The 57,671-nt window shown below is 40.5% G+C and carries 44 protein-coding genes, 1 tRNA gene, 2 pseudogenes and 1 other annotated feature (2 of these 48 cut by a window edge); of the genes and pseudogenes, 11 read left to right on the top strand and 36 right to left on the bottom strand.

The genetic code is table 11. From position 1 onward, the window contains the following. From NQ503_RS01975 to NQ503_RS01920, 12 genes are all read right to left on the bottom strand, one after another. A protein-coding gene (locus NQ503_RS01975; RefSeq protein ID WP_005425824.1) for a YfhO family protein crosses the window boundary here: on the bottom strand, positions 1–236 show its start. It extends 2,464 nt beyond the left edge of the window; 236 of the gene's 2,700 nt are visible here — the first part of the coding sequence; the start codon lies at positions 234–236; its stop codon lies beyond the left edge, outside the window. Further along, positions 233–1,192, bottom strand: a complete 960-nt coding sequence (locus NQ503_RS01970) for a glycosyltransferase family 2 protein (RefSeq protein ID WP_005425822.1) — start codon at positions 1,190–1,192, stop codon at positions 233–235. The genes NQ503_RS01975 and NQ503_RS01970 overlap by 4 nt, the downstream gene beginning before the upstream one ends. Continuing rightward, on the bottom strand, positions 1,192–2,124 hold the full coding sequence (locus NQ503_RS01965; RefSeq protein ID WP_005425819.1) for an NAD-dependent epimerase/dehydratase family protein: 933 nt from the start codon (positions 2,122–2,124) through the stop codon (positions 1,192–1,194). Before NQ503_RS01965 ends, NQ503_RS01970 begins: the two co-directional genes overlap by 1 nt. After that, positions 2,121–3,965: a thiamine pyrophosphate-binding protein gene (locus NQ503_RS01960; RefSeq protein ID WP_044925815.1), complete on the bottom strand. Its 1,845-nt coding sequence runs from the start codon at positions 3,963–3,965 to the stop codon at positions 2,121–2,123. The genes NQ503_RS01965 and NQ503_RS01960 overlap by 4 nt, the downstream gene beginning before the upstream one ends. Continuing rightward, positions 3,965–5,287 (bottom strand): phenylacetate--CoA ligase family protein, encoded by a 1,323-nt coding sequence (locus tag NQ503_RS01955; RefSeq protein ID WP_005425817.1) that lies wholly within the window; start codon positions 5,285–5,287, stop codon positions 3,965–3,967. The genes NQ503_RS01960 and NQ503_RS01955 overlap by 1 nt, the downstream gene beginning before the upstream one ends. Next, positions 5,274–6,494 (bottom strand): lipopolysaccharide biosynthesis protein, encoded by a 1,221-nt coding sequence (locus NQ503_RS01950; RefSeq protein ID WP_118044733.1) that lies wholly within the window; start codon positions 6,492–6,494, stop codon positions 5,274–5,276. Before NQ503_RS01950 ends, NQ503_RS01955 begins: the two co-directional genes overlap by 14 nt. An 18-nt stretch (positions 6,495–6,512) precedes the next feature. Continuing rightward, a complete protein-coding gene (locus NQ503_RS01945; protein WP_005425815.1) occupies positions 6,513–7,841 on the bottom strand; it encodes a phenylacetate--CoA ligase family protein in 1,329 nt (442 codons plus the stop codon). A 28-nt stretch (positions 7,842–7,869) separates the two neighbouring features. Further along, positions 7,870–9,207: a lipopolysaccharide biosynthesis protein RfbH gene (rfbH, locus tag NQ503_RS01940; RefSeq protein WP_005425814.1), complete on the bottom strand. Its 1,338-nt coding sequence runs from the start codon at positions 9,205–9,207 to the stop codon at positions 7,870–7,872. Positions 9,208–9,226: 19 nt separating this feature from the next. After that, on the bottom strand, positions 9,227–11,206 hold the full coding sequence (locus tag NQ503_RS01935) for a hypothetical protein (protein WP_055066102.1): 1,980 nt from the start codon (positions 11,204–11,206) through the stop codon (positions 9,227–9,229). Between the two features lie 30 nt (positions 11,207–11,236). Further along, complete coding sequence (rfbG, locus tag NQ503_RS01930) at positions 11,237–12,295, bottom strand: CDP-glucose 4,6-dehydratase (RefSeq protein WP_005425808.1); 1,059 nt, start codon at positions 12,293–12,295, stop codon at positions 11,237–11,239. Between the two features lie 177 nt (positions 12,296–12,472). After that, positions 12,473–15,808: a TRAP transporter large permease subunit gene (locus tag NQ503_RS01925; RefSeq protein ID WP_005425801.1), complete on the bottom strand. Its 3,336-nt coding sequence runs from the start codon at positions 15,806–15,808 to the stop codon at positions 12,473–12,475. After that, positions 15,809–16,309 carry a TRAP transporter small permease gene (locus NQ503_RS01920; protein WP_005425800.1) on the bottom strand — a complete coding sequence of 167 codons (501 nt, stop codon included), beginning with the start codon at positions 16,307–16,309 and terminating at the stop codon, positions 15,809–15,811. A gap of 72 nt (positions 16,310–16,381) precedes the next feature. Then, positions 16,382–16,637: a binding site (T-box leader), on the bottom strand. 178 nt (positions 16,638–16,815) lie between these two features. Here NQ503_RS01920 and NQ503_RS01915 point away from each other — a divergent pair. From NQ503_RS01915 to NQ503_RS01905, 3 genes are all read left to right on the top strand, one after another. Next, complete coding sequence (locus tag NQ503_RS01915; protein WP_044925812.1) at positions 16,816–17,301, top strand: PDC sensor domain-containing protein; 486 nt, start codon at positions 16,816–16,818, stop codon at positions 17,299–17,301. Beyond that, entirely contained in the window at positions 17,273–18,109 is an 837-nt protein-coding gene (locus NQ503_RS01910; RefSeq protein WP_044925811.1) for a diguanylate cyclase, read from the top strand. Before NQ503_RS01915 ends, NQ503_RS01910 begins: the two co-directional genes overlap by 29 nt. An 88-nt stretch (positions 18,110–18,197) precedes the next feature. Beyond that, positions 18,198–19,871 (top strand): alpha-glucosidase, encoded by a 1,674-nt coding sequence (locus NQ503_RS01905; protein ID WP_173908944.1) that lies wholly within the window; start codon positions 18,198–18,200, stop codon positions 19,869–19,871. 470 nt (positions 19,872–20,341) lie between these two features. On the opposite strand, the gene NQ503_RS01900 is transcribed toward NQ503_RS01905, so the two are convergent. From NQ503_RS01900 to trmB, 24 genes and pseudogenes are all read right to left on the bottom strand, one after another. Then, the gene (locus NQ503_RS01900; protein ID WP_044925809.1) at positions 20,342–22,309 is read right to left on the bottom strand and encodes a bifunctional metallophosphatase/5'-nucleotidase; all 1,968 of its coding nucleotides are present in this window, start codon (positions 22,307–22,309) and stop codon (positions 20,342–20,344) included. 255 nt (positions 22,310–22,564) lie between these two features. Beyond that, positions 22,565–22,909 (bottom strand): annotated as a pseudogene (locus NQ503_RS01890) (KilA-N domain-containing protein); the annotation flags it as partial. Between the two features lie 182 nt (positions 22,910–23,091). Continuing rightward, positions 23,092–25,860, bottom strand: coding sequence for a TrlF family AAA-like ATPase (locus tag NQ503_RS01885; RefSeq protein WP_044925808.1), 2,769 nt, complete (start codon positions 25,858–25,860; stop codon positions 23,092–23,094). A gap of 19 nt (positions 25,861–25,879) precedes the next feature. Then, complete coding sequence (locus NQ503_RS01880) at positions 25,880–26,560, bottom strand: hypothetical protein (RefSeq protein WP_005425780.1); 681 nt, start codon at positions 26,558–26,560, stop codon at positions 25,880–25,882. A 1-nt stretch (position 26,561) separates the two neighbouring features. After that, positions 26,562–26,963: a hypothetical protein gene (locus NQ503_RS01875; RefSeq protein WP_005425779.1), complete on the bottom strand. Its 402-nt coding sequence runs from the start codon at positions 26,961–26,963 to the stop codon at positions 26,562–26,564. After that, complete coding sequence (locus tag NQ503_RS01870; RefSeq protein ID WP_005425778.1) at positions 26,953–27,405, bottom strand: DUF4869 domain-containing protein; 453 nt, start codon at positions 27,403–27,405, stop codon at positions 26,953–26,955. The genes NQ503_RS01875 and NQ503_RS01870 overlap by 11 nt, the downstream gene beginning before the upstream one ends. A 52-nt stretch (positions 27,406–27,457) precedes the next feature. Beyond that, the gene (locus NQ503_RS01865) at positions 27,458–30,208 is read right to left on the bottom strand and encodes an ATP-dependent DNA helicase (RefSeq protein WP_044925807.1); all 2,751 of its coding nucleotides are present in this window, start codon (positions 30,206–30,208) and stop codon (positions 27,458–27,460) included. Between the two features lie 32 nt (positions 30,209–30,240). Further along, positions 30,241–33,672 carry a type I restriction endonuclease subunit R gene (locus NQ503_RS01860; protein ID WP_005425776.1) on the bottom strand — a complete coding sequence of 1,144 codons (3,432 nt, stop codon included), beginning with the start codon at positions 33,670–33,672 and terminating at the stop codon, positions 30,241–30,243. 3 nt (positions 33,673–33,675) lie between these two features. Continuing rightward, entirely contained in the window at positions 33,676–34,818 is a 1,143-nt protein-coding gene (locus NQ503_RS01855) for a restriction endonuclease subunit S (protein WP_005425772.1), read from the bottom strand. Beyond that, complete coding sequence (locus NQ503_RS01850; RefSeq protein WP_005425770.1) at positions 34,805–36,412, bottom strand: class I SAM-dependent DNA methyltransferase; 1,608 nt, start codon at positions 36,410–36,412, stop codon at positions 34,805–34,807. Before NQ503_RS01850 ends, NQ503_RS01855 begins: the two co-directional genes overlap by 14 nt. 1 nt (position 36,413) lies before the next feature. After that, positions 36,414–36,635 (bottom strand): helix-turn-helix domain-containing protein, encoded by a 222-nt coding sequence (locus NQ503_RS01845; protein WP_044925806.1) that lies wholly within the window; start codon positions 36,633–36,635, stop codon positions 36,414–36,416. Between the two features lie 405 nt (positions 36,636–37,040). After that, entirely contained in the window at positions 37,041–38,618 is a 1,578-nt protein-coding gene (guaA, locus tag NQ503_RS01835) for a glutamine-hydrolyzing GMP synthase (RefSeq protein ID WP_044925805.1), read from the bottom strand. Between the two features lie 360 nt (positions 38,619–38,978). Next, positions 38,979–40,340, bottom strand: coding sequence for a DUF4832 domain-containing protein (locus NQ503_RS01830; protein ID WP_044925803.1), 1,362 nt, complete (start codon positions 40,338–40,340; stop codon positions 38,979–38,981). After that, entirely contained in the window at positions 40,333–41,004 is a 672-nt protein-coding gene (locus tag NQ503_RS01825; protein WP_005425751.1) for a DUF4956 domain-containing protein, read from the bottom strand. Before NQ503_RS01825 ends, NQ503_RS01830 begins: the two co-directional genes overlap by 8 nt. Continuing rightward, positions 41,001–41,747 carry a polyphosphate polymerase domain-containing protein gene (locus tag NQ503_RS01820; protein ID WP_005425750.1) on the bottom strand — a complete coding sequence of 249 codons (747 nt, stop codon included), beginning with the start codon at positions 41,745–41,747 and terminating at the stop codon, positions 41,001–41,003. The genes NQ503_RS01825 and NQ503_RS01820 overlap by 4 nt, the downstream gene beginning before the upstream one ends. After that, positions 41,734–43,530 carry a CotH kinase family protein gene (locus tag NQ503_RS01815; protein ID WP_044925799.1) on the bottom strand — a complete coding sequence of 599 codons (1,797 nt, stop codon included), beginning with the start codon at positions 43,528–43,530 and terminating at the stop codon, positions 41,734–41,736. Before NQ503_RS01815 ends, NQ503_RS01820 begins: the two co-directional genes overlap by 14 nt. Next, positions 43,517–44,986 (bottom strand): exopolysaccharide Pel transporter PelG, encoded by a 1,470-nt coding sequence (pelG, locus tag NQ503_RS01810; protein ID WP_117739263.1) that lies wholly within the window; start codon positions 44,984–44,986, stop codon positions 43,517–43,519. Before pelG ends, NQ503_RS01815 begins: the two co-directional genes overlap by 14 nt. After that, positions 44,967–46,415: a GT4 family glycosyltransferase PelF gene (gene pelF, locus NQ503_RS01805; protein WP_192924934.1), complete on the bottom strand. Its 1,449-nt coding sequence runs from the start codon at positions 46,413–46,415 to the stop codon at positions 44,967–44,969. Before pelF ends, pelG begins: the two co-directional genes overlap by 20 nt. Further along, positions 46,402–48,240: a DUF2194 domain-containing protein gene (locus NQ503_RS01800; RefSeq protein ID WP_227190339.1), complete on the bottom strand. Its 1,839-nt coding sequence runs from the start codon at positions 48,238–48,240 to the stop codon at positions 46,402–46,404. The genes pelF and NQ503_RS01800 overlap by 14 nt, the downstream gene beginning before the upstream one ends. After that, entirely contained in the window at positions 48,225–49,121 is an 897-nt protein-coding gene (locus tag NQ503_RS01795) for a hypothetical protein (protein ID WP_005425739.1), read from the bottom strand. The genes NQ503_RS01800 and NQ503_RS01795 overlap by 16 nt, the downstream gene beginning before the upstream one ends. Further along, complete coding sequence (locus NQ503_RS01790) at positions 49,118–51,235, bottom strand: NAD-dependent epimerase/dehydratase family protein (protein ID WP_005425737.1); 2,118 nt, start codon at positions 51,233–51,235, stop codon at positions 49,118–49,120. Before NQ503_RS01790 ends, NQ503_RS01795 begins: the two co-directional genes overlap by 4 nt. A gap of 99 nt (positions 51,236–51,334) precedes the next feature. Next, positions 51,335–51,407 (bottom strand) — tRNA-Lys (locus NQ503_RS01785). A gap of 98 nt (positions 51,408–51,505) precedes the next feature. Then, positions 51,506–51,679, bottom strand: a complete 174-nt coding sequence (locus NQ503_RS01780) for a hypothetical protein (protein ID WP_022388205.1) — start codon at positions 51,677–51,679, stop codon at positions 51,506–51,508. A gap of 80 nt (positions 51,680–51,759) precedes the next feature. Then, positions 51,760–52,422, bottom strand: coding sequence for a tRNA (guanosine(46)-N7)-methyltransferase TrmB (gene trmB, locus NQ503_RS01775; protein ID WP_005425733.1), 663 nt, complete (start codon positions 52,420–52,422; stop codon positions 51,760–51,762). A 167-nt stretch (positions 52,423–52,589) separates the two neighbouring features. On the opposite strand from trmB, the pseudogene NQ503_RS17870 reads away from it, so the two are divergent. The 8 genes and pseudogenes from NQ503_RS17870 to NQ503_RS01745 all read left to right on the top strand — a co-directional run. Then, a pseudogene (locus NQ503_RS17870) lies at positions 52,590–52,829 on the top strand (YfhO family protein); the annotation flags it as partial. A gap of 22 nt (positions 52,830–52,851) precedes the next feature. Continuing rightward, positions 52,852–53,085, top strand: coding sequence for a YfhO family protein (locus NQ503_RS17865; protein ID WP_144369842.1), 234 nt, complete (start codon positions 52,852–52,854; stop codon positions 53,083–53,085). Between the two features lie 138 nt (positions 53,086–53,223). Then, complete coding sequence (locus NQ503_RS01770; protein WP_005425725.1) at positions 53,224–53,535, top strand: hypothetical protein; 312 nt, start codon at positions 53,224–53,226, stop codon at positions 53,533–53,535. A gap of 15 nt (positions 53,536–53,550) precedes the next feature. After that, positions 53,551–54,594 (top strand): V0D/AC39 family V-type ATPase subunit, encoded by a 1,044-nt coding sequence (locus tag NQ503_RS01765; protein WP_044925798.1) that lies wholly within the window; start codon positions 53,551–53,553, stop codon positions 54,592–54,594. A gap of 20 nt (positions 54,595–54,614) precedes the next feature. After that, complete coding sequence (locus NQ503_RS01760; RefSeq protein WP_044925796.1) at positions 54,615–56,552, top strand: V-type ATP synthase subunit I; 1,938 nt, start codon at positions 54,615–54,617, stop codon at positions 56,550–56,552. A 58-nt stretch (positions 56,553–56,610) separates the two neighbouring features. Further along, on the top strand, positions 56,611–57,042 hold the full coding sequence (locus tag NQ503_RS01755) for an ATP synthase subunit C (RefSeq protein ID WP_005425719.1): 432 nt from the start codon (positions 56,611–56,613) through the stop codon (positions 57,040–57,042). A gap of 11 nt (positions 57,043–57,053) precedes the next feature. Further along, positions 57,054–57,362 (top strand): V-type ATP synthase subunit F, encoded by a 309-nt coding sequence (locus NQ503_RS01750; protein ID WP_005425717.1) that lies wholly within the window; start codon positions 57,054–57,056, stop codon positions 57,360–57,362. Positions 57,363–57,380: 18 nt separating this feature from the next. Then, a protein-coding gene (locus NQ503_RS01745; RefSeq protein ID WP_005425715.1) for a V-type ATP synthase subunit E crosses the window boundary here: on the top strand, positions 57,381–57,671 show its 5' end (the start). Its footprint extends 297 nt past the window's final position; only the first 291 of its 588 coding nucleotides appear in the window; the start codon lies at positions 57,381–57,383; its stop codon lies off the right edge, out of view.

Raw genomic sequence — 57,671 nt, 5'->3', positions numbered from 1 at the left:
TCCATTCCCAGTCCCGCTTGCAGCACATAACCACTTTCTCCACTCCGAAACAGAGAAGAAAAAAGTCCATACTGTGCATAATTGATCTGCATGGTATCTGCTCCTGTATCTGTAAACACATAGGCATATCCACCCAGAATAAATTTACTGTACAAAATGGCAAAAAGTCCGCTTGTGAGCAGAAACAGCCATACCAGTTCGTTTTTCCACAGTGGTTTTTTCTGTGTATCTGTCATTCCTCGTCCTCCTCCGGCTCGTCAAAATTCAGGCGTTCTTCTTCCACTACAAGCGGTCTGTCAAGAACTCTGGTATTAATGCTCAGAACGTATTCCCCAAGAAGTCCGATAAAGAACAACTGCAATGCCCCCAGGAAAAACATACCGATCACCATCGGTGCAACTCCGGCTGAAAAACGATCCCAGTACATGAGTTTGAGGACCAGATAGACCACTGCTGCTGCCAGGCTGAGTCCCCCAATGATAAAGCCCGCAAAAGTTGCCAGTCTCATCACCACTTTAGAATAAGAAGTAATTCCGATCATTGCATAATCATAAAGACTGTAGAAATTATTTTTGCTTTTTCCTGCGCGCCGCTTTGGCTGTGTATATTCAATCGCTTTATAGTCAAATCCCAGTTCAGCAATAATGCCTCGAAGATACGGCATCGGATCATGCAGATCACGCACAACATCCACAAATTTTCTGTCATACAGACCAAAGCCGGTAAACTGATCAATATGATCAATATCTGTAATCTTGTTGATCAGTCTGTAATAGCATTCACGCACCAGGTACATACCACGGCGTTCCTTACTTGCACTCTTCACTCCAATTACAATCTTTGTTCCCTTTTCCCACTCCCGGACAAATTTGGGGATCATGTCTACCGGATCCTGAAAATCTGCGCACATACGTACCACACAGTCACCATATGCCTGTTTCATTCCATACACCGGTGATCTTGCCTGCCCGAAATTTTTTGCATTAAAGATTGCCTTGATCTTTCTGTTATTTGCACATAGTCCGCGAAGAAGCGCTTTTGTATTATCTTTTGAATGGTTGTCTATAAACAGGATCTCATAATCATATTCACTGAGGTCTTTCTCCATAACCTCTATAATCGCCTGTGACAGAGGAACCACATTTGCCTCTTCGTTATAGGTGGGAATTACCACCGAAATTTTCTTTCTCATTATTTTCTGTCTCCTGTATTCTGACTTTCCAGCCAGCAAAGCGTTTCTTTTATTCCTTCTTCAAAGGTATATTCCGGTACAAATCCAGTATCCTTTGTAAGACTATCTATATCTGCACACAGATTCCGCACTGCTCCCGGCGGATATGGTCTCGCGCCGATTCCCGGTGAATCCGCTCCGGTAAGTTCCGCCATCTGCATGATATATTCCCACAGAGGATGTGCCTGCCCGCTTCCCACACAGTAAACTGCACCATCTCTGCCTTTTTCGCCGATCAGATAATATGCGCGCCCTGCATCTTTGCTGTAAAGATAATCCCATCTCTGTTCTGCAGGGGTAAACTCTGTTTTTTCACCTTTCAGCATTTTGCGCAGACCGGAAGCGATCATTGTCGTCTCTTTTTCATATATTCCATACACACTGAAAATTCTCGGCCAGATCCATTCCATTCCAAGTTCCTTACAAAGCATGAAAGAAAGCTGGTTTGCAGCGAGCTTGCTCGCACCGTAAGGCGTCGTCGGATGTACCGGACTGTCCGGTGCGATCCGCGGAACATCCATCGGTCCATATTCCGCCTGTGAACCTGCTCCGATAAATCTTTTGCATCCCATTGCATGAGCAGCACGGACAGCCTTCAGAGTATAAAAGACATTTCTGCTCTGCAGCTCTGTACTGCTGTTTCGGTTTTCCCCGGTATTTCCCCATGCAATATGAAAAAACGTATCGCATTCTCCGGTGATCTTCGCCGGAAGTTCTTCCAGTTTTTCCAGTTCACATTCTATCTGATGTATCCGTGCACTCTCCGGCAGACGTTTTGTCTTCGAAGACCCTGCACGTACAACTGCATAAACCTCAATGTCATGTCTGATACATTCTTCGATCAATGCTGTACCGATCATACTGGTTGCTCCGGTAACAACGATTCGTTTCATTGCATTTCTCCATTCGTTTCTGTAAACATATTTTCTTCCAGTTCTTCTTTGCTGAGGAAAGGATACATATCTTCCAGCGGTGCCGATACCATACTTCCATCCGGAAGTTTTTTTGCAGAGGTTTTTGGTTCTGTTTTCTGATATTTTGTCACAAACACCTCGCACACAGATGCCCCGGTTTCCTCCAGGACCTGATGAAGTGTTTCCGGAAGTTCTTCTGCAGCATGCACTGCCCGATAAGAAAATCCATATGCCGGTATGATCTTGGACAGATCCGGGAAACTCAGATCTCCACTCTCTGCTCCAACTCCCACCAGCGGTGGTTCAAAATAACTCTGTTGTGTCTGTCGGATAGAATGATAACCCTGGTTATTGATCACAAATAATTTTACCGGAAGACGGTTCTGCCATATTGTCTGTAATTCCTGCAGATTCATCTGCAGACTTCCCTCACCGGTCACACAGACTACTGGTTTTCCGGGCTGTGCGACACAGATTCCGGTCGCTGCCGGGAGACAGAATCCCATAGACGCAGTATTTGGATTTGTAATAAAACGCTGACCTTTTTTTACCCGAAATGCCTGACTTCCTGCCACTCTGGAAGTTCCCACACTGACCATCAGTGTCTGCCCCTCCTGCATTGCTTTTGACAATTCTTCATAAAAAGCATAAATATTGGTACAGCCTTCTTCTACCGTCTCATAATGTTTCGCTGTCACCACCGGATATTTCTGTTTCCATACCTGACACTGACGTATCCAGTCTCTGCCTTTAAACAACGGATTCGTTTCATCTGCTCCCCGAAGTTTTGCCGCACAGATAAGCTTGCGTATCAGATCTCCTGCGTCACCACAGACCGGAAGACTGACATGGAGACTTGGTTTTTTCAGTTCATTTTCATCAATGTCATTCAGGATCGTATAACTGCCCCTTGCCCAGTCCTGATACTGAAAACCGGTCTGTGCAAATCCCTGGCGATTCCCGATAGAAAGAAGCACATCGCTGTTCTGAAGTGCAAAATTTCCCGGACGTGTCCCGGTTCCTCCGCTTCTTCCGGCAAAATACGGATGTTCAGACTCCATGGCATCCACACTGCTCATTCCGGTAATCACCGGAACTCCCAGAATATTTACAAGTTTTTGAAAATCATCCATTGCACCTGCAAGACGTACTCCATTTCCCGGAAACAGAACCGGGCGACGGCTTTTTTCTATCTTGTCCAGAATCTGCTGAATGATATCCTGTGAAATTTCTGCCGGTTTTTCTTTCGGATTCTCCTGTGGATCATATCCTCTCAATTTTTCTGTGTCAATGACTGCCCCCTGCACATCCAGCGGGATATCAAGCCACACCGGTCCCGGTCGTCCGTTCACCGCCATATAGAGGGCTTTTTCCAGATGATACCGGATATCTTCCGGATGAATGATCATCTGTGCATATTTTGTAATTGAGGTCACAACCGGTACAATATTACATTCCTGCACTCCCATGCTTCGAAGTTTCAGCCCGGACGCTGCAACCGTAGTTGCATATCTTGCCTGTCCTGAAAAAACCAGCATGGGAATCGAATCCATCCAACCGCCGAGCACACCGGTAATGGCATTCGTTGCACCAGGACCGGTCGTCACACAGACTGCTGCCATCCGATTATCCATACGTGCATAAGCCTCTGCAGCCATGGCACATGCCTGTTCATGATGCTGATAAGTACAGTGCAGTTTCGGATGATGTCCAAAAGCATCATTCATATGCATGGCACCACCGCCTGTTACGGTAAACACATCACGGATTCCCCACTCTGCTATATGATCCGCTATATAATCCGATACTTTCTGTTTCATTATGCCTGCTTCCTTCCATTCCATTTATTTTCACAGACCATAAATTTACCGGATGCCTGAATCGGGATCTGGTCCACATAGGTGATCCGAAGCTCTGCGTCTTCACCCAGGTAATGTCGGTATGCTGCGAGAAGTTCTGTTTCGTCCAGTCTGGAACGGTCCGCATTCACCAACAGTTCATAGTCTTTTTCTCCCCACTGGATACATTTTGCCTGGTAAACAGTTCCTTCGAACTTCAGCAGTGTATTCATAAAAACGTGAATTGATAGCGGCTCACCTTTTGTGTTATACATAAGAGAACCGCGGCGTCCATAAATCTCTGTATATTTTGCATGCACCCGGCCGTTCTTGTCATAATATACACGCATTTTCCCTGTGTCACCGGTATCATAACGAACCATTGGAAACGTTTTATTATAATAATCTGTCACAACGATTCTTCCCAGTTCTCCCGGCTCCGCCGGTTCATCGGAATCCAGTTTCAGAATCTCCGGATAAAAATTATACAGGTCAACCGTATATTCCGGATCCTCATCAAGCTGGATCGCAATAAAGCCATTTTCATTATTTCCATAGGACCGTACCGGAGAAAATCCGAACAGCTCTTTTGTAAGATCATAAGTTTCCTGCGGAAGTGCTTCTCCCATGGAAAATACCATTTCAACAGACCAGCGGCTGATATCTCTTCCTGTTTTTCTGATATACTGAGTCAACGCCGTCAGTGCACTGGAATACGTAACCAGAACCTGAATCTTCTTCTTCTCAATATCACGGCAGATTTTATCCAGTGACTCATCTCCCATATTGGAAATATCCACCATGATCAGATTATTTTTAAAAGATTTCCACTTACTGATCGTATTTTTTCCTTTTATCCACGCACGAAATTCTCCACGTTTCATTCCCATACGAAAGCCATTCAGTTCCATGCAGGAGATAAAGTTCATATTTACACGGCTCATTTTATCTCCGTCACAGAGTACTGTAAACGGAGTTCCTGTAGAACCACTGGTACTGAGCCTGTAGAGATTTCCTTGTTCTCTGACACAATCCACCAGCACCTCATCATAATGTTCGATAAAGTCACCTTTTGTCATGACCGGAAAATCTTCCAGTTTCGTCCATTCCGGATGTTCTTTATAATAAGGAGAGTGCTGTTTTACATAAGAAAGAAGTGTCTGTACTCTTCTTTCCATATAATCTTCTGTTACACCCTCAACAATTTCATGTTTATTGACTTCTTTTAATTTTTTCAGTCTGCCGCCCTTTGCAGCGTCAAGAAGATTAAATACCTCTCTTCTTAAAACTTCACCTGTCTGCATTTCTGTCTCCTTTATCCTTTCCTGCTTTCACAATACCCAGAATCACTACTGCTGCAACACGGAGACTATTGGCTCCAAGTGAAGCAACAGCAAATCCCATCATTCCATATGTGCGTGCCGCAAGTACTGATGACACGAGCAAAATACAAAAATGTGTAAGCTGAATCCACAACTGCCACCGTTCATCTGTAAACGTCAGAACGAGTATAAACAAAAATGCAGAAAACAGCCCAAGAATCTGCGCAAGATTCACAACCGTTACGATCCCTTTTACTGACTCATAAAGATTTCTGTAAAACAGCCACACAAAAAGTGGTGTTCCGATCTGACAGGCCACAAAAAAAACAAGACTTACACCGCCTCCGGCAAGAACAGCCTTTCCAAACTGTGAACGCGTCAGTCGTTCTTTTCTTTTTGTAAGATAAGAGATCACGATCGTATTAATTGGCGCGATCAGAAGTACCAGCGTCTTTCCGATCAGCGAAACAACATAATACTGTGTGACCTGTTCATTACCGAGGATCTGTTTGATCACAAGGCGATCCATATTCATTGTCGTATTGGTAATAAGATACGATAACGTAAGAAAAAAGCCTCGACCGAGTGCCGTCGTAAAAAATTCGCTTCTTCTGAAAAACTGATGAAAAATATTTCCGGTAACACCGACCAAAGCCAGTGCCGCGGCTTCACCGATCAGATAGATCCACACCCATTGTCCGGTTAGGCGATATATACCAAATCCGGCAAGATATCCGATTCCGATCAAAAAATAGTAAATAAAATATCTCCGGTAGTTCAGATTCAGACGATATTCCACATCACCATAATAGCGGAATACAGTCAGCATAAACATCAGGAAAACGCCAGCTGCCATCAACGGACTTTCCAGGCTTTTGCCGGACATAAACAGTGCAACAATACTTCCGATCAGTCCAAAGCCAAGCAGAAGCCAGTCATAGTCCCCATTGGTCACATCAAAATCCCGTCTTACTACAAGACGGCTATTATTCAGAGCCTGCCCGATAGACGGACATATGATCGCAACAAGTCCTGTAATGTACAAAAGACCGCCAAGCTGTTCTGCTCCCATCATTCTGTTAAGAAGCGGAGTGATCACAATCTGGAGCACTGCATTCATAAAAAGCAGACCGCCCATCGTATACAGGGTATTTACCGCAATACCTTTTTTCTGTTCTCTGCCTTCCAAACTGTTTCCTCCTGCCATTTACCCACAGAATCCTTTATGCTGCTGATATTTTTCACATCGGTTTTCTATGTATTTTCTTTTTCCGGAAGCAAGCACCGGAATCTCATCAACGATTTCCACTTTAATGCGGGCTTCCTCTCCCAGATACGGTCGAATACGACGCAGGATTTCCTCCCGATCCATTGCTTCCGGATCACCATTCAGCCAGATCGTATAATCTCTGACATCTTCCTGAATAAATCGATACTGCTTTACTCCCTGAATGTCCCACAGATTATTGGTAATAATATACGGCGTGACCGCTTTGCCTTCACAGTCATAGATCAGGTCGCTCCGTCGTCCGTAAAGTTCTGAAAGATAAAGTTTAAAACGACCGTTTTTTTCTTTCCGGGCCGCAACTGCCGTGTCTCCATTGTCATAACGCAGGATCGGAAATGCATAGTTAAAAAGATCTGTGATCACGATTCTTCCCAGTTCTCCAGGTTCTGCCGGTTCATCAGAATCCATCTTCAGGATCTCATAATAATAGGTTTCTGTATCAATATGATACCCTTCATCTTCCCTGTTCTGAAGGCCCATGATTCCGTTTTCTTCATTGGAATACCATGCCCGCACCGGACAGTTGAACTGTTTTTCCAGAGTTCTTCTTACCGGTTCCGGCATTGTCTCCGAAATCGGAATAATTGCTTTCACTACACATCTGCTGCAGTCTCTTCCTGTTTTTCTGATATATTCACTCAGTTCTCCAAGGGCAGAAGAATATCCTACCAGACATTTGACTTTTTTCTTCTCGATCACATGAAACATTTCTTCCAGAGCTTTTTCATCCATTCTGGAACTGTCCATCATGATCAGATTTTCCTGCAGAAGCTGAAATTTGCTTTTGCGTACATTATTTACCCATACCCGGATAAATGCTTCCTTCATTCCAATATAATATCCGGCTGCCGCTCCGAGAAAAATCCCACCCGCTGTATTATGACGGATCTTGTCACGATTCTGGATCATTCTGAGTGGAGTTCCTGTCGATCCACTGGTACACATTACCCGGTTATCTGGTGCATCTTTATATGTGGAAGATACAAAACGGTCATACTGCTGTCGGAAGGTATCTTTATTTACCACCGGAAGATCCTCAAGAGAACAGGTTTCCGGATAATCTTTATAAAAATCAGTAGTCTTAACTGCATGCGCGATCAGATTCTGGATTCTCTTCTCTGTCTCCTCAACAGAGCTGCCTTCTTTCCAGGCATAACGAATCTGGTCATAATATTCTCTGGTCTTTCCACCTTTCATTTTGTCCAGCATCCAGAACCCCATCCAGCGAAGTCTTTCATCTAAAATCATTATTTTCCATCCTGCTTTCTGCTGTAAATCAGTTTAATGCATCCTTGATCGCATCTGCCATCGCCTGCAGCATTTCATCTGTCATTCCCGGATATACACCGATCCAGAAGGTGTCTTTCATAATACGGTCCGTATTTTCCAGACTTCCCGCAATACGATATCCTTTTCCGGAAACACGCATCTGATCAAAGCATGGATGTTTTGTCAGATTACCGGCAAACAGCATACGTGTCTGTACACCTCTGGATTCAATCTCCTGTACCAGTTTGTTTCTGTCTACGCCTTCCTTGCATGTGATCAGGAATCCAAACCAGCTCGGTTTTGAATTTGCACATGCCTCCGGAAGGATCAGTTTATCCTCTGTACCTTTCAGTGCTTCTTTCAGATAATTAAAGTTGTGGATTCTTCTTTCCACAAAAGACGGGAATTTTCTGAGCTGCGCACATCCGACAGCAGCCTGCATATCTGTTGCCTTGAGGTTATATCCAAAATGAGAGTATACATATTTGTGATCATACCCAACCGGAAGTTCTCCATACTGACGGTCAAAACGATGTCCGCAGAGATTATCCTGTCCCGGTGCACAAATACAGTCTCTTCCCCAGTCTCTGAACGAACGTGCGATTCTGTTCAGGAGCGGATCATCTGTATAAACAGCACCGCCTTCTCCCATTGTCATATGATGCGGTGGATAAAAACTGGAAGTTCCGATATCTCCGATCGTTCCGGTCAGTTTCTCTTCCCCGTTGATCGTATAAACAGATCCAAGTGCATCACAGTTATCTTCGATCAGCCACAGATTATGATTATCACAGAATTCTCTAACTGCTTTCAGGTCAAATGGGTTTCCAAGTGTATGAGCAAGCATGACCGCTTTTGTCTTCGGAGACCATGCGGCTTCCAGAAGAGATGGATCAATATTGTACTGTGGAATCGTTACATCAACAAATACCGGTACCGCACCGTACTGGATCATCGGAGAAACTGTAGTCGGAAATCCGGCCGCAACGGTGATCACTTCATCCCCCGGAAGAATCTGTCGTTCTTTCAGAAGCGGAGATGTAAGTGTCATAAATGCGAGCAGATTTGCAGAGGAACCGGAATTTACCAGGGAACAGTAACGAACACCGAGATATTTTGCAAATGCATGTTCAAACTCATCTGTATAACGTCCTGCAGTAAGCCAGAATTCAAGGGAACTGTCCACAAGATTTACCATTTCTTCTGCATCATAAACCCTGGACGCATACGGAATACGGTCACCTTTCTGATATGGTTTCTTTTTGTTATGGTATTTTTCACAATAATTTCTTGTCATTTCCAGAATCTGCTCTCTGGCCTGCTGTTCTGTCATTTCTTCAAACATAATAGTCTCCTTCTGTATTTTATTTTTTTATATAGTACAGAAACTTTTCCCCATAAAAAGGAATCGTCTCTTTTAGTTCATAATGATCCATGAACCACCGATATGTTTCCGGATCATTCCGTTTCCAGATATTCATGGATGATTTTCCGGTAAATGCCCCTGGCACTTCCGCATGTTCCAGCTGGTCTTTCAGCTCTTTCAAACTGTCCGGGCGAACGAGCATATCACTGAAATCCATTGTAAAACATTCTGTCCGCCGATGAAGCATGCTGCAGATTTCGGGAACATTGATACCAAATGACGGTGTATTCTCAGGAACAACTGCTGCGATCTGCTCTGCGAAATCCTCAAATTCCTGCACATTATGATAATTTTCTTTAATCTTGCTGTTCTGTGCAAACTGAAGAACCGTTCCGGTAGCCATTGCAAGAACCGCAACTATACAGATCAGCCCTACACCACTGACGGTCACATGTCTGAGCGAAAGGCTGTCAAATCTTTTCCATTCTTCATTTTTGATAAATTCGATTCCCCTCTGTCCCCAGTATGCAGCCATGATTGCAGCCGGCATGGTAATACAGTCCAGATTGTGATATGCCGGGCGGTTAATATAATACACCAGACATCCCAGTGATCCAACACTCAGAAGAAACAAAAATTCTTTTTGCCAGCAATGCCTCTCTTTTCCACTGAACCAGCCGGTCATTCCCAGAGCCGTTCCGGTCAGAAACAGTGTGATCACTGCCATATATGCATTGGGTTCTGTAGGCATATCCAGATGAAGAACTCCCGTCATATAACTGCCTGACAGCAATGGGATCAGAAAGTCATCAAACGAATTTGCCGGACTGTGTTTCAGGATATTATAGAGATTTACTGTTCCATACGCTCCAAACACCGCCCCGGCCATTCCGGCAAACTGTGCAAAGCTTAACCACAATAGTCTACGGATCTTTATTTTTCCCACAGACAGAAAACGTGAAATAAGCATTCCTGCCCACGCCACAGTAAGAATCAGTCCGGTCTCTGTATTCCAGAGGATTGCCAGCAGACAGATCAGATACCCACCCACTGCCGTCCAGAAATTGCACAGCTCTTTTTTGAGGATCCATGCTCCATACAGAAACAGCAGCATCGGAAAAATTACCCGATGCGGCCAAACCTGCCAGTAAAAGCCACCTCGCATACCAAGTACAGGAAATGTAACTGCCAAAGCACCAAGTACCCTCAACACACGGCTTTTGACTAGCAGTTCCAGGATAAGAAATGCACAAATATGTGCAAAGGCTCCAATTCCGGCAACCATGGCAACAAAGGCTTTGAAATCACCATGAACAAGTTCCATTGGAATCTTAAAGAAAAGTCCGTAATGTCCATAAATACTCGTAACATTATGCGTATATGGCATTCCCTGATAAATATTGTAGACAGAATTGAAATATGCGTGCCCATGGTAAGCATCGCTCAGTTCTCCTCTTCCAAAAATATTCGGTGTGTACATACTGTAAAAAACGAGGAGCACCAACGCTGCATATACCAGCCGGATAATCCACTCACCGTCTTTTTCCGGAAAGCAGACATTTTGACATGCCCAGAAAAAGATTGCAAGTTCTGCCAAAAACAAAAATGCTGCGATCACTGCCGGCTGTGTGTGCCATCCGTATTTCGCCGCCACAGATCCAAGCTGTTCCGTCTCTCCTGAGATACAAAGCAGCCAGAACGGAATCTGTATAAACAGCATCAGCCAAAATACTGTTTTTCTGGCTTTGACATTCTCCGGAAAAGTTTTTCCCGCAACTTCATGCCTGTGTGCGATTCCCATTCCAACTACAAAGAGCAGACAAAACAGGATCAGAGACATTCCATATACAAGCATGTTACTGTTTCCCAGACTGTTGATTTTTTCTGCCAGTCCCGGAATCATAAAACAGCTCATAAAAAAGCATGCCGATAAAACCCACGCTGCAAAAGCGCAGATAACCTCTCTATTCTTTTTCATATTTTCTTTTCTTCTATCCTTTTATACTTTTTATATTCCAAAATATTCTTTGATCTGACAGTCCGTATATTCTGCCATATTCTGACCGGCAAGCCATGCCTGATACCATTTTGCAGTGTTGACTACTGCTTCATCCACCTGCCAGCGAGGTTTCCAGCCCAGCCGGTTTCGAATACGGGAACAATCCAGTTTGAGGAAATTTGCCTCATGAGGACCTCCCTGACAGAGATTTTCCCATGCTGCCCCATTTCCCCATGCTGTGCAGAACAGGTCTGCAAGTTCCCCGGTGGTCAGACAGCTTCTGTCATCTGGTCCTACATTATAAGATCCTGCCTTCCGGCTGTCCTGATACTGTTCTTCCGCGATCAGAAGATACGCGCCCAATGGTTCCAGTACATGCTGATATGGTCTGGTAGAATGTGGATTCCGAACTGCAATCTTTTTTCCACCGGAAACAGCACGCACACAGTCCGGAATGATACGGTCTGCTGCAAAATCACCGCCTCCGATCACATTACCGGCACGCGCAGTTGATACTGCAATATCCATGTCTTTCAAGAAAGATTTCTCATAACTGTGTGTTACAAGTTCTGAGCAGGATTTGCTATTGGAATACGGATCGTAGCCATCCAGTTCATCCGTTTCGCGATACCCCCATTCCCATTCATTATTCTTATAAACTTTATCTGTTGTTACATTCAAAAAAGAGCGGACGCTTCCACACTGCCTTACTGCTTCCAGTACATTGACCGTCCCCATAACATTTGTCTCATAAGTATTTACCGGATTTTTGTAAGATTCCCTTACGATCGGCTGTGCCGCCAGATGAAAGACAATCTCCGGCTGTGTTTCTTTAAACACCTGTATCATATGCTCCAGATCACGAATGTCTCCGATCACAGAATGGATCTGACTTTCCAGATCTGTCAGCGTGAATATTGATGGATCTGTCGGTGGCTTCTGAGAATATCCGGTCACTTCCGCTCCCAACTCCTGAAGTATCCTGCAGAGCCATGTCCCCTTAAATCCGGTATGTCCTGTCACCAGAACTTTCTTCCCTTTATAAAAATTTAGATTGAATTCATTCATATCGACCGCTTAAACTCCTGTAAAATACTTTATAGATTTTTCCAAAATCTCCACATACTTTCCTCATAACCTTTTTTCAAAAAAAGCCATTATTAGTTTTATTATACTATAAAAGCTGACGCCCCGCAATCTGCGAAGCGCCAGCTTCTTAATTTAAAAATTTAAATTTTTTGACTTCTATTTTTCAAACAGATCTACCAGTTCCTGTCCATCGTCATATCCGGCATCTTTCAGCTGTTCTACGAACCACTCGTCCACACCTTCTACGGCTTTTTTGAAGGAATCGATATCCATATCCTCTTTTTTAGTGATTGTCACACCATTCTTTGACTGCCAGCGGTTCATGATTTCTTCATCACCGGAGCGGTTGATGTAACGTTCATACTCAACAGCTTTCTGTCCACACTCATCAACGACTGCCTGCTGCTCTGGTGTCAGAGTATCGTACAGATCCTGGTTGATACAGAAGAACAGACAGTCATAGATTGCATCCCACATGGAGCAGTATGGCTGAACCTCCTGCACACTTGCCGCATCGATTGCCGGAAGTGGGTTTTCCTGGCCTTCTACAGTATTCTGCTGCAGAGCCGTATAAGTTTCAGACCAGTTCATGTTCGTTGCATCTGCGCCCCATCTCTTGTAACATTCCATCAGAAGGTTGGAGCCTGCTACACGGATCTTGAGGTTCTTCATGTCATCCAGAGTTTTTACTTCATGCTTGCTGTTGGTCAGCTCACGGAAGCCGTTCTCTGCGATACCCATGCAGTGCAGTCCGTAACTGGAAAGAATTTCTTTCAGCTTTTCTCCTGCCTCACCATCGAATTTCGCATCTGCATCATCATAGGAATCATAAATAAATGGTAACGATACAACATTAAATCTTGGATCAAACGCTGAGTAGATCAGGTTGGAATGCATGGAAATCTGTACCGGGTCTCCGTTCATCAGCGCCTGGATTCCTTCAGACTGATTTCCATTGGTCAGCTGGTCTGCCGCATAGATGTTGACTTTGATCTTGCCTCCGGTTGCTTTTTCCATCAGCTCGCCAAACTTACGTCCGCCGTCTGCCCAGGTACTTGTCTCCGTTGTGGAGCATGCAAAGTTCCAGGTTGCTTCCGGCCAGTTGAGATCACTGTAATCCGCAACTGTATCCGTAGATTCCTGTGTGAAGAGATCTACCAGTTCCTGTGCGTCATCGTATCCTTCTTTCTCAAGTTCCTTAACAAACCACTCATCAACACCATCTACGGCTTTCTTGAAGGAATCGATATCCATATCTTCTTTATTTGTGATCGTCACGCCATTCTTTGACTGCCAGCGCTCCATGATCTCTTCATCTCCGGAACGGTTGATATAACGCTCGTATTGAACAGCTTTCTGACCACACTCGTCAACAACTGCCTGCTGCTCCGGTGTCAGACTGTCATAAATCTCCTGGTTGATGCAGAAGAACAGACAGTCATAGATTGCATCCCACATAGAGCAGTATGGCTGAACCTCCTGCACACTTGCCGCATCGATTGCCGGCAGCGGGTTCTCCTGTCCTTCTACTGTATTCTGCTGCAGAGCCGTGTAGGTCTCTGTCCAGTTCAGGTTTGTTGCATCTGCGCCCCATCTCTTATAGCATTCCATAAGAAGATTGGAACCTGCCACACGGATCTTAAGATTCTTCATATCATCCAGAGTCTTGATCTCGCGTTTGCTGTTGGTGATCTCACGGAAACCATTCTCTGCGATACCCATGCAGTGCAGACCATATTCGGAAAGCAATTCTTTCAGTTTTTCACCGGCTGCTCCGTCAAATTTTGCATCTGCGTCATCATAAGAATCATAAATAAATGGAAGAGATACTACATTGAATCTCGGATCAAATGCGGAATAGATCAGGTTGGAATGCATGGAAATCTGTACCGGGTCTCCATTCATCAGTGCCTGGATTCCTTCAGACTGATTTCCGTTTGTCAGCTGGTCAGTTGCATAAACATTAACTTTAACCTTGCCTCCGGTTGCTTTTTCCATCAGTTCGCCGAACTTACGTCCACCATCTGCCCAGGTACTTGTCTCCGTTGTGGAGCATGCAAAGTTCCAGGTCATTTCCGGCCAGTCAAGGTCGCTGTAATCTTCAATTGTATTAAAGGAATCACTTCCATCTCCCGCATCTTTGGAAGAAGTACTTCCTGTATCAGATGAAGACTGTTCTCCCGTATAAGAACCATCTTTTGCAAGAGCCTTCGGAAGTGCTGTTGAAACTGCCGGTACATAGGTTACAACCAGAAGTACTACAACGCTGGCAGCGATCATTGGCATAACTGCCTTTGAGATCTGCTGAAGAGTAACCTCCAGACCTTTTTTGATCTTGATACTGATCGCAACAAAAAGGTTTACACCTACCGGAGGGGTAACCTGTCCGATCGCAAGGTTTACAGTTGCCATAACACCAAATGCAACAACGTCGTATCCCAATGCTTTACATACCGGAAGCATGATTGGGATAAAGATGTACATTGCAGAGTTTGCGTCAATAAAACATCCTGCGATCAGGAAGATAATATTTACGATCAGAAGGAATACAAACTGATTGTGCGCGATGGATGCAAGCAGTCCGGATGCAGCCTCTGCAATACCAAACTTGGTACATACAAATGAAAACAGAGATGCACTTGCAACGATCAGCATGATTCCACCGGTAGTCTTTGCGGAATCTACCAGGATATCAAACAGATCTCTGAAGGATACCTCACGGTAGATCACCATACCTACAAAAAGTCCATATACAACAGATACTGCCGCAGCTTCTGTTGGTGTAAAGATACCACCGTAGATTCCGCCAAGGATGATGACCGGCATCAGGAATCCCCAAAATGCATCTTTAAAAGTGGCCCATCTCTCCTTTGCAGATGCTTTTTTACGGGACGGTTTGATATCATGTTTATTTGCTTCAAGAATTACTACAATTACAAGTGCCACACCCATAAGGATTCCAGGTACGATACCTGCCATAAACATATCTGCGATAGACACACCTGTAATGGACGCATATACAACGAAAGCGATACTTGGCGGTATAACGATAGCCACCGAACTCGACGTTGCCATCAAAGCTGTTGAAAACGGTGCAGAGAAACCACCCTGCTCAACCATTGCCGGGATCAGAACAGCACCAAGAGCTGCTACTGTAGCCGGACCGGAACCGGAGATTGCTCCGAAGAAACAGGAAACAATAACACATACGATCGCGATGCCACCTTTTTTGTGTCCGACACAGGTATCTACAAAATCGATCAGTCTGCGTGAAATTCCGGCTTTTGCCATGATATTTCCGGACAGTACAAAGAACGGAATCGCAAGAAGAAGGAATTTACTGATTCCTGAATACATATTTGTTGCAACGATGGTAAGTGAGGTTCCCGAATAAAGGATCGCACATACAGAGGACAGACCCAGGCAGAGTGCGATCGGCACACCCAGGATCAGAAAAACAAAAAATGAAATAAATAAAACAGCACTGATCATTTATTTGCCCTCCTTATCGTTTTTATTTCCAAAACAGACATCCAGACAGTACTCAATAAGATGAAGAATCATACAGCCTGCTCCGATCGGTACAAAGGACCAGAAGATCCATTCCGGCCAGTTCAGTACAAAGGTTCTTTTTCCGTTTTCAAGCTGGGTGATAACCTTGTCCATACCATACTTAAAAAGAATCACTGAAAAAATAATACTCAGTACTGTGATCAGGATCACAGATGGTTTTTTCAGTTTTTTTGGAAGACGGTCTGTAACCAGTGTCAGGCTGACCAGGCCACCCTCTCTGCAGGACAATGCTGCTGCCAGAAGTGTAATAAGTACAAAGACCGCTACAACAAGTTCTTCTGTGAAGGACCATGAGCGGTGGATCACTTTACGGGAAAACACGTTTCCCACAGTGAGCACGAGAATCAGCAATGTTGTAACTACCAGTACAACTTTTTCTACTGCTGCAAGTGCATTCATGAGTTTCTTGTAGACTTTCATCCTCTCTTCCTCCCTTGTAAAATATGATGATGTTCCGGTTTCAGAAAATTCTGCATAAAAAAAATCCGCCCCATCAGGGACGGATATATAATTCCGCAACCACCCTGTTTCGTCATTGAAACAAGTACGATTCTGCAACGTACCGGCATACGCGTCTCCTGTAACGGGGAGCCTCCGTGAAAACCTACTGATAAATCTCAAACGTAACGTTCGGTCTTCCTTCTCAGGGATGATATTCAAAACAATGCCGTTACCGCATCACACCACCTGCGGCTCTCTGTAAACAGCTATTTTCTCTGCTTTTACTGATTCCCTTCATAGAATTTGCTCTTATGCTTTACCTCGTTAAAAGCTTTTTTTATTTTACAACTCTTATCCGCTATAGTCAAGAGCTTTTTAATTGGCGAAAAAAAGCAAAAACGTTTTTGCATTCTCGCATAAAATATTTTATACTATATATATTCTCTATATACTCAAACTGTATCTATCTACAGGAGAAACAGAATATGAAAAAGAAAAAAAATATTTCTACGCATTATGTTGCTGCTATTATTATTTTTATCTGTGCCGTAGTCATCAGTCTGGGTGTTTTTCTGTTATATGTCCAGAAGTCAATCGATACCAATTCTCAGAAAACCATGACCAATAATGTAGCAAAACAAAGTAATCATGCGTTATCCATTCTCAATATTCATTACGGATTTCTGAACAGTATCGCTGACAAAATGGGAGATTCCTCTGATATTCTTTCCGATGAAAATATGGAGCTTCTGGTATCCCTGGCAGCAAACACGGATTTCGAAAGAACTGCCCTGATCGAAGCAGACGGTACAGCATACTATGACAACGGTGCCATAAAGAATGTATCCCAGAGAAAATATTTTCTGGAAGCCATGAAAGGCCAGGCAACTCTCAGTGATCCACTGGACAGCAGTATTGATCAGGAGACACGTGTGATCCTGTGTGATCCTGTGTGTTCCTGTACGCTGTAATGGCAGAATCATTGGCGCACTTGGTGGCTCTTATAATGTGACCGCCCTTAGTCAGATGCTTTTTAATGATATTTTTGATGATGCCGGATACAGTCTGATTGTCACAAAAGAAGGAGAGATCATCGCCTACGATGGTGAACCTTCATATCATAAAATCACATATGGTGACAATTTTTTTGATTTTTATAAAGACAGAACACTTCTGTCCAAAAATTCTCTTGTAAATGTCAAAAAAGATTTTTCAGCCGGCAACGATGGACTGATTAAGATCCGAACAGACTCCAACAAAAAATCTGACCAGTATATCGCTTATACCCGGCTTGGCATGAATGACTGGATGATCTGCTATGTTATTCCTGTATCCGATGCCCAAAGCTCCTATTCTTTCATTAAAAGTTATGAAGGCATTTTTATGTCCGTATTCTTCATTCTGGTGCTGTTACTTGTTTTCTACATTATCCACAACAATCGTATCCGCAATGAAGAGCTGCGTCGCGATGCACAGACAGACGGTCTGACAGGTGTTCTCAACAAACGCACGACAGAGGCACTCATCAACGAAATCCTGGAGCAGAGGCCTCATGAAAAAGGTACTTTTATTATTCTGGATGTTGATAAATTCAAAGAAGTAAATGATCATTATGGGCATGCTGTCGGCGATATTGTCCTCAGCACACTTGGACAGACACTCCGAAATTATTTCAGAGAAAATGATATCATTGGAAGAATCGGTGGAGATGAGTTTGTCATTTACATGTGCAAAACAGAACGGCAGAGATGGATATTTTCTTTTCCAAAAGCAGGATAGTATTATATAATGATGACATATCGCAAGAATGCAGGCACAATATCATCTATACTAAACATATAATGCATGAATAAAAGAGGTACAAATAATGACAGAAAAATGGTGGCATGACAAAATCGCATATCAGATCTATCCAAAGAGTTTTCTGGACAGTAACGGGGACGGCATCGGAGATCTGAGAGGAATCATTTCCAAACTGGATTACATAAAAGCACTGGGCATTGATATCATCTGGCTTTCTCCAATCTACAAATCGCCTTTTGTCGATCAGGGATATGATATTTCAGATTACTATGCAATTGCAGAAGAATTCGGAACTATGGAAGAGTTTGATGAATTGCTTGCAGAAGCAAAAAAACGTAATATGCATATCATCATGGATCTGGTCATCAACCACTGCTCTGACAAACATGAATGGTTCCAAAAAGCTCTGGCTGATCCAGATGGTGAATATGCAGATTATTTTTATTTCCGGAAAGGAAAAAACGGTAACCCGCCAAGCAACTATCGTTCTTACTTCGGCGGCAGCTGCTGGGAACCGGTTCCGGGAACAGACAAATACTATTTCCATATGTTCGCCAAAGAACAGCCTGATCTGAACTGGGAGAACCCAAAGCTTCGTCAGGAGCTTTACAATATGATCAACTGGTGGCTTGAAAAAGGCCTTGCCGGTTTCCGTATCGATGCGATCATCAACATCAAAAAAGACCTTGCTTTTCCTGACTATGAACCGGACGGACCGGATGGCATGGCCGCCTGCTGGAAAATGGTCGAAAACGTTGACGGTGTAGGAGAATTCCTTGAAGATCTGAAGAAAAACACTTTTCAGAAATATGATGCTTTCACCGTTGGTGAAGTATTCAATATGAAAGCTGATGAACTTGGTCAATTTATTGGAGATAACGGACATTTCTCCACAATCTTTGATTTCTGTGCGCATTCCCTCAGCGATGGTGCTCATGGCTGGTACGATGCACCTCATGTAGATTTCAAAACATGGCGCGACACAATTCTGAGTTCTCAGATCAATGTCCAAAAATATGGACTGGAAGCAAATATCATCGAAAATCATGATGAACCTCGCGGTGTATCCCGTTTTCTTCCGGAGTATGCCCAAACGCCTGTCGGTGCCAAAATGCTCGGTACCGTAAACATCCTGCTTCGTGGAATTCCGTTCATTTATCAGGGACAGGAAATCGGAATGCAGAATGAAATCTGGAGCAACATTCATGATTACAATGATATCAGTACGATCGATCAGTATAATCTTGCAAGAGAAGCAGGTTTAAGTGATGCAGAAGCTCTGGAAGTATGCGGCAAAATGAGCCGTGATAACGCAAGAACCCCTGTACAGTGGAATGCTCAGGCGAATGCCGGATTTACTACAGGCACACCATGGCTCAAGGTTCACTCTGATTATAAAGAAATCAACGTCGCAGCTCAGGAAAAGGATCCGGATTCCGTATTAAATTACTACCGTAAACTGACTACCATCCGCAAGGCTCCAGAATACAAAGAAGTCTTTACTTACGGCAAAACAGTTCCTGCATATCAGGATAGCGAAACAGTTATGGCATATTATCGTGAGACGAAATCACAACGCGTTCTCGTCGCCGCCAACTTCGATCGCGAAGCCGTTTCCACCAAACTTGAATATCCGGTAAAAAAAGTGCTTCTGTCCAATCAGAACCGCACCGATTGCCCGGAAGGAATGCTGAAGCTCGACAGCTGTGAAGTAATTGTGCTGGAATGCGAGAAATAAACCAATTTCACTAAGGGACTGTGCATGTATTATGTACAGTCCCTTCTGGCTGCAGGCACTGGATCGGATGACTGAGCCATTCCCAAATACTTTCTTCATAGCCTGTTTTTTCTCCAATACTGAAAAAATGCCTCTTCCTGATCTGAACGAATTCCATACTTTCTCCTTGCTATATAGAACTTTGATTTCCAGATAGATGTCTGTACCGGAATTGCTACTATATTATGATGGCGTATAATATCCATATATGGCAAAACAGAAATTCCGACTCCATTCTCTACAAGCCCTGTAATAACTTCAAAAATAAAAAAGAGCGCATTCTATAACAGCCTTTCGACTGATATGAATTCGCTCTCCTCTCACAGCTTCACTTTCCAATTACTTGTTTAACATGTGTTTACCATAACATGTTGCACAAATTATTGCGAGTAATTTTCATAAAAATATACTTTTTATACAAAGTATACATTTCACCTATTTGTGTTATGTATATTTTTCTTCTTTCTGGACTTGCGGACGATCTTTCGAATCAGGGATACCACAAGAACAATTATTATAATAATGATCAGGCCGATACATACTATGATTGCGGTAAATTTATTCGGTTTTTTCACCAGATCAAGTATATTTTTGCTGTCATCCACAACCTTACGATCATGGGTTGTCGCATAGTATTCAGATACATTTGCAATGCCATCTCCATCTGCATCATCAAAAGACTGCATATATCTTGCGATCGCATCCCAGGCTTTCAGCTCCTTATCGCCTTCCATGACTGCATGATCTTCCAGATTTTCAATTGGATTTCCGTCTTTATCCTTTGGCTCAAGAGACAGAAGTCCGTAAGACATTTTCATTACAGAACCTAACATCTGTCCGGTGTACAGATCTGTTACAACATGATACAGCTTATCATCCTCAATCTCTGTCCTTTCTCCATCTGCTCTGGTCAGATAGCAGTCTGTCACTTTATTCAGGATCATTCGATGCGGGTTGTATGTAAAATTCAGGCCACTGCAGTATAATCTTGCAGTCGTCATAAAATCAGAAATAGAGGCGTCCACTTCAGCCACCAGCTTCAGTTCTTTTCCTGTCAGGTATGCGTTGATCAGAGGATATCCGGCTACTCCGTCTTTGCCAATTCCAAGTGAAAATGAATTGTATACATCTTCTACGGTAATATCACCCTTTGTATACGTGTCACGTACAGTCCCACTCGGTACAACCGCTACATCTACCGGGTCTCCATCATAATACTCTGAATTTTCCACAGCATATACGTAGGCATCTGCCATGATATCCCCAAGATTCAGTTCTTTATGCTCTGTGCCCATTTCCTCCAGGCTGTTAAATTCCACATCGTTCTGCGCAAGAACTTCTTTTCTTGTATAACCAAAGTCTGCAAGGTAATTCGTATCCACCGTGTCCATCAATGCGTCGATGCGCTCCTGTGTTGCCTTGTCGGCTTTTACATCCTCGGATACAGGAATCAGCTCATAAGAGCTCAGATCCCAGCGTCCGTCAGAATTCTGCGTCATCGAAAGAGAGCCAAGATTTCTTCCGTATTCACCACAGGATACAATATAGGTATTTCCGTGCTGGATTGCCTCCTGCAGCTCTGAATGTGTATGTCCACTGATGATCAGATCAAGATCCGGAACCGCCTTGGCAAGGAGTTCGTCCTCCGACTTGCTTTCATCTTCCCAGGTTCCACCATGAGAAACACAGGCGATCATGTCTGCTTCTTCGTTTTTCTTGATTTCTTCTACTGTTTTCTTAACGGCCTCAACAGGATCCTTGAAGGATAATTCACAGGTTGGTGCGCATTCCAGGGCATCTTTTCCGAAGACACCGACAACGGCGATCTTTACGTCACCTTTCTGTACCATTACATAGTCCTTCACACCATATGTTTCAAACGCTGACTGTATCTGTTTCTGGCCGTCGTTTAGCCCAGCCTTTTCCATGCTGTCCCAATCCACATTGCACACTACGATCTCAGGCAGTGTCTCTCCGGAGCTTTTGGCTGCCCTAAGCATGTTGGCAAGCCCCTGGGATCGATAGTCGAATTCATGATTGCCAAATGTAGTCACATCATATCCAAGATATCCAAGCATTCTAAGCTCCGCTGCCTCAGTATCATATACCGTCTGGATCAGCGTTCCCATTGAAAAATCACCGCCATCCAGTATGAGTGTATCTGGATCTTCTTTCTTTTTTTCATTAATCAGCGTCTTTATTTTTGCAAATCCGCCGACTTCTTTTTGTTCTCCATTTACGATCGTGGAAAAGCTGTCCAGGTGGGAATGCGTGTCATGAGTAAATAAGACATCTATCTGTTTTGTATCAGCTGCAGCTTTCACCGTAACAGCCTGCGCAAGCGGCATAAGCATTGCAATGGTAAGCACGACTGACAAAATACTTTTCCGTAACATCATAGATTTCACCCTTTCATCCATAACTTTCTGATATGATTTGAGTATACGTGATTGCACCATGTTTGTCACGTATAATTGCGTTAGAATAAGACAAAGAAATCCTGTACAGAAACAGTTTTACTGCAGCCGTACAGGATTCTTCTAAATTCTTTTATTCTCTTTATTTTGCTCTTGCCATTGCTTCCTGATAATCTCTTGTGTCTGTGAAGATTTCTTCTTTCCACGGATTCTTTTTCTGAGCTTTCGCACGTTTCAGAATGTATGCAAAATTAAAATATCCGCTTCTGAAGCGTATGTATATGCCATTTCCTGCGGAGATAATGTGGGAGTTATCAAAAATTCTTTTACTGCATCTGTATGGATACGATAGTTTATTTTTGAAAGTCCTCTCTTTACATCCCATCCAATCGCTAACCGATCTGCTTCATCTTTCTTTAATCTCTGATAATCTTTGATGATATAAAGCTTAAATTCCGGTGAAATCCATAAAACAAACTCAAAAGCAATATCTGTATGAGCATAAGTGCCGCCATATCGTCCTGATTTTGATACGATACCGATTGCATCCGTTGCTTTGATCCACTGCTGTGGTGTCAATGTATGGATTATTCAAACTCATTATGCCCCACCCCAGGCTGTGCTTAACTTATTTTAGTTAAGTTTTAGCTGAATATGGAGCATATTTATATATCAATTACACTATTTATTCTGACCTACTGAATGGACGTTGCCAAACTGTTGCCACGAGATTATTATATAATTTATTACTATGGTTTTCAACTCTATTCTGAAATATTAAAATGATATTTTTTCGCTCTCATTTCAAAAGCATCCTTTGTTCCTTCCATCACATCACATATTTCTTGACGAATTTCAGTATCATCCATTGTTCCAGTCTTATTAACTTGAATAATATCTGTATCTGAATTCATTGAAATTATGTATTCAGAATCACCATTTACAGGAATATTAGCATTATGCGTAACAACTATGATTTGTCTTTTTGATTTTGCCACTTTCAATCTAGCAACAATCAAATCATAAACTAATCTATTATCTAAATCATCCTCCGGCTGATCTAATAACAAAGGTTGTTTTCCATATGCCAATAAAAATGTAAGTATCGTTGTTGTTTTTTGACCCGCAGATGCATTTGATAAATGTATAAATTTTTTCGCTTTTTCTGGTTTATACGACACAACCAAATCGTCATCTGGTATATAAGCAAGTAATCTCGCATATGAATCTTCTGGCAGTCCACAAACAGCATCTCTAGTATACTTACTTAATGAAGTTTGATCCTGTTTTGTTCTTATGTTAACTATTAACTCTTTATAATTTTTGATTCCATTCTTATCTTTAAAAAAGATATCTGCTAATTTATTTATATCATCCTCAACAGACACTATGTCTTTTTGAATAATCGATCTAATATTATTGATAAAGGAGCTTCTATTTCTATTCTTTTTCAAATCAAATTTTACACTTTTATCATTTCCTATTACCTCTTGAATAAATTGAGACCTTAAATTATATATATCAGCATTTTTCTCTTTATAGATTTTTTCCTTCTCATTATATTCTTGTTCTAGAGCTTCCAACTCCTGTTCCTTATTTCTAATTATTTCAAGTTCTTGTTTTTTGTCTTTTCTTTTATCAATTAATTCATCTAATCTCCCTGTATCGAGTCCATTATCTTGTAAATTCTTAACTGCCTGCAGGTAGTTCTCTCCATTTTCTATCTTTCTGTGGTTCCAATTAGTAGCATTTATTTTTTCAACTATTTTATCTGATTTTTTAACTATATCATGCAAAATTTTGTAAATAGATTCAATATCACTATTAAAATCTTTCAAATCGTCATCTAAAATTTCATTTATTTCAGAATCATCAATTAAATCATATGTTAAATTTACTTGTTTAATAAATGTCTCAATTTCCTCTATCTTATTATTTTTATTTTCCACATATGATGAAATCACTTTCTGCTGATCATCATATAATTGTTTTTCTTTAATTATATCTGAAATTCCACTTTGCTTAAATTTAGAAATCTGATCTTCTATATCTGCTAACTCCGTTTCTAATTTTGACTTTTTAGCAATACTTCTTCTGCAGTTTGATATTTCTAATGCCTTTCCAATCAAATTATTTAATGCCGCTTCTCTCTCAGAAACACAATTCGACATACCACTTATATCTCCATCAATAATTGCCATAAGTGAATTTGAATCGGTCGCAAGCTCATATATTTGTTTCTGAGTAAATATTTGTGCCTTAAATAAATCAATAAAATTTTCATCTTCTACTAATTGCCAATTATCGTTGATATATTTATATAATTTTCTTGTTTGATTTTGCATATTCTTAATATGAGAAACTTCAATTTTATACAAATCCCCTAATCTTTCCACAAGAATTTCAACTACGGAATTTTTAGTAAAAATCCCCTTTTTAATGTTGGAAGATTTTGTTTTTCCATTTTCCTTGTAAAACTCCATCTGTTCCTGGGAAATTATATTAAGATTCTCCCCCGAAAAAGAATTCATGCCTCCTGCAATTGTTCTAATAATAGACGATTTACCACTACCTCGTCCACCTATTATTGTATTTAGCTGGGAATTGAAAGAAACATCTATTTTTGCATTTTCATTTAATATACTATTAGATAGTACTACTTCTCTAATAATCATATCTGGACTTTCGCCAATCATATGGTTACTCTCTGCATTTTTTTCAACTCTCATATCATTGGAAATTAATGCTTGTCTAACACTTTCTAAGTTTGGTGTCTGAGACATTTTTAAATATGTATATGATGCTCCTATTCCCCACATTCCATGCTTGGAAGATTTTTCAGAATATGGATTATCAGAAAAACTTAATAATGGAAATCCAGAATTTTTCACCTGTTGATAAACACTTATCCATGCTTTTGCTTGTTCATCTGTGATTGTTTTTCCATACTTCTCAGTTAACTTTTCTGATATTATATGTAATGGTTCATTACCGTAGTTTTCCCATATTTCATCATTTACTACCTGCACCCCATCAATATACTTTCTATCTAGCAATTTAGATATATTGTCGTAACTTATATCTGAAAGTCCACTATATTCATCGACATGTGCCGGAATGACCAATGCGTTCATTGATTTCGCTATCTCACATGCATGAAAAATATCTCCATCTGCTGTGTGACTACTATCTCCTAAATCAGCTCTAAATATCTTTAACTGTGATAAGAACTCCTGAACCGTATTTCCATCACAGTCAATATCAAACAAAACCAAAATATGAATTTTACTAGAATCACAGGACAACTCTACCCCTGGAAAAACAATTAGATTATTCTCTTTTCCAATTTTCATTGCCTCATCAATACTTCTGTAATCATTATGATCTGTAACTGCAATACATTCTAATCCTTTTTGCTTTGCCGTATTAATCCATTCTTGAAGTGTATCTATTTGTTTATCAACATAGCATTTACTTGCCATTGTATGTAAATGAAAATCACATTTGTACCATCTTAAACCTACTTTATCCAAAATACCTTCCTCCATATTATTAGTTGCTATTGTTAATCATAATTACTTTTTGTATTTCCTCTGACTGTATCAACATCCGCATCTTCTCATTACCATCATCAACCTCTGGCTTTCCACACCTAAGACTATCCGGATGTTCAGATACACAACAATCCTTATACCAGCATTCACCCATAAGCGGACCTTTGACAGACCACTTTTCATTTTGTGTAAATTCACCTACCAACGATTTCATCACTCGCTCTGTAGAATATCTCTTGAATCCAGACAGATAATGCATTGTCATCTGATTATCGATTTTTGACAAATCTATTCTGTGATCTTCTATTGCTGCAAGAATATCTTCGCGCATTTTTATCTTATCCGTCTTACCGGTTCCAGTCCAAGACACCAACTTATCGAATGCCAATATAAAGTATTCAAAACAAATCATATCAAGAATGATAACCTTTGCTTCAGACTTTTCCACTAATTGTTTCAACTGGCGATACTTATTTCGAATATCCTGATTATCCGGCACATAGTCAAATGCTATGTAATATTCATCTTCTTCCTTTGCATTCAATGATATCAAGGAATCCAAGATACCTTGGTTACTCTCTTTACTTTCAACTACAAGTGCATTATCAAAGAAAAGCTGATTGACTAATTTCCAGAAGTGGAGTCCAGCACCTGTGTCCTCTGTCCATAAATACTTCATATCACAACTCCTCTTCTAAAGTAATCATATTACTCTCAACCTTCATTACCTTAAAACTCTTATCTGAGACGTTCAGTCCATCGCAATTTCTTAGGAATAACATATACTGATTCGAAAATTCAAAATTTATGAATCGCCTTACCTCGTCATCCATCAAAATATCAGCATTATCAATAACAACGAAATTGTTTCTGCACTGCTTCAATTTCTCTAATACATCCTCAGATTTATAATTGAATAGTTTAATTGCATTATATTCTTCGGTTTGCTTCAAATCCTCCAATATGTCATAAAGTACTGTCTTTCCAGTACCACTATCGCCGCCAACAAGAGTAATACGATCATTGAACACCAAATCATATGAAAAAGGATCTGCTTGAAATGCTATTTTATTATAAATCATTCGCCTCTCTCCTTTCATATTCCTTACTCCACCACGCATTGTACCCAGCACTTCCCGTCACAACATCCGTATCATTAAATCTAATAATTGCATCATCCGGAATATCTGCAAGAGATGGGCGTGACATATAAATCTTTATATTATCCATGGAAAATATCACCTTAAGTACATTAGGTCCACATTCCTCTACGCACACCACTTTTTCGGGATGCTTTACTATATTGAGCAATGTCTTACATCCAGAAGAAAGATTACGGATAGTTCCCAATCCATACTTAGTTTCTATATGCTTGTCTGGTGTCAATTTTGCATCATCGACTTGCTTAATTAATGCAACTTCATTATCAGACATTTCTTCATTACTTGTATTTAAGTTAAAGAATAAATCATTCTTGATAATCCAATCTTTTGAATCCTTTTTTTCTGTGTATATATCAATCATTCGGTGTCACTCCTTTAACAAATTATATTCTTGATCATTTACACTGACTCACTTATGAGGACAACTTATTTTTCAATTTCAATCCAGCATGTCCTGCAAATAATTGTGCCTGCTGTAGTCCTACATTACTTTTTACAAACTTCTCTGCAAGTTTATTCTGTGTTTCTTTGCTCATGTATATTTTAAGCCTATCTGTTGTCCTTGTAATTGCAGTATAGAAAATATTATGTGATATTCTTTCATCAACATCCTCTGTAATTACAACCTTCACAGATTCATATTCCAACCCTTGTGCTTTATGTATGGATACTGCATAAGCAATTTGAAATGGTACAATTTCTTCAGAATAATCAGCATCCGAATCCCGTTCGATTCGTTTTTTCACTCCAAACTTAACAATAGATTTCCCCTCACACTCGCAATCAATAAGCTTAATACCCGAAAAAAGAGCATCTCTTTTATCAATGACTTTATCAACCAGTACTTGAAACACTATTTCATTCGTTTTCTTATCAATTGATAGTATGCGACCTTTCAAATTGTTATATAAGACGTTTCCAAATCTTCTATTCTCATTGAACAAAACTTTATCTCCAACCTTATATGTCCAATTTCCCCATTCAATCGGCTTAGACGGGTTGATTTTCTGCATATATCTATTAATATTATTGACTCCATACAATCCATCATATCCTAAACATAAAATGATTTCCTCATCATCTTTTTCAAAAATAGATTCATTTAAAGTTGATATAAATCCATTTGCTTGTAGTCTTTCAAACAGATTTTCATCAAATTCCCTCACGCAAGTCCACATATCAAGCAGAATTGCTTTATCCTTTGCCCTGTACGGAGTTGATAGCTCATAAACAGATTTTTTATCAACAAAATATCTTGCAAAACTAAACCAATTTCCAAACTTTATTGCTTCTATCTGGTATATATCACCAAGCAGTAAATATGCTTCCGCATTACACTTTTCAAACAGCTTTAAAACATCTTCATTACACACTGTACTACACTCGTCCAAAATAACCAGATCATACCTTTTCCAGCTATGTCCATTTTTCAAATAGTCATATACTGTGTAGCAATCACAAGAAGAATTTATTCTTCTCTCCAAATTATTTTTCGCAGCATTTGTGTTAGCAAGCAAAAGAATATTCTTATCATCGAATAATTTCGCAATATACTCTGCTACTCTTGTTTTACCTGTTCCTGCTGCACCATAAACCATTCCTAATCTAGAATTTATAAAGATATTTTCTAATATTTTTTGCTTTTCAACATCATCAATTTCATTCATAAATTCTGCTTTGTTTGCAAGCATATCAGAATAACCATCAACACCTTCCGAAGTATATTGCTGTAGCTTTTCTATAACAGATTTGGTTATCTCATAATAATTCTTAACATACAAATGGTTTGCAAAAATCTCAATTTTTCTTAATTGCTGTTTCGTACTTTTATACAAGTTTCGATTAAATTTCTCCACCTCATACCAATAATAATCCAACTGATTATCATCCACAGTTACATATAATGTATTACTATCATAAGCTTCTTTATTCACCATTGCCGACACATATTGATGTTCACAATCATATATCTCTAAACATTTATTCAATCTTGATTTTAACAAATTATGTCCACATAAACTTGAAGCATACGGCATTTCATCAAATGGTATTGCCTCATTCTTCAGATATAAATACGATAGACGATTATTTGAACGATCCGCCAACTGGTCTCTAATTACATCATTCTTCAAATAAGCGGTGATGTATCTTAAAATGTTACTTCCTGGTTTTTCACCAATGATAATCTCTCTTATTTTATCAAAAGTTTCTTCCAATTCAGGTTTCTTACTCAGTTCCACTTGCTGAATATAAATCTCATAGTCCTCCTCATCTGCCAAAAGAATGTCTAGCAGATTCATTCCAGTTCTACTAAGAAATTTCATCAATGCTTTGTAATACAAATTATCAGTTCTTACTTCGATATCATATCCACAGATTGCAACTAACTTCTCCAATTCGCACGGACGTATAGAAACATTCCAAGCAATGAGGCACTTTATGTCAATATCAACTCCGTTAAAATCTACATTTGCTTGAGCGAAATCACATTGAATAGAATAGTTATCCGGAATATCATTAAATGAATATGCAACAAATCTATCAAATTTAGTTATTTCTTCCTGTGCATATGACAGTGTATATTCAAAAAAGCCTTTTCCATTTACCGTTCGGTATTTTTTCCTTGTAATGTAATATCTATCGTTAGTATATTTTGTGCCATCTTCCAAATGTATACCCTTCAATGCAATATAAATTTTTTCATAATATGGATCTAATTCAAAATTCTTCTCCTGCGGATACCCTTCGAGATTACTCATCAGAACTAATCCAAACTTCTCTCTCATCTGATCTCTTAACTGATATAATTGAGATAAATAACCATCCATTAACCGAATAGCCCCATCCTCTGCAGGTACATAATGAGATGTCGTAATCTGAAGCGAATGATGTAGATCCCATATATATCCATATTCATTATTCTCTTTAAGCGGTTTCATATATTGGGTATACCATTTATCTTTTCCTCTAATTGGTACTTGTTTATTAGGATTTTCATGAGCATATATACGTGCTGCAATATGTTCTAAATAAGTGCGAAGAAATTGAATTACATAGTCTGCAACCTTTTGGGAATCTTGCAATACTTTATAGTCATCAATTATTCCACAGATTTTTGAATCAATATTATATATACTCTTTTCAATAATATCTATGTAATCCAAATTAACTCCTCCTAGAAATAATACTTCATTTATTATTTTCCATATTTTGCCGAATCTTCCGCAACCTTCATCACCTTATACTCTGGCTCATATTGATAAATCTTTGCAGAAGTAGCTGCTTCATTTCCTACATCTTCTGTTACGGAATACTCCTCAAAATTCTCCACCTGTTCCATAACTTTATTGAATACTTCCGGACTATACTGTGGTGGATAACCATTCTTCACCAAACAGATTTTTATGTCAAGTTTTAATTGGTTACGAACATTCTGATTATTGAGCCAATCAGCAAATGAGGATTTTGTATCAATAATATCCTTTATCTTCTTAGCTAATGCTTTACATTTATCATTGACTACAACACCGTCTACTTCTTTATCTGTTCCGTACTCAAAGTTATATTGGTCACGCAGTGAAATCAAAATATCATAAAATGCTTTTTCTTCAAAGGTTAAACCAATTTTACGAAAACTTTCTCTGTTCTCATTCATTTGACGAAGAATAGCTAAAGCCTGTTCCGTTGCAATCTTAATAATATCCTCAGATGCCTTTTCCTGTGTTTCTCCAGCTTCTTCTGCTGTGAGATGTTTACGTCTTTCATGATACTCCTCAATAGTCTTTTCCAGCATTTCTTGGAATGATTTTGCAGCTAACTGATTCACTTTTCCGTATTCCTTAATCTGCTTACGAAGCATTTTTACAAGAAGTTCTAACTTGGTTGCTGGCATTTTAACATCAGATAGTTTTTCAAAGTATTCTAGTGAAAAGATATCTTCTTCCTCGCCACTTTCAAGAACACTTTCTACCTGATTGTATTTCAATGCTTCTTCAACCATTTTGGAAACCGCTCGGTTCATAGTATCTGTATCCACTTCACTTGTTCCACTCATTTTGCGAACAAAACCAGCTATAGCCATAAAGCATTGTGCAAGTGCAGATTCTTCTTCTCCAAGGTTACCAGAAGGCTGACAAATATCAAAAGCAGTTCTCATTCGTTTTACTGTCTTTAAAAAGTAGGTTTTAAATAAAACCTTCTGAGACCCCTTATTTCCTTCTGTTTGTAATTCCTGCGTTGATGCAAATACATACTCGGCAGCTTTAGCAAGAAGTCTGTAACGCTCGATAGGATCACAATCTGGATTTAAGAAAGGTGATAAATCATAATCACTAAACAGCGTTTTTAAAATTTCTAACTCTTCCCTGAACACTGATGTAGCCTGTTCAACATCATCAGATGTAGGAGCAACCGAAGTATCTCCACCATAAATCTTCATTGCTTCACGCATATTGTCGCGAATGCCGATATAGTCAACTACCATACCAAATTCTTTTCCAGGATATTTTCTGTTTACACGACTAATCGTCTGTATCAGCAAATGCTTCTTAAGAGGCTTGTCATTATATAAGTACGTAAGACAAGGAACGTCAAAGCCTGTAATCCACATATCTACAACAATAACGATATGGAAGTTTGATTTTTCCTGTTTAAAAGCAGCATCAAGTTCTTCTGAACGCTTATCATTCTTAACACCACCCAAGTAATTATACATGTCTTCTTCATCGTTACTGCCGACACTAGACACCATTGCTATAAATGGCGTTGGCTTCAATTGTTTCAATTCTTCTTCGGTTACAGAAACTCCATCAGGTGATTTCTTTTCTTCAAACCATTCCGGATATTTATCCTTGAATTTCTGAAGTAATGCATATGCAATCTTTCTATTTGAACAAACAACCATTGCTTTTTGTATTCTGTCCGGATCACCTGCACAAGATGAAACATAATGGTCATGAATATCTGTAGCAAGACGCGCAAGTCTGGAAGGTTCCCCAAGAATTACTTCCATAGAACTCATTGCTTTTTTACTTGCTTCGATATCCTCATATGTTGCACCATCATCAGCACATTTTTTATAGTAATCTTCAATCTCTTTTACTTTTACCTTATCAAGTAAAACCTTTGCAATACGAGGGTGATATTTGATAGAAACAGTCAATCCGTCTGCAACTGCCTGATCCATGGTATATCTATCAATTTCATCACCAAAAGTCTGATAAGTCTCTGCAATAGGAGTACCGGTAAATCCAACAAAAGTAGCCTGTGGGAATGCTTCTTTCAAAACCTTTGCGTATGGCTTTGAAACCATAGCTTTCATATTTTCATCAGCATCCTTGCTGAATTGAATCTTCTTAGAATGTTCAAGCTGAGTTCTGTGTGCTTCATCAGAGAAACATATAATATTCTGTCGGTCATTAATAAGACCGATTTTGTCATCTTCCCGGTCGCAGAACTTCTGAATTGTGCAAATGTAAAAGCCGCCACTTTGCCTTGCGCCAAGTTCCTGTCTTAACTGTGCTCTGTTTTTTACAACAGCTACTTCACCAAGGTTCAAAAATTCCTTACTCTTTGTAAAAAGCTTTGCCCCCTGCTTTTGAAGTTCATCTCGGTCAACAATCAGGATAATTGTCGGTGAGCCGATTTCCGGTATATCTGTACAGCGAAGTGCAAGCTGACGGGCAAGAAAAGCCATTGTATAAGTTTTTCCGCATCCTGTCGCACCAAAATATGTTCCACCTTTACCGCTTTTTTGAACAACAGAATTAATAATACTTTGCTTGAGTAATCTTGCAGCAAAGAACTGTGGATAACGACATACAATTTCAACTTCGTCACTATCGTAAATGCTATCTTGAAAATAAATGTAATCTCTGAAAATCTCCAAGAATCGTTCAGGTGCATAAACGCCCTTTATCATTGTTTCGGTTTCTTCAAAAGGCAGAGTAGATACTGCATCTCCATCATTCACACGTCTCCATGCATAAAAATGCTCATAAGGAGTACGAACTGTTCCAAGTCTTGTTTTAACACCGTCGGAGATACAAGCCAAAGGACAGTAATGTAAAAGATGTGGAATATCTCTCCAATAGCGAATATTAATTTGCTCCCACGCATCATAAATGGTCGCATTTGCATCCGCAGGATTTTTTAACTCAATAACACACAGTGGCATACCATTTACAAATAAGAGTACATCCGGTCTACGATTTTCTTTCTGACCATTGTTTGTATATTCTACTGTAAACTGATTTACTACACGGAAGATATTCTTATCCAAATTGTCAAAATCAATAAGTGGTATCATTCTTGGTAGCCCATCCTGCGGTGTAAACTGAACACCATTTACCATCCAACCATACACTTTGTGCAAAGTGGCAAAATCACTTTCCGCACCTACAAGACGGACATTATCGTAAATTTGTGTCACTTCCTCTTCCGTCAAATCCGGATTGGTGTCTGCTATAAACTTCTTGAAATCATCAACAATTAGTATATCTCTTTTTGTGACACGATGGATATTATTGCCAGAAGAATACTTCCAACCTTCCGCTTCTAAAAATCCAATGAAGGCATATTCATATTCTGATTCACAATAATGGCCATTGTATTCTTTTAATCTTGCCATAGGCTATGCCTCCTTTGCTTTTCTCGCCTCTTCTATAGACCCTTTGATAAGAATAGGACAGATATCTTTTATCTGTGCTTTGAGTTTTTCGTTAATATCTCTACGAGTATTATAAGCCTCAAAAATATTTACAATATCCTGTTGAATTTCAATGTTTGGAATCGGAATTAAAACATTTTTCATTTCTTCCCAATCAAAAGTTTCCCTCGCACTTCCCCATGAATTAAATCGAGAATATCTATTAAACTCACTTCTTTCAAACAGCATAGATAAATATGCAGGCAATAACGTATTTGTGTCATCTACTTTGAACACAATATACGACGAGGAACATATATATGTTTCATCACTATTGTTTCTAGCAAGTGATATTTTCTCTCCATTTCTTGAAGTGACTGTAACATATGCAAATTCATCTGGCTTTACAACTGCGTATGGTTTCAGAGATACTCCTTCCATGTTTGCCTTTGTGTATATGAATCTTTTTTCAATGGATATACCGCGTACCGCGTCTAAACCATATACTAAATCATCATTTTTTTCGTCACAAAGAGCGATATAATTTCCTAACTTCTTATGTGGCAGCTCTTTTCTAAGTTCTTCAATATATGCATCACAAACGAGTTTTAAATCATCCAATCCACGCTCATAGCTTTTCTGATTTTCAAGCATAGCATTATAAACATCTACATATTTTTGTTGGATTTGAATTGGTGGAAGAAAAATTTCTTCTTCACAAAATATATTCCAATCAAAAACCTCAGTGGAACTTCCCCATGAAATAAACTCTGCGTATCTGTCCCATTCTTTTCTACATAAATACATGAATAAATATGTGTCCAATATTTTTTTCTTTGCTGTTTCCTTAATTCTAAAAACATTGTCATTAAAAGTGATAATAAATGTTTTTTCAGTATCATTAAAACCAATACCGAGTTTTCTACTTCCTCTTGGATTGTATGCAAAGTGCCTTGGTGGAACTAAATGGAAATTTGAAAAATCTTTCTTCTCCAAATTTCCTCTCATTGGCATAATAATTTTATCGATGTTTACACCTATTGCATCATCTTCACCATATAATCCATTGGCATTTTTTTCATTTGTTAATTCAATCAATTCACCAAATTTATATTTAGTCAATCCCATATCCAATCCCCCTAAATGCATCTTCCAACATCTGCTGGGATTTCTTTTCCAGCTTCATAATCTCTTTCATTTCAGATTGAATACGAGCCATTTCTTTTTCATAATCAATTTCTAAATCATGGTCAATAAACTCAATGTATTTGCTTGGTGTAAGAGCCCAACCTTTACTTTCAATTTCATTAATGCACACACCACGGTAAAGTTCTGGTATCTCATAGGCTGCTCCATCAGTTTCCTCACATTGCCATGTGTGATAAATATCTGCTGCCTTCTCAATTTGTTCTGTATCCAACCGAACTTTCTTTTTGCTCTCACCCTTAACAGCATTTTCTGTCCATTGGCGTAAATCCATAAAGAGTATCTCATGCTCGCGGTTTCGGAGATTTCTTCCATGGTATTTTCCACCTTTTTTATTCTGATTTAGAATCCACAGAGTAACACTGATATCTGTAGTAATAAACAATTCTCTTGGCAGAACAACGATAGCCTCAATTTTATCATTCTGAATCAGTTCCTTACGTATTTCCAATGTATCGCTATCATTCAATGCACCATTCGCAAGAAGGAATCCTGCTACTCCATCAGTTTTCTTCAAATGTGAAAGTATATGCAAAATCCATGCATAATTTGCGTTGCTTTCAGGTGGCGTTTGATAGTCAGACCAACGACCGTCATTTTTCAAATTGTCATTATACCAGCCCTTCAGATTAAAAGGTGGATTTGCCATAATATAGTTAAAGTGCAACCCCTTGTGTAAATCATGTGTAAATGATGAATCTGCTTCTTCTCCTAGATTATGGCTAATTCCACGCAAAGCCAAATTCATTTTCGCAAGGCGATATGTAGCCGGTTCTTTTTCCTGACCATATACATTGATACCATTTAAGTTTCCCTGCTTTGACTTTACAAGTTCAGCACTCTGAATAAACATTCCTCCCGAACCACAGCAAGGATCATATAAGGTGCCATCATAAGGCTCAATCATCGTTGCAATAAGTTGAACTACGTCATGAGGTGTATAAAATTCTCCTTCCTCCTTTGTAGCATTTACCGCAAACTCCTTAAGAAAGTATTCGTATACACGACCAATAAGGTCTTTTTCCTCTCCAAATGTCTTATGACTGATTTTGTTCACTTCATCAACAATTTTCTTTATATCATTAGCTGCTAAATTGCGTGCTGTAAATGTTCCTTTAACAAAACAGCCTTTCAACTGTGGATCTTCTTCCTCAAGCCTTTGCAAAGCTGTATCAAGTGCAACATTAAGCTGTGGTGCCGGTGTACTGATAATAGTCGACCATCTTGCTTCTGGTGGTAAATTATATGTACCATCTGCAAAAGTAGCATCATCAAAGAATGCTGCTCTAATGTTCTCATCTTCCGGATCTAATCCCTGCTCTTTAAGTGTCTGTTTTAGATTTTCAATTCCATCCTCATACTTTTCGCCGATAAACCTCAAGAACACTAGCGTAAGCATCATATCTCTTTTTTCAAAGAATGAGCCAGAATTACGTGCCGCACGCAAATAATCTCTACAATTAAATAAAATATTATCTATGTTCAATGCCTTTTCCGTTGTTTTCTTCTTAGCCATATTACTTTTCTTCCCCTTCCTCGTCTGGAACAAATTCCATGATATCCTGTATCTCACAATGCAATACTTTACATACTTTTTCCAAAACTTGCGTACTTACATGTTCATTCTTCCCTAGTTTAGCCAGTGCATTTGTTGTAATTCCTGCCTGATCTCTAAGGTCAACTTTCATCATATTTTCATCTATTAATTTCTTCCATAATTTGTTATATCTGATTGCCATTATTATCCCTTTCATATCATTACAACTATTTATCATTTCTTTTTCATTATATCATCAAATCCAGCTTATTTCAATCTGAAATTGATTTTTTCAATCTCTAAATTATATATAAAGCAAACTCAAATGCTATATCCGTATGAGCATAAGTACCGCCATATCGTCTTGGTTTTGATGCGATACCGATTGCATCTGTTGCTTTTATCCTCTGCTGCGGTGTCAACGCAAAAACATTATCTTCAGATTCTGCTTTAAACCTATCGAATTTGATAGGTTTAAAATTCGAATTATGAATTTGTTCTCACAAAAATAAGGCTCCGAACCTACTATGTAGATTCAGAACCTTAAAGTGTATAGATTATTCATTTTTACAAAAACTGAATAATGAGGTTTGCGAACAAACACGTTTTATTCAAACTCGATCGTTCCCGGTGGCTTACTGGTCAGATCATAGAATACGCGGTTTACACCCTTAACTTCATTGATGATACGGTTCATTACCTTATTCAGCACTGCATATGGAATCTCTGCGGACTCTGCTGTCATGAAGTCGATAGTCTTGACTGCACGAAGTGCAACTGCATAATCATAAGTTCTGAAGTCGCCCATAACCCCTACACTTCGCATGTTGGTAAGCGCTGCGAAGTACTGGTTCGGCATCCAGGATGGTTCTTCTCCATGTTCTTTCTTGTAGTCGGCGGCTGCTTTGTCGACTTCTTCACGATAGATGAAATCTGCATCCTGTACGATGCGTACTTTTTCTTCGGTCACTTCTCCGATAATACGGATACCAAGTCCCGGTCCCGGGAATGGCTGACGGAATACCAGTCTTTCCGGAATTCCAAGCTCCAGACCGGCTTTACGGACTTCATCTTTGAAAAGATCACGAAGTGGCTCAATGATTTCTTTGAAATCTACGAAATCCGGAAGACCACCTACGTTGTGATGGGATTTGATCACTGCAGATTCTCCGCCAAGACCACTCTCTACAACGTCAGGATAAATAGTTCCCTGTGCAAGGAAATCCACTGCTCCAATCTTCTTTGCCTCTTCTTCGAAAATTCGGATGAATTCTTCACCGATGATCTTACGTTTTGCTTCCGGCTCTGTTACACCGGCAAGTTTATCATAGTATCTCTGCTGCGCATTGACACGGATGAAATTCAAATCGAACTGTCCGTTTGGTCCGAATACACCTTCCACTTCATCACCTTCGTCTTTGCGGAGAAGGCCATGATCTACAAATACGCAGGTAAGCTGCTTTCCGATTGCTCTGGAAAGGAGACCTGCTGCAACAGAAGAATCAACTCCACCGGACAGGGCAAGAAGTACTTTGCCATCGCCAACTTTTTCGCGGATTTCCTTAATCGTATGCTCAACAAAAGCATCCATCTTCCAGTCACCGGCACATCCACATACACCCAGTACGAAGTTGGACAGCATTGTCTTTCCTTCTACAGAATGAAGTACTTCCGGATGGAACTGAATTGCATACAGTTTCTTTTCTGCGTTTTCTGCTGTTGCTACCGGGCAGTCTGCTGTATGTGCAGAGATTTCAAATCCAGGTGCCGCTTTGGAAATGTAATCTGTATGGCTCATCCAAACGATTGTTTTTTCTGATACGTTTTTGAAAATGCTGGAATCTTTTTTGTCAACCAGCAGTTCTGTCTTACCATATTCGCTGACATCTGCTTTTTCAACTTTACCGCCAAGGACATGCATCATAAGCTGAGCGCCGTAGCAAAGTCCAAGAACCGGAACACCAAGTTCAAACAGCTCCTTCTGATAAGTCGGTGAATCTGCTTCGTAGCAGCTGTTCGGGCCGCCGGTAAGGATAATTCCCTTAGGATTCATCGCTTTAATCTTCTCAAGATCGGTCTTGTATGAATAGATTTCGCAATATACGTTACATTCTCTGACACGTCTTGCAACCAGCTGATTGTACTGACCGCCAAAATCAATAACAATAACTAACTCTTTTTTCAAGGCTTTCCTCCTGTTTTCCCTATAAATTCGTTACTGTTCACTTCGTGCACAGTAACAGAACTCTCTTTAGAATCTTTTTTCATTATAAATGAGTAGGTGGACTTTTACAACGGCTAATTTCTTTTTATTTTTGTGTCTCTGTATTTTCCAGCTACTTTTCTGCTTCTTTAATAAAATTTATTTCTTCTTTAGAAATCCCTCACGTTTTCTTCAATTTCTCATCACAGTTTCATCACAGATTCCCTGTATATTAATAAGCAAATAAAGCAAATGCTTTTTTACATATATTTTTCTTTTTCATACTCGCCGGGCCTGACAGCCCGGCCCTCCTTCTTTTTATGGATTCTTTTTATTTACTCATTACCAGAGATAGTTTTTCCCTTCCTGGTACAAAGTTTCCATTGCAAAGCGAACACAAGGAAGTTCCGTCATAGGATCTTCAATCCCAACCGAAAGCCGATATCCCTTTTCCAGAAGACTATTCAGTCTTTCTGTTTCCAGTGCAGTCAATGTAGTCGCTTTTTCTCCCGGAAGCAGCGAAGATATTTTTATTGAGATCCTGCTCTTTTCAACAAGTTTGCCGGATTCATCTTCAATATACACGTACACCGGCCATTCCTTGTACATCGGCGCCACTCCTGAGTTTTCCCATGTCAGCTTCAATCTGCTGCCTTTAGCGGTATTCTTCAGTTCTGCCATTGAAATCCACAGCCGATATCCCATATTTTTCAAAACTTCTTTATATCCATCCACATAGTTTTCATCTGGAATCTTTGGTCCCAGAAAAGTAGTATGTGCTTCCCGGATCATTTCTACAGTCCCGGACAGATTTGTATCCAGCATTTCTTCCATTGAAAGAGAACTCGTGAATTCTCCTCCGGAAGGTGCTGTTTTCCAGAAATCCTTCATTGGAACAATTACATTCTTTTCACCTGTCTGATCATATTCACCACCATTATTGATCCAGCCCAACCAGCTCTGTGTGGCCTCCGGCTGTCCGGTCATGTCGTTGTACAGTCCAAATCCATACTTTTCTGCTGCTGCAAAAGGTCTGCGCATAAGAATCATTGCATCAGGAAATGCTTCTGTCCATGGAAGAATGTATTTATCTCTTACCGCTTCCCTTGGGATTCTCTGTATCCCCTCACTGTAGTTCACATGCCATTCTCCCCAGTGGCCAAGACTTCCAAGTTCAACATAGCTGATCAGACCATCCTGTCCAAAATGCTCTCCGATCGCTCTGACTGCCTTTTTATGACAGGAAATGATCGTCGGACTATTATAATCCGGTGCAAAACCTTTGCCATACTCTCCGTCATACCATTTGCCGGCCTTTCCACTCTTCTCATACAGCCATTCCGGGATATCCATATGTTCTTCATCACTCGGAATATCACAGACAAATCTGAGTACCAGATGTTTTCCCTCTTTTCGCCATCTCGAAATCTGATTTTCTTCGTCAATTGACGCCCAGTTGTAAACGCCTTCTTCCGGTTCCAGCTCCGCCCATGTGATATCCATATACAAAAGTGAAATGTCTTCCGAAACCTCGTTATACCATGCACTTGGGACATATCCCATAAGCGGATTTCCAAAAGCCGCCTGACTTTCTTTATATTGTTTTATTGTTTTTCTTCTGCTTAGCCAGAACATTTCCACTCCTGCTGCCAATACAATTGTCAGAATGATGATCAGACAACGTATCACTCTTTTTTTAGCCATGATATTCCCCATTATACTGGATCAATGTCACATCATCTACATGCTCGATCGCACGGATTTTTTCCATAAAGTCCATATCTGCCTGTTTACAGAAGATCTCTACTGCCATTTCCGTTTTTTCTTTACGCATAGTTTTAGACTTTATAAAATATTTTCGTTTTCCAAAGCATCGGATAACCTCATCTCCTGCTTCATCTCCACTGTAATGGATAACTGCAATATAAATTTTCCCTCTCTGCTGTCTGCTGTAAAACAGTATTATCATAAGGATCATAATTGCTGCCGCAATAAGCGCCAGCACATACATTCCAGCTCCTGCCGTGATTCCCGTGGTGATCGCCCAAAACAGATACAAAAGATCCATAGGATCTTTTACTGCTGTACGAAAACGGACAATGGAAAGTGCACCAACCATACCAAGTGAAATTACAACATTGGTGCTGATCGCCAGCGTTACCATACAGGTCAGAACAGTCATTCCTACCAGAGTTACTGCAAAAGTTCTTGAATAAATAACGCCTGTATAAAATCTTCTGTATACCAGAAAAATAAGAATTCCCAACGCCAGTGCTGCAACCAGAGCGACCAGAATACTCGAAATATTATATTGATCAAATACACCTGATTCCAGCACGGACTTTTTTATCATGTCTTTTACACTCATAATATCTCCCTTTCCTGTATTTCATACCAGTATTCAAACCCATTCATATATCTTGTTTTCTCATAACAGAGTACATATTTTGAAACTGCCGTAAATTCAGCTGCATGAGGCGGCAGAATATCTCTGACGATCTGAGGGAGCATCTCTGTAAATTTCACTTCCATAACAAGTTTTCCGGGTTCCAGCACCGGAAGCGTCGGCAAAGTCGGATCAAAAATATCAAAACTTCCAATTGCTGCTCTCACATCTCTGTCAAATGTAACTCTGACAGTCCCCTCATCCATGATCCAGGGTTCTCTGTCATAATCCACGATCGTACGCGGACGCATCATATTGCTCACACACTCTACATAAAACTCTCTGCACAGAGGATACTGGCTTTTCAGAAGAAATTCATAATCCCCAGCCAGAATCTTCTCTACTTCTTCACGAGTCAGAGGTGCGCTTTCTTTAAAGATATAGCTTCCATGCTTTTTCTTTCTCTCCAGTTTTATGGATCTGTCACTGTAATTATAGATTCGGATACGGTATTTTTTTCGCATCAGAATTCCAGCTTCTTTTTCCTCATACGCACTGTTCCAGTAATCATCAAAGTAAAGACTTCGGATCATATATCCCCCTTCATCTGCATGAGGATCCAGATGAAGAAACGGTGACATACGCAGACGAAGAAGTTCTTTTTCTCCCACACTGATCAGATATTTCCACTCATTTCGAAATAACTCTTTCTTACTTTTCATCATAAATATCTTCCTCAATCTGATCGTCTTCTGTGACATAAAAGCATTTCATTCCATAATTCTTGCCGGAATCTGTTACGTAATAATCAAAGGCATCCTGTGTGTATCCGGATTTATTGCCTGCACGCACCCTGACAAAGTACTGTCCGGCTTCTGGTACATCCATCTCCATTTCTGGAAGCAGCTGATTCTCTGAGCTGTAAATAACATCCTGAAACAGATAATCTCTTGCAACTTCAACGGTATATGTAATATCCTCTGCATCCAAATCATAGGAAACATCCCAGATCAGCTTCAGTTTATTATCTTCTATAACCGGTACTCCAATATAAAATGGCATCGGCTTTTCCAGGCTTTCCAGATACAGCTGATAATTTGTCTCCACCTCTCCGGGAATTGCAGCTGCCACCTGCTCATACTGTTCCTCCGTCAGAGGCTCATTCATCTGATCCGGCATGGAATACGCATAGGGTTTTACAACGCTCTTGTAACTCTCAATCATCGTGGTGAGCCTGTCCTCTGTAAGATAATTTTCCTTCAGATCCAGGATCGCATCATTTAATTTATCTCGGAATGTCTGTGATTTCAGGCATCTCTGAAATAAGACATTTCCCCAGTAATTACTGATTCCGGATTCCCAGCCGCCCTGATCTGAAAATTGCCGTATTTTATATTCTGTTCTCATAAAAGAACCATCATTATCCCAACTGATAAAATACCATGTATCGGAATTAAGCGGACTGTAAATATAAGAATTTCTATTTTGTGTATCCACATTTCCGGTCAGGATCTGATATGCCATCCAATAGGTAATATTTTCCGTATCAAAGTACTGGTTCAGAATCTCATCAATCGGTATCGAGTAATCATTGACTGTATCCAGCATCTCTATCAGTTTACTGTGATCAGAATTTCCTTTTATTTCCAGATATTCTTCAAACTTTTTCTGGTCGTAATCCGCATCATCTTCTTTTTTGATCACGTCCTCATAGCGATAGAATTCAAAAGAATTAATTTTGTACAGCTGTCCATTCGAGTCCAGGCCATGAGCCTTCATTCCTGTTTTATTTAGCTGCTCTACCTGCGTATATAATCCATAATCTGCAAAGCTGTCACTCGTTCCATCTGTATTGTCCTTCACATACAAATGTACAAACTGTGTTCGGAGCGAAAGCATCTGCGGAATTTTCTTCATCAGATCATAAGCCAGTTTATTTCGGAAACGCATTCCTTCGCCCATATGTTTATTCAGATTGATCGTTCTCTGTCCACGCCAGGTTCCCTTGTTTTTTTTCAGCTCGATTTTGTAATTCTTCTGTGCATATTCGCTGGATGTCTGTCCCCGGACCTGCACTGTGGCATTTGGCGCAGTTTCTCCATAACCGACCGCTCCCTGCTGTGGACCATCTTCATCCCCGACCTGCAGAAGAGCCGCAGCCTGATAACGTTCCACTCCCATAGTATCATAGTCATATACCGAATAATTGTTGATTTCCTTCCAGGAATGATCTGTATTCTCCGATACATTTCCTCTCGAAACAGTCAGATACATTGTCACCACACTGGTCTCATCATCATTTTCGTATAAAGTATCTTTATCTCTCAGATGTACTTCATTGATGTCCTGTTTCGCAGCTTTTTTTATTTCTGCATCTTCATCTGTCAGATTCGCTGTTTCACCTGCCTGACTTTCGTTGCTTTTTTCTCTGTCCATAACACATCCGCTGCACATCGAAATGACCAGGGACACTGCCAGCAATCCTGCTGCTTTTTTATATTTTCTCAAGCTCCTGTCTCCCTTCTAGTTTTTTATCAAGAAAATATCCAAGTTCTGTGAATATACCTGTTTTTTCCTCCTGAACCACCGGCTGTACACTCAGGATGTAATACGGAAGCCTTTTTGTATAGTAATCCAGTCTCAGAACTGAGAACAGAAAAAACGCCACACATCCAGCCAGAAAACCAAATCCATAATATACCTGTGGGAAAAACAGGGATATTATCGTAAATACAGAAGTTCCTGCCGCAAAAATCCCGGAAGACCACAATGCGCCTTTGTAATCCGTAAAATATAACAGGAGAAGCAGCATTGTATTTGCTACCGCATAAAGGCCATATCCCACACAAAGTGTCCGGAAATATCCTTCCATCAGATCGTTGAAACCAAGCGGCAGATACTCCAGAAGGATACCTCCCACCGAAATCACCAGCGCCGTAGTCAGCAGCTGTTTCAGTGCCGTATATTTTAGTTCCATATTTAAGATTTTTCGCATCTCTTTTCCGGCCTGTTTAATATCTCCTATTGCACCCTTGTCGTTAAACAGACTGTAATAATTTCGATATTTCGGATAGAAATTCACCTCTACTGAAACCACAAAATTTACAGTTGTAACTAATATAGTAAGAAAAGCGATCAACGCCGGAACGTCATGGTACGGCGCCCCGACAAAAAGCCCCTGTACTTTTACCTGCAGTGGTCCCATCCACATGATCACCAGATGCGCAAACAATCCGATATTGATAAAAAGACCCGTAAATGCCAGTGGTAAAAACTGATCCACCCATCTCAGAAAGAAAAAGGCGCTTACATTTCCTGACGGAAAATACTGATACAGAAGCGTCACATCCCACACCATCATTACACCATAACCGACAGAAACAGCAATCAGTAACGCCTCAACATGTGGAATCCCTGTCATAAGGAGAATCCACCCTGTCAGAAATGTCACCAGGATCGCTGCGATAAAAGCCAGAAGAATTCCTCTGTAATCTTTGATCGCAGTAAGATAGCTCATCGCATTCCAGGTAATGATCAGCTCTCCAAAAAATCCAAAGCAGAGAAATCCATCCAGTAGTCCGGCTCCTGAAAATATGAGAAAAACTCCATAAAGAATGCCTCCCACAATCAGCATGAGCCCTGAAGATCCCCAGAACGAAGGCAGTACTGCCTCATAATTTTCTTCATACAGCTGATCTGCAATAAATCTGGTGACCACCATAGAAAGAAAACTTGTGACGGTCAGGGATGCCAGCAGAGTATATGTGATCATACATACCAGCAGTTCTCTGCTGTGTCTTGAACCGCCTGTGATATCACACAAAAACATAACCCCAAGAAGAAGCACAACTCCCAGGAGCATTGGTCCGGTACATACAACTCCAGCATATCCGTAAGCCCGAAATGTCGCAAACAGTCCACGCCTGTTGAAAAGTTTTTTCAGCTCAAATCCTATTCCAGCCATTTTTCTCTTCAACCTCCCTGTATACTTTACGATAATTCTCCATCATATCTTCATGTTTGTAATAGGTTTTCACTCTGTTCTGAGCATTTTCTCCCATTCTTCTTCGTCTTGGCTCCGACACACACAGCTTTTCCATTGCATCCGCCAGACCCTCACGATACATAGGTGCCACATAATATCCGGCCCGCCCAAAAGAGTCCCCCTCGCTTCCTTCAAGAAGTTCTCTGCAGCATCCGACATCCGTTGTCACACACGGACGTCTTGCGGCAAAAGATTCCAGAACCGATAGTGGCTGTCCTTCTGAAATGCTTGTAAGTATTGTAAAATCCAGCTTTTCCATATATTTGACAATATCTACACGCCCTGTAAAAATTATATTTTTTATTTTCAGCTGGTCAACCAGCGCATAGCATTCCTCTGCATATTCTTCATCATCCACGCCTCCCATGATATGCAGGCGCACATTCTGTAACCGCGCTGACAACTCAAAAAATGCATATATCATCGTTTTGATATCTTTGATCGGTGCCAGTCTTACTACCGCGCCAATATCAATCCAGCCATCTGGCTCTTTCAGCGGAATCCCTGACAGTCGGTCATAGTCTATTCCGTTAGATATCACTCTGCATTTATCTTTATCACAACCCATGCTTACCTGCGTATGCATAGCGTTGGTAAAAAGACTGGTCACGCGAAATGCTCTCTGATATATCATATCTGACAGCATATAGAAAAAAGAAATCCACTGTTTCTTAAAAGATGGCACCACCCATTTGGCACGGATGATCTCTTCTTCTCTTTCACGTGTATAAATCCCATGCTCTGTAAGAAGCACGTCTTTTTTGTTCACATAACCTCCCAGACAGGCAAGAAGACCTCCATAACCGGTGCAGATTGCATGGTATACATCTGCCTTCGGCACCTCTGTCCCCATCAGATACAGCACCGGGAGCAGCATTGAACGCATGGTATGAAAAGCATCTGCAAATGCAATATATGGGTAGTGTTCTTCGCAGCATTCTATAAGGATCTGCAGAAATTCCTCACTCTTCAGAAATGACATTGGATTCATATGTTTATCATGATACAGCCGGAATAAAATTTCCCAGTCCGGTCTCCCACAAAGCATCAATTCTCTGAGAGACTGTGTTTCTTCGTCAGAAAATGAATGTCTTAACCTGCCGGTATCCTTCATCCTCAGCGCATCATCCAGAAAAACCTCATGTACTTCCGTAACATTTTCCGGAAACTCATAAACAAACTTTCCTCTGTTTTCTGCCTTTGCACCAATCACCCACAATACAAATTCATGTTCTTTCATTTTATTGATATACTGGTGCATCCAGGTGGAAACCCCACCAAACACATAGGGATAACATCCCTCCAAAATCAGACAGATCTTCACTGTTTTCTCCTCAATTTCGCTCAATCACCACTTCGCTCTCCTGCGCATGCAGAAGATAAAGATTTCCGGTAACATTTGTAAGTTCGCCGCCTGTAACCTGTCCCGGTGTACCATCGTTGATTCTGACCATCAGATAGGCTTCATCATAGAAATTTCCAAGATGAATTCTGATCTCCTGATCTGTGATCTCTTTGTCTACGGTCAGGGCACCATAGCGCTGAACAGCTCCTGCCAGCTCCGAACCTGTAAGATTTCGGAGTGACGGTGCTGATTCATTCATCCAGGTCATATATTCATCCAGTCTTGCTCTTAGTTTTTCCCATCCCAGTGCAGCTCCACGATCTTCATCCAGAAGATCATCCGGGTGCATAAAGTGACTGTTTACAAAATGCATATTCAGTTCTGAAAGTGCTGCCATCTGCATATAATCATCAATGATCGCACCGGATATGATTCTGGGCTGTTCAACAATTCCATCATCCGCCGTCTCAAACTCCTGTACATATGCGTATTCACCAGGGAAATAGTTACTTGCTATTGTTCGGATCTCCGGGAATTTTTCAGCCAGCATTTTTCTTCCTTCTTCTGAGAGTACATTTGAAGGTGGTACATACACCGACAGCTCTGTTCCGGGAAACATCTCTTTTCCAAAACGGATCAGTTCACCAAATGCATCCTGTATTGCTTTCATACTTATCCACGTCTTATATGGAAGAACATCTCCATAATCCACATTTGACAGACTTAATGGCTGGTGGTTATACCCATGGTAGCCCAGTTCTCCACCCTGATGCAGGATCATATTTCCAAAGTACTGAAATCTCTGTGTGTCTGTCTGCTTTTTGATTTTTCCATCTGTCTCATCTTCATAGTTTTCGATCATCACACCCGTATATCTGACGCCATGCTCTGCTGCAAGTGACATCATATCCGGCCACCAGATATTGGAATAAAAATCTGCAATATTAGTATTATAGTCACGTCTGACATAGGTACCATCTCCTCCCGGTACTGGGGAAGGAAAATCATCCAAATAAAACACAGAGCCATTGATCACAGGATAAACTCCCGCATCCGTAAGCAGACTATAAGAAGCAGCATAAAAGCCTCTGACCGCTTTTTCATATAATCCAAAATTATCAACTACAAATCTGCCTTTGCCATAATCCTCTTCCCAGATTACTGGTGTTCCACTCTGATCTCCAACTCTGGCATAAACCCTTGCGGTTTCCGCAAGTTCCACTTCCCATGCGGAGTCATATGGATCCATGATCGTATAAGCCTGTCCGCCACCGATCAAAAAATCCTTATCAAAATAGATGCTATCCACCTCTGTATTCTCATAACCGGATGAGATAATTCCAAGCTTTTGCTCTATCAGAGACACATATGTATTCTTCTGCAGTGTCAGTGCAAACATTGCACTTCCACCATCTTCTACCCATTCACAGATATCCAGAACCTTCTCTTTTAATGGATCAAGATCACTGAGCAGAAGCACAACTATCTCATAGGCGTCCAGATCGGGAATTGTATCCTTTTGTACATCAATCACATCCGTTCCAACACGCATATCCATAAAAATACGCTGAAACTCTATCCAGGCTTGTTCACTCTCTTCCTGGCTGCTGTCACGCAAAACCAGACATGTCTTTTTTAATGAATCTGCCGCCTCTTTTTCTGTTATGATTTTATCCTTATCTATATAAGAAATCTGTCTCTTTTTTTCCTGGTATTGAACCCCAGATCTTTCTGCAAAAAGCACAGCTGCGATCAGTATAAAACAGCCCAGGATCATCAAGATCCCCTTAAACTGAAAATTCCTGATCTTCTTTATGAATCTAACCAAAAAGCCAGAACCTCCTTACTCTTTGAAGACAAATAAATATGCTCCTCTTTCATCTGTTTCAGAGCTGCCTGAATTGCCCTGCCATTTTTCTGCTCTGCAAATAACTGGATTTTTCTCACCCAGTATTCTTCTCTTCTGTGCCATTTTTTATCTATAACATCCAGAATCTGCTGAGCTCCTGAGTAATCTTTAAGCTTCATTAAATTGTCTGCCAGACACAAACAGCTGTGGAAATTCATATCTGTTTTGATCTTCTTCTGAAGAAGCTGTGTGTACTGATTTCTCTGCATATGTTCCACCTGTTTTTCAAGCAATCCCTGCTGCAGATATTCTTCCATAAAATCACAATACTCATCCAGTACAACCGGATCCTCCGGTGCAGCTGCATATGTGCGTTCAAAAGTCTGCAGTTTGCTGTCATAATCCTTAGACAGTTCTACCATGGCAGTGATCGCATAATGAACAACCTCCACATCCTCATTCATCCGGGCCTTCTCCAGAAGTTCGATATATTTTGAAGGATCATCATTCAGAATATCCATGATCAGCTTTCTGCGTTTTTCCGGATCATTGATCAGAAGTGCTTCCTCCAGGGGAACAATATCATGATCATTTTCTTCCCTTAACCTGAAGTTATTTTTGTATATCTCTTCATTGACCTGAAGCTTTTCTATACCTATTTTTCTGCTGTTTTCAGCTTTGCTAAAAACCTGAAGATGGAGGATCAACATGCTTAAAGCTCCCCATACAGGTACAAAAATCACAGGTATTATCAGGTATTTTTTTACTTTAAGCATACCACTTCTGATTCCTGCCCATATAAGAATACAAACCGTCAGATGCAGGATGAGCAGCACGATTCCACTTACTGTCCGGATCATTTGTTTTCTCCTGTTCTGTTATTGCCTGTAAGCTCTTCGTCTATCTGTCTGCACACAAGCCCGGCCTGCTTCAGCCTTGCAAGGATGATCGGAAGAGCTTCTTTATCCGTCTGAACCAGCATCAGATATAATTCCTTGCTTTCCGAGATTCCCCAGACATCATTTTCTCTCACCTTGGAGCGCAGAATCTCATCTGCTTCCTTCAGTGACATTTCCGAATATTCAACTTTCAGCAATACGTAAGATGCCAGCTTCTGTTCCCGCATATCATGCTGTACTTTCAACCGCTCTTCAAAATATTCTGTTTTTAATATATGCGTTCCTTTCACATACTGTCGATATTCCACTGCTTTCTGATATTCCAATGCACGCAGAAGAGACGTTTCCACCAGGCCGGAAAGAATCTTGAAAAGATTCAGGAAATACAATGACATCTGCTCGCGACTGACCTGCTGAATACAGATCAGCATTACGAGCTCTCCGTTTTTCCGGACTCCCGCCATATACATAGGATATTTTTCCAGGAATTCCCGGTTTGCCCACACATTTCCATTTTCCAGTTCTTCCATTGCAGCTGAATACTCACTCAGTTTTATCGAATTCGGATAATTTCCCTGCACCTGTGCGGATGCTGTCTCCAGACGTCCATAACCATTTTCCCGATTCAATGTGTAAAGTCCAAAGGTTTTATTTTCCAAAACATCTTCCAGAACACGGATCGTTTCAATATATAGTTCCTGCGGCTGGATCACATCCAGTTTTCTTGTGATATCAAAAATCTTTCCAAAGCTGTCTTTACTTCCAAGTATTTGTTTTTTATACAGGTTTTTATCCTCTATGGTTTCCTGATACATTTCACGGGTAAAAAGAAATTTCTCCTGAAGCAAATTATTTTCTTCTTTAATAAATTGTACATTATCCTTATTTTTCATCCGGATATAACCGCAGATCGCTCCAACCGCAAAATAAAAGATAAATGGAATCCAGTTTGAAGGTTCATAGAACAGTACATACCAGCTGCTTCCTTCTGCTTCAAACGCACGTATAAGTGATAAGCTTTCTGCCGCTGCCGCTGCAATTCCATAATTGATCCCATACGTACTGCCAAACAACATAACAAAAATCAGACGAAGATCGATCATTTTAAACTGTGCCTGATTTCCGGCTATTCCATTCAGCAATTCAAACAAAATAAAAAATGCCGCAAACTCCGCAGCTCTCACAACTGTTTTATATTTTGACAAAATATGTTTTAAACTATCCAGTCGGCCTGCCTTTATATTATTTCTTTCCTGATAATGTTCGTAAAGCTCCGGAATCTCTTCCAATATTGAGATTTTAGGAAACCAGCCGTATTTATAGCGGATTATTTTGTCATCCTTTAACATATTTTCCATTATGCTGTATCGTGCATATGAAACCTTAAGATGAGGACACAATTCTGTCAGTTTATCTCCCAGATCCTTAAAGCAATGATCAAACCCATCCGCTATATTGAGAATTTCTTCATCCTCATCCCAGTTATCAAAAATTTTATACATAAGTTCTGCCAGATCCTGCATTGACATGAAAAACATTCTCTGTGACTCATCTTCCTGAAAGGTTATTTTCTGCTCTGTTGAAATTTCACGGAAAACCGTATTCAGGAAATCTTTCTCATACTGTTCTGAATATAAATAAGGAGACCGAATTATTTTTACAGTGATCTTATAAAGTTTTGCGTATTCTCTGCACAGATTTTCCATTTCGGAAACCAACAGTGTTTTTCCTGTCGGAACATCATACAAGCGTTCAGGACCTGTCAGATATACAATACGCATATTTCTTTTTCCTCTGCACAACTGCAGTATTTTACGAAGCATCTCAGCTTCTCCACGTGTTTCTCCATGGAATGTCAGATAATTGGAGAAATAAATGATCTGTTCAAAATCATATGTAATGAAAATATCTTCCAGTTCTTTTTCATTTTTCACAAACGGACGCACAAACAGATTTTTCTTACGATTTTTCCTGATATTGGTATCTCCCATTACCATTACCAGGCTTTCCGGAAATGCTTCCTCAACAAATCTATTTGTAATATACCCCGTATTTCCAACCAGTAGAGTCCTCATGTATTGCCTGCCTTTACAAATACTTTGTTTTATTATTTTCAAGAACAAAAAACACCGTCCCCGCGGCAATCGCAATGTCCGCAAAAACAGTGTCCTTAGTGCGCCTTCAGGGGCTCGAACCCTGGACACCCTGATTAAGAGTCAGGTGCTCTACCAACTGAGCTAAAAGCGCATATTTTATAAAATTTTGCATTGGCTATTTTCTCAACGCAAAAACTATTATATGAAACCCTAGACTAAAAGTCAAGAAAAAATTTATAATTTTTTTAATTATTTTTTATTCTCCTTTTCCTTTTCTTTTTTCGGTGGCATGGAATCCAGTATTTTACATAGTTCTTCCGCATTTTTACGAATTTTTCGCATGCAGCATTCAAGTTTCTGATGCTCATAACAGAACTGTGCGAGCAATGCCTGTCGGTGGCATTTTCCTTTCTTGCAGCCCATGCAGTTACCACTCCTGTAACTTCCATCCGGACAGTACATTCATTTCCTGTCCGGATCATTCTTTCTATATTAATATGCAATTATTCTTCACATCGTGCAATCAGCTTGCAGATGGGATTTCCCATAGAAGAAAACTTTTCTTCATATTCTGTCATGACATTTCCCACCATCATATCCTCCTGGTGGTGCAGATCAAAAGTATGTGCCAGAAGAGTCCATCCTTCCGCTTCTGTCACTTCCTCGAGGGAAAATTCAAACAGATCTTTATTGTCCGTTTTAAATTCTACCGTTTCACCAGTTGTCAGGATCTGACTGTAACGAGCCAGAAATTCTCTGGAAGTCAGTCTTCTTTTTGCATGACGTGCCTTTGGCCACGGATCAGAAAAATTCAGATAAATACGTTGTACCTCTCCTTTTTCAAAAATATCCGGAAGAATCCTTGCATCAATACACATAAACTTCAGATTATCCAGTTTTTCTCCGTCTGCTTCCATTCTTTCTCTCTTCTGCAGTGCACGAAGCAGAACACTGTCATACATCTCAACACCTACATAATTGATCTCCGGGTGAAGGCTCGCCATGTCCATCAAAAAACGGCCTTTTCCCATTCCAACCTCTATATGAAGCGGTTGTTCTTTTGTAAAACACTGCTTCCATTTACCTTTCCACTCTTCAGGATTCTGTACAACATAACTACTTCCTGTAATGGCAGCTTTTGCGCCAGGTATATTTCTTAATCTCATAAAATAATTCTCCTGTTTTCTATCTGTATTGCATTTTCAGCAACTCTGCCTTCTATCATACATGATTCATCCGTCAACATCAAGCCAGAACGCCTGTATTCTGTCTTTGCCCGTACCGTAAATAATATCGTCTTTTTCTTTTAATAAAATCATAAGATCTTGAAAATCAGTATGTCCAGTTTTTCTCTTATCTCAGAGAAATTTATAAAGGAAACCATAGTATCTTTTATACTTTTTCCAAAACATTCAGGGGTGAAATGCTCAGCTTATATGCCTATTACCTGATGAGTCCTCTGAACATCATTCTGCTTTTTTTCAGAACCGAATGGCTCCCACAGGCAATTGAACTTCTGATTCTTATCAAAATCAGTCAAGGAGAATTCCGATTTTCAGACATTTGTCAATGATACCTCTGAGGTACTTTCCTGGATCAGAACAAATGATACAGACTGGGAAATTTACGTGAATGGCCAACCGTCCACTTCTGTAAAACTTGCAGATGCACTGCTTGGAGTAAAACTTCCCGCAGATACAGAGATCTGTAAAATTGAACTGCGATATGTTCCACATACTTTTTATATTGGTCTGGCCGTCTCTGGTTCGGCACTGTTATTTTTCCTTTTCTGGTATATGATTTTCCGAAAAAAACAGATTCAAAATTAAAATGACTGTTTTTGTTAAATTATTTGTTTTTTTCAAAAGATTTTGACCTTTCATTGTGCAATTTCGTATAGCAATTATTTAACGGAAGGTGTATTATATGATAAAGTTCCAAAAAAATTATAGAAAAGGAGGGTGAATATGGAACAGATACTTAATAAGTTATCTGAGATTGAAATCACAGCGCAGCGCATCATGGAAGATGCAGGCAGATCCAAAGCCGCCCTTTCGGCAGAAATGGAACAGCAGTGCAGGAACTTTGACGCAGAACTGGAACAGGAAACCAACCGTAAAATACAGGAGCTGAAGGATAATCTGGAAGCTCAGAAGGATCAGGAACTAACGTCTCTCCGTCACAGGACCGAACAGCAGCTTGAAGATCTGGATACGTATTACAGGCAGAATCACCAGCAGCTGGCGGAAGACTTATTCCAACAGCTTCTCAGATACTGAAAGGGGTGATCCGATATGGGAAGACTCCTTTCCTACAGCGGAATATCAACAAAGATCCGTGCCATGCAGAGTAAACTGATATCCGAATCAGAAATTCAGGAAATGCTTCAGTTCACCAGCGTCTCACATGCAGCGGCCTGGTTGAAACGTACTCCGGAATATGCCAAAGCATGGGCGGATCTTGATGAAACTTCTCTTCACCGCGGTCAGATAGAAAAACTGCTCAAGGCTTCGATCTTTAAAGATTTTTCCAAAATATATCAGTTCGCAAATCCGGAACAGCGCAAATTTTTGGATCTTTATTCCAGGCGCTATGAGATTCGTGTACTGAAGGAGATCATGACCAATCTGTTCGATCACAAAAGCACAGATGCCGTGGATGTTTCACCTTACTGTGATTTTTTCCGCAGACATTCCAAGCTCGATCTGGACAGACTGACAGCATGCACGACTATGGATGAGTTTATCAATGCTCTGAAAGGAAATGAGTTTTACGTACCTTTGTCCAGAATCCAGAATCATGACACTGCTCTTCTCTTTGACTATGGAATGGCTCTGGATCTTTATTATTTTTCTATGATCTGGAACGTACGTAAGAAGCTTTTCTCCGGCAAGGATCTTGAACAGATCACCACTGCCTACGGTGAAAAATTTGATATGCTGAACCTGCAGTTTATATCTCGATCAAAACGTTATTTCAGTATGGCACCTGCAGATATTTATGCGCTGCTGATTCCAATGAATTACAAGCTGAAAAAAGAAGAAATCACTGCACTCGTAGAGGCTTCCACTCGCGAAGAAGCCCAGCAGATCTTTCGCAAGACGTACTACGGCAAAAAGTATGATCATCTTTCTGCCCACAATCTCGAAGAATTCTATAATTATATGCTCCGTACCACTCTGGAAAAGGCATCCCGCAAGGATCCCTATTCCGTGGCAATGCTTTATTCCTACATGTACCACAAAGAGCACGAAGTAAATCGTCTGACCATCGCTATTGAATGTATCCGTTATGGCGTGGCCCCAGACGAGGCAATGCAGTATATTCGTAACAATTAACTATCCCGGGAGGTATGGTAATGATTGAAAAAATGAAATTTTTAAGCATCACCGGGCCCAAGGCAGACATTGACAGAATGACCGAAACTTATCTTTCCAAATATGAGATACATTTGGAAAATGCTCTCTCCGAGCTTACGGAAGTTGCCAATCTGTCACCGTTTCTGGAGATCAACCCTTACAAAGAGGCTCTTTCGACAATCGACAGCTTCTATGAACAGCTGGAAGATTCTTCTCAGATAAGCCCGGAACTGATGGATATCGAAAAGGCCATCAAAACTGTCCGGGCGGTTCAGGACGGATTCCGACGCCTGGAAGAAGAAAAGTCCAGACTTCAGTCCGAGCATGCAGAAATACTGGACCCGCTGAAGATCATCCGTCCGTTCAAAAATCTCAACTTTGATGTCTCAGAGATTTTGAATTTCAAGTATATTCACTATCGTTTCGGACGTATTGAAAAACAGTATCTTCAGAAATTCGAAAAATATATCTACGATAACCTGGACACTCTGTTTATCAAGTGCGGAGAAGATGAAATGTATGTCTACGGTGTTTATTTTGTACCGGAGCATCAGGCACACAAAGTTCATGCCGTATACTCTTCCATGCACTTTGAACGTATTTTTATTCCAAATGAATACCATGGAACCGCCGCAGAGGCTTTTGAAAAGCTTGACACCCGCCATCGTGAGATTCACAAAGCTCTGGATGCCAACAAAGAGGCATCCCACAAATTCCTTCAGGACAACAGCACAAAGATTGTTTCAGCCAAAGCTGCACTGGATGCATGCTCTTCCAGCTTTGATATCCGCAAACTGGCCGCATGCACTCCTGGTGACACGAATACTTTCTATATTTTATGTGGCTGGATGACCGAAAAGGACGCTCTTGCTTTCCAAAAAGATATCCAGAATGATGAAAAGATCTTCTGTCTTATGGAAGACCAGAAAGCACCTGCCACACAGAAACCACCTACAAAGCTGCGAAACCCTAAGCTTTTCAAACCTTTTGAAATGTATGTCAAGATGTATGGTCTGCCGGCATACAACGAAATGGACCCAACCTGGTTTGTGGCTATCACATATTCCTTCATCTTCGGCGCAATGTTCGGAGACGTAGGACAGGGACTTGTACTTTTCCTCGGTGGACTTTTCCTTTATAAGACCAAGAAGATGGATCTTGCAGGAATCATCAGCTGTGCCGGTGTATTTTCCGTCTTTTTCGGATTTATGTACGGCAGTTTCTTCGGTTTTGAAGATGTACTCAAGGCCATATGGCTGAAGCCTATGAACCAGATGATGGATGTCCCGCTGGTCGGAAGACTGAATGCAGTATTTGTGATCGCAATTGGATTTGGTATGTTTATCATCCTCATCTGTATGGTATTCAACATCATAAATTCCATCCGAAGAGGCGATACCGAAAAAACCTGGTTTGACAGCAACGCTGTAGCCGGTCTCGTATTTTACGGATCCATCGTACTGACCATCGGACTGTTTATCTCCGGCAAAAAACTTCCGGCAGCAGCTATTCTGGTCATTATGTTTGGCGTACCGCTGCTTCTGATGTTCCTTAAGGAGCCACTCACCAACCTGGTTGAAAAGAAATCCAAGATTTTACCAGAACAGAAAGGCATGTTCTTTGTTCAGAGCTTCTTCGAACTGTTTGAGGTTCTGCTCAGCTACCTTTCCAACACACTTTCTTTCCTGCGTATCGGCGCATTTGCAGTCAGCCACGCAGCTATGATGGAAGTTGTACTGATGCTTGCCGGCGCTACCAATGGCGGCAACCCGAACTGGATCGTAGTCGTTCTTGGAAACATCTTCGTGTGTGCCATGGAAGGTCTGATCGTAGGTATCCAGGTTCTTCGTCTGGAATACTACGAGATCTTCAGCCGTTTCTATGCAGGTAACGGACGCGAATTCAAACCATTTATGAAGGCAGCGCATAAAAATTAAATACCGCAGGGACATTTGTCCCATTCAATAAAATCACATATATCAGGAGGATATCATCATGAACATGATCATTCAGATTACAACAGCTATTGCACTGATTCTCAGTATTATCGTACCTTTTGGATGCTTTTTCCTTGGAGAGAAAAATAAAAAACGTTATAAAAAATCTCTCATCGCCAACTGCTTTATGTTCTTCGGTGTACTTCTTGTAGCCACTGTAATCAGCTTTGCAGGAACTGCAAGCGTACAGGCTGCCGGCTCTTCAGCTGATGGTCTTGCTACTGGTCTCGGATATCTTGGTGCAGCTCTTGTTACAGGTATTTCCGGTCTTGGTTCCGGTATCGCCGTTGCAAGCTCCGCAAGTGCAGCTCTCGGTGCTCTGAGCGAAGACGGATCTCTCTTTGGTAAATCCATCATCTTCGTAGCTATGGCCGAAGGTATCGCACTTTACGGACTGATCATTTCCTTTATGATCCTTGGTAAGCTTTAAGGAGCGTCTCTATGAAAATGTATTTGATCAGTGATAACATTGATACCTACACAGGCATGCGTCTGGCAGGTGTGGAAGGTGTTGTCGTCCATGAACGCGCTGAGCTTAAAGAAGCTCTGGAACATACAATTGCAGATAAAGAAGTAGGGATCATTCTTCTCACCGAAAAATTCGGAAGAGAATTTCCTGAGATCATCGACGATGTCCGTCTGCATCACAAAACACCTCTGATCATTGAAATTCCTGACAGACACGGCACCGGCCGTAAACCGGATTTTATCACTTCATATGTCAATGAAGCGATCGGACTGAAATTGTAGGCAGGAGGTAACAATATCATGACAATAGACGAAAAACTGCAGCATTTTTACGAGGTTTCTCTCGATGAAGCCCGCGAAGATGCCGCACAGGCTATCCAGGAACACAAAGAACATCTTGCCCGTACACTGGAAGATCACAAACAGACAAGCCGCCAGAATGCTGAAGCTGAGATAAAAGCAGAGACCGGCCATGTCCGTCGTGAAGTCAACAAGGCTCTTTCTGCCGAACAAATCACTCTCAGAAGAGACTTGTCCAGAAAACAGGAAGAACTGAAAGAAACTCTTTTTGCAGAAGTTAAGACCAAGGTT

It is taken from the genome of Blautia obeum ATCC 29174 (assembly GCF_025147765.1).
Taxonomy (GTDB): domain Bacteria; phylum Bacillota; class Clostridia; order Lachnospirales; family Lachnospiraceae; genus Blautia_A; species Blautia_A obeum.
The sequence above is the reverse complement of the archived record's forward strand: the minus strand, read 5'-3'. Positions and strand labels throughout refer to the sequence as shown.

What these genes read in the sequence shown, in the direction of transcription:
- NQ503_RS01960 (WP_044925815.1), bottom strand. Translation starts at nt 3,965, where the DNA reads ATGAAACAGAAAGTATCGGATTATATAGCGGATCATATAGCAGAGTGG.
- NQ503_RS01965 (WP_005425819.1), bottom strand. Translation starts at nt 2,124, where the DNA reads ATGAAACGAATCGTTGTTACCGGAGCAACCAGTATGATCGGTACAGCA.
- NQ503_RS01795 (WP_005425739.1), bottom strand. Translation starts at nt 49,121, where the DNA reads ATGATCCGGACAGTAAGTGGAATCGTGCTGCTCATCCTGCATCTGACG.
- rfbG (WP_005425808.1), bottom strand. Translation starts at nt 12,295, where the DNA reads ATGAATGAATTCAATCTAAATTTTTATAAAGGGAAGAAAGTTCTGGTG.
- NQ503_RS01970 (WP_005425822.1), bottom strand. Translation starts at nt 1,192, where the DNA reads ATGAGAAAGAAAATTTCGGTGGTAATTCCCACCTATAACGAAGAGGCA.
- NQ503_RS01765 (WP_044925798.1), top strand. Translation starts at nt 53,551, where the DNA reads ATGGGAAGACTCCTTTCCTACAGCGGAATATCAACAAAGATCCGTGCC.
- NQ503_RS01920 (WP_005425800.1), bottom strand. Translation starts at nt 16,309, where the DNA reads ATGAAAGTCTACAAGAAACTCATGAATGCACTTGCAGCAGTAGAAAAA.
- NQ503_RS01770 (WP_005425725.1), top strand. Translation starts at nt 53,224, where the DNA reads ATGGAACAGATACTTAATAAGTTATCTGAGATTGAAATCACAGCGCAG.
- NQ503_RS01845 (WP_044925806.1), bottom strand. Translation starts at nt 36,635, where the DNA reads ATGGCAATCAGATATAACAAATTATGGAAGAAATTAATAGATGAAAAT.
- NQ503_RS01750 (WP_005425717.1), top strand. Translation starts at nt 57,054, where the DNA reads ATGAAAATGTATTTGATCAGTGATAACATTGATACCTACACAGGCATG.
- NQ503_RS01955 (WP_005425817.1), bottom strand. Translation starts at nt 5,287, where the DNA reads ATGCAGACAGGTGAAGTTTTAAGAAGAGAGGTATTTAATCTTCTTGAC.
- NQ503_RS01860 (WP_005425776.1), bottom strand. Translation starts at nt 33,672, where the DNA reads ATGGCAAGATTAAAAGAATACAATGGCCATTATTGTGAATCAGAATAT.
- NQ503_RS01945 (WP_005425815.1), bottom strand. Translation starts at nt 7,841, where the DNA reads ATGATTTTAGATGAAAGACTTCGCTGGATGGGGTTCTGGATGCTGGAC.
- NQ503_RS01780 (WP_022388205.1), bottom strand. Translation starts at nt 51,679, where the DNA reads ATGGGCTGCAAGAAAGGAAAATGCCACCGACAGGCATTGCTCGCACAG.
- trmB (WP_005425733.1), bottom strand. Translation starts at nt 52,422, where the DNA reads ATGAGATTAAGAAATATACCTGGCGCAAAAGCTGCCATTACAGGAAGT.
- NQ503_RS01880 (WP_005425780.1), bottom strand. Translation starts at nt 26,560, where the DNA reads ATGAAGTATTTATGGACAGAGGACACAGGTGCTGGACTCCACTTCTGG.
- pelG (WP_117739263.1), bottom strand. Translation starts at nt 44,986, where the DNA reads ATGGCTGGAATAGGATTTGAGCTGAAAAAACTTTTCAACAGGCGTGGA.
- NQ503_RS01905 (WP_173908944.1), top strand. Translation starts at nt 18,198, where the DNA reads ATGACAGAAAAATGGTGGCATGACAAAATCGCATATCAGATCTATCCA.
- NQ503_RS01790 (WP_005425737.1), bottom strand. Translation starts at nt 51,235, where the DNA reads ATGAGGACTCTACTGGTTGGAAATACGGGGTATATTACAAATAGATTT.
- NQ503_RS01900 (WP_044925809.1), bottom strand. Translation starts at nt 22,309, where the DNA reads ATGATGTTACGGAAAAGTATTTTGTCAGTCGTGCTTACCATTGCAATG.
- NQ503_RS01925 (WP_005425801.1), bottom strand. Translation starts at nt 15,808, where the DNA reads ATGATCAGTGCTGTTTTATTTATTTCATTTTTTGTTTTTCTGATCCTG.
- NQ503_RS01850 (WP_005425770.1), bottom strand. Translation starts at nt 36,412, where the DNA reads ATGGCTAAGAAGAAAACAACGGAAAAGGCATTGAACATAGATAATATT.
- NQ503_RS01825 (WP_005425751.1), bottom strand. Translation starts at nt 41,004, where the DNA reads ATGAGTGTAAAAGACATGATAAAAAAGTCCGTGCTGGAATCAGGTGTA.
- rfbH (WP_005425814.1), bottom strand. Translation starts at nt 9,207, where the DNA reads ATGTTTGAAGAAATGACAGAACAGCAGGCCAGAGAGCAGATTCTGGAA.
- NQ503_RS01820 (WP_005425750.1), bottom strand. Translation starts at nt 41,747, where the DNA reads ATGATGAAAAGTAAGAAAGAGTTATTTCGAAATGAGTGGAAATATCTG.
- NQ503_RS01935 (WP_055066102.1), bottom strand. Translation starts at nt 11,206, where the DNA reads ATGAAAAAGAATAGAGAGGTTATCTGCGCTTTTGCAGCGTGGGTTTTA.
- NQ503_RS01760 (WP_044925796.1), top strand. Translation starts at nt 54,615, where the DNA reads ATGATTGAAAAAATGAAATTTTTAAGCATCACCGGGCCCAAGGCAGAC.
- NQ503_RS01755 (WP_005425719.1), top strand. Translation starts at nt 56,611, where the DNA reads ATGAACATGATCATTCAGATTACAACAGCTATTGCACTGATTCTCAGT.
- NQ503_RS01870 (WP_005425778.1), bottom strand. Translation starts at nt 27,405, where the DNA reads ATGATTGATATATACACAGAAAAAAAGGATTCAAAAGATTGGATTATC.
- NQ503_RS01915 (WP_044925812.1), top strand. Translation starts at nt 16,816, where the DNA reads ATGAAAAAGAAAAAAAATATTTCTACGCATTATGTTGCTGCTATTATT.
- NQ503_RS01855 (WP_005425772.1), bottom strand. Translation starts at nt 34,818, where the DNA reads ATGGGATTGACTAAATATAAATTTGGTGAATTGATTGAATTAACAAAT.
- NQ503_RS01875 (WP_005425779.1), bottom strand. Translation starts at nt 26,963, where the DNA reads ATGATTTATAATAAAATAGCATTTCAAGCAGATCCTTTTTCATATGAT.
- NQ503_RS01830 (WP_044925803.1), bottom strand. Translation starts at nt 40,340, where the DNA reads ATGGCTAAAAAAAGAGTGATACGTTGTCTGATCATCATTCTGACAATT.